Source organism: Roseibium sp. RKSG952, assembly GCF_009711355.1.
This window is the reverse complement of record NZ_SMMF01000963.1, coordinates 340,245-395,368: the sequence shown is the minus strand read 5'-3', so window position 1 is coordinate 395,368 and position 55,124 is coordinate 340,245. Positions and strand designations below refer to the sequence as shown.

At 56.5% G+C, this 55,124-nt stretch carries 59 protein-coding genes and 1 pseudogene (1 of these 60 only partly in view); 27 read left to right on the top strand and 33 right to left on the bottom strand.

Annotated features, from left to right (window positions below):
• The 3 genes from E1297_RS48070 to thrS form a co-directional block, all read right to left on the bottom strand.
• A protein-coding gene (locus tag E1297_RS48070; protein ID WP_155151575.1) for a DUF692 family multinuclear iron-containing protein crosses the window boundary here: on the bottom strand, positions 1-62 show its beginning. 796 nt of this gene lie to the left of the window's left edge; 62 of the gene's 858 nt are visible here — the first part of the coding sequence; its start codon is at positions 60-62; the stop codon falls past the left edge of the window.
• Positions 63-136: 74 nt separating this feature from the next.
• Entirely contained in the window at positions 137-439 is a 303-nt protein-coding gene (locus tag E1297_RS48065; protein ID WP_155151572.1) for a DUF2282 domain-containing protein, read from the bottom strand.
• Between the two features lie 221 nt (positions 440-660).
• Positions 661-2,619, bottom strand: a complete 1,959-nt coding sequence (thrS, locus tag E1297_RS48060; protein ID WP_155151569.1) for a threonine--tRNA ligase — start codon at positions 2,617-2,619, stop codon at positions 661-663.
• Between the two features lie 195 nt (positions 2,620-2,814).
• On the opposite strand from thrS, the gene E1297_RS48055 reads away from it, so the two are divergent.
• The 5 genes from E1297_RS48055 to E1297_RS48035 all read left to right on the top strand — a co-directional run bounded on the left by E1297_RS48055 (position 2,815) and on the right by E1297_RS48035 (position 6,411).
• A complete protein-coding gene (locus E1297_RS48055; protein ID WP_155151566.1) occupies positions 2,815-3,564 on the top strand; it encodes an alpha/beta fold hydrolase in 750 nt (249 codons plus the stop codon).
• Positions 3,564-4,556, top strand: a complete 993-nt coding sequence (locus E1297_RS48050; protein WP_155151563.1) for a carboxylesterase — start codon at positions 3,564-3,566, stop codon at positions 4,554-4,556. Before E1297_RS48055 ends, E1297_RS48050 begins: the two co-directional genes overlap by 1 nt.
• Positions 4,556-4,981 carry a VOC family protein gene (locus E1297_RS48045; protein WP_155151561.1) on the top strand — a complete coding sequence of 142 codons (426 nt, stop codon included), beginning with the start codon at positions 4,556-4,558 and terminating at the stop codon, positions 4,979-4,981. Before E1297_RS48050 ends, E1297_RS48045 begins: the two co-directional genes overlap by 1 nt.
• 71 nt (positions 4,982-5,052) lie before the next feature.
• Positions 5,053-5,616 (top strand): hypothetical protein, encoded by a 564-nt coding sequence (locus tag E1297_RS48040; RefSeq protein ID WP_244328148.1) that lies wholly within the window; start codon positions 5,053-5,055, stop codon positions 5,614-5,616.
• A gap of 84 nt (positions 5,617-5,700) precedes the next feature.
• Positions 5,701-6,411 (top strand): alpha/beta fold hydrolase, encoded by a 711-nt coding sequence (locus E1297_RS48035; RefSeq protein WP_209016439.1) that lies wholly within the window; start codon positions 5,701-5,703, stop codon positions 6,409-6,411.
• Here the strand turns inward: E1297_RS48035 and E1297_RS48030 are convergent.
• Together E1297_RS48030 and phaZ are read right to left on the bottom strand one after the other, a co-directional pair.
• The gene (locus tag E1297_RS48030) at positions 6,408-6,992 is read right to left on the bottom strand and encodes a DUF6151 family protein (protein WP_155151558.1); all 585 of its coding nucleotides are present in this window, start codon (positions 6,990-6,992) and stop codon (positions 6,408-6,410) included. The two genes, E1297_RS48035 and E1297_RS48030, sit on opposite strands and share 4 nt — an antisense overlap.
• Before the next feature lie 3 nt (positions 6,993-6,995).
• A complete protein-coding gene (phaZ, locus tag E1297_RS48025) occupies positions 6,996-8,273 on the bottom strand; it encodes a polyhydroxyalkanoate depolymerase (protein ID WP_155151555.1) in 1,278 nt (425 codons plus the stop codon).
• 112 nt (positions 8,274-8,385) lie between these two features.
• On the opposite strand from phaZ, the gene E1297_RS48020 reads away from it, so the two are divergent.
• The 4 genes from E1297_RS48020 to E1297_RS48005 all read left to right on the top strand — a co-directional run bounded on the left by E1297_RS48020 (position 8,386) and on the right by E1297_RS48005 (position 12,231).
• Positions 8,386-10,188: an alpha/beta hydrolase gene (locus E1297_RS48020; protein WP_155151552.1), complete on the top strand. Its 1,803-nt coding sequence runs from the start codon at positions 8,386-8,388 to the stop codon at positions 10,186-10,188.
• Between the two features lie 131 nt (positions 10,189-10,319).
• Complete coding sequence (locus tag E1297_RS48015) at positions 10,320-10,766, top strand: phasin family protein (protein WP_155151549.1); 447 nt, start codon at positions 10,320-10,322, stop codon at positions 10,764-10,766.
• Positions 10,767-10,902: 136 nt separating this feature from the next.
• Positions 10,903-11,457, top strand: coding sequence for a polyhydroxyalkanoate synthesis repressor PhaR (gene phaR, locus E1297_RS48010; protein ID WP_170335186.1), 555 nt, complete (start codon positions 10,903-10,905; stop codon positions 11,455-11,457).
• A gap of 12 nt (positions 11,458-11,469) precedes the next feature.
• Entirely contained in the window at positions 11,470-12,231 is a 762-nt protein-coding gene (locus E1297_RS48005) for a serine protease (protein WP_155151546.1), read from the top strand.
• Between the two features lie 3 nt (positions 12,232-12,234).
• Here the strand turns inward: E1297_RS48005 and E1297_RS48000 are convergent, their stop codons facing one another.
• From E1297_RS48000 to E1297_RS47980, 5 genes are all read right to left on the bottom strand, one after another.
• Positions 12,235-13,449: a DegT/DnrJ/EryC1/StrS aminotransferase family protein gene (locus tag E1297_RS48000; RefSeq protein WP_155151543.1), complete on the bottom strand. Its 1,215-nt coding sequence runs from the start codon at positions 13,447-13,449 to the stop codon at positions 12,235-12,237.
• A 111-nt stretch (positions 13,450-13,560) separates the two neighbouring features.
• A complete protein-coding gene (locus tag E1297_RS47995; protein ID WP_155151540.1) occupies positions 13,561-14,865 on the bottom strand; it encodes an FAD-binding oxidoreductase in 1,305 nt (434 codons plus the stop codon).
• Between the two features lie 12 nt (positions 14,866-14,877).
• Positions 14,878-16,236 (bottom strand): glutamine synthetase family protein, encoded by a 1,359-nt coding sequence (locus E1297_RS47990; protein ID WP_155151537.1) that lies wholly within the window; start codon positions 16,234-16,236, stop codon positions 14,878-14,880.
• Entirely contained in the window at positions 16,236-16,916 is a 681-nt protein-coding gene (locus E1297_RS47985) for a type 1 glutamine amidotransferase (protein WP_155151534.1), read from the bottom strand. The genes E1297_RS47990 and E1297_RS47985 overlap by 1 nt, the downstream gene beginning before the upstream one ends.
• Positions 16,917-16,974: 58 nt before the next feature.
• On the bottom strand, positions 16,975-18,294 hold the full coding sequence (locus E1297_RS47980) for a glutamine synthetase family protein (protein ID WP_155151529.1): 1,320 nt from the start codon (positions 18,292-18,294) through the stop codon (positions 16,975-16,977).
• A 392-nt stretch (positions 18,295-18,686) separates the two neighbouring features.
• Between E1297_RS47980 and E1297_RS47975 the strand changes: the two genes are divergently transcribed.
• Together E1297_RS47975 and E1297_RS47970 are read left to right on the top strand one after the other, a co-directional pair.
• Positions 18,687-19,496, top strand: a complete 810-nt coding sequence (locus E1297_RS47975) for a zinc-dependent peptidase (protein WP_155151527.1) — start codon at positions 18,687-18,689, stop codon at positions 19,494-19,496.
• A gap of 146 nt (positions 19,497-19,642) precedes the next feature.
• Positions 19,643-20,338: an alpha/beta fold hydrolase gene (locus E1297_RS47970; RefSeq protein WP_155151523.1), complete on the top strand. Its 696-nt coding sequence runs from the start codon at positions 19,643-19,645 to the stop codon at positions 20,336-20,338.
• Between the two features lie 67 nt (positions 20,339-20,405).
• Here the strand turns inward: E1297_RS47970 and E1297_RS47965 are convergent, their stop codons facing one another.
• From E1297_RS47965 to secG, 10 genes are all read right to left on the bottom strand, one after another.
• On the bottom strand, positions 20,406-21,212 hold the full coding sequence (locus tag E1297_RS47965) for an ABC transporter permease (protein WP_155151520.1): 807 nt from the start codon (positions 21,210-21,212) through the stop codon (positions 20,406-20,408).
• Positions 21,209-22,096 (bottom strand): ABC transporter permease, encoded by an 888-nt coding sequence (locus E1297_RS47960; RefSeq protein ID WP_155151517.1) that lies wholly within the window; start codon positions 22,094-22,096, stop codon positions 21,209-21,211. The genes E1297_RS47965 and E1297_RS47960 overlap by 4 nt, the downstream gene beginning before the upstream one ends.
• An 83-nt stretch (positions 22,097-22,179) precedes the next feature.
• On the bottom strand, positions 22,180-22,929 hold the full coding sequence (locus E1297_RS47955) for a transporter substrate-binding domain-containing protein (RefSeq protein WP_155151515.1): 750 nt from the start codon (positions 22,927-22,929) through the stop codon (positions 22,180-22,182).
• 32 nt (positions 22,930-22,961) lie between these two features.
• Positions 22,962-23,738: an ABC transporter ATP-binding protein gene (locus E1297_RS47950; RefSeq protein WP_368669875.1), complete on the bottom strand. Its 777-nt coding sequence runs from the start codon at positions 23,736-23,738 to the stop codon at positions 22,962-22,964.
• A gap of 128 nt (positions 23,739-23,866) precedes the next feature.
• Positions 23,867-24,610, bottom strand: coding sequence for a phosphate/phosphite/phosphonate ABC transporter substrate-binding protein (locus E1297_RS47945; protein WP_155151923.1), 744 nt, complete (start codon positions 24,608-24,610; stop codon positions 23,867-23,869).
• A gap of 5 nt (positions 24,611-24,615) precedes the next feature.
• A complete protein-coding gene (locus E1297_RS47940; RefSeq protein ID WP_155151512.1) occupies positions 24,616-25,053 on the bottom strand; it encodes a TerB family tellurite resistance protein in 438 nt (145 codons plus the stop codon).
• A 21-nt stretch (positions 25,054-25,074) separates the two neighbouring features.
• Positions 25,075-25,524 carry a TerB family tellurite resistance protein gene (locus tag E1297_RS47935; RefSeq protein ID WP_155151509.1) on the bottom strand — a complete coding sequence of 150 codons (450 nt, stop codon included), beginning with the start codon at positions 25,522-25,524 and terminating at the stop codon, positions 25,075-25,077.
• Positions 25,525-25,566: 42 nt separating this feature from the next.
• Positions 25,567-25,860, bottom strand: a complete 294-nt coding sequence (locus tag E1297_RS47930; RefSeq protein ID WP_170335157.1) for a DUF1330 domain-containing protein — start codon at positions 25,858-25,860, stop codon at positions 25,567-25,569.
• 80 nt (positions 25,861-25,940) lie between these two features.
• Positions 25,941-27,584, bottom strand: coding sequence for a CTP synthase (locus E1297_RS47925; protein ID WP_155151505.1), 1,644 nt, complete (start codon positions 27,582-27,584; stop codon positions 25,941-25,943).
• A gap of 158 nt (positions 27,585-27,742) precedes the next feature.
• On the bottom strand, positions 27,743-28,108 hold the full coding sequence (gene secG / locus E1297_RS47920) for a preprotein translocase subunit SecG (protein WP_155151502.1): 366 nt from the start codon (positions 28,106-28,108) through the stop codon (positions 27,743-27,745).
• Positions 28,109-28,258: 150 nt separating this feature from the next.
• Here secG and nthA point away from each other — a divergent pair, with 150 nt between their 5' ends.
• From nthA to E1297_RS47890, 6 genes are all read left to right on the top strand, one after another.
• Entirely contained in the window at positions 28,259-28,873 is a 615-nt protein-coding gene (gene nthA, locus E1297_RS47915) for a nitrile hydratase subunit alpha (protein ID WP_155151499.1), read from the top strand.
• Positions 28,870-29,547 (top strand): nitrile hydratase subunit beta, encoded by a 678-nt coding sequence (gene nthB / locus E1297_RS47910; protein ID WP_155151497.1) that lies wholly within the window; start codon positions 28,870-28,872, stop codon positions 29,545-29,547. The genes nthA and nthB overlap by 4 nt, the downstream gene beginning before the upstream one ends.
• Complete coding sequence (locus E1297_RS47905) at positions 29,544-29,879, top strand: nitrile hydratase accessory protein (RefSeq protein WP_155151493.1); 336 nt, start codon at positions 29,544-29,546, stop codon at positions 29,877-29,879. The genes nthB and E1297_RS47905 overlap by 4 nt, the downstream gene beginning before the upstream one ends.
• 99 nt (positions 29,880-29,978) lie before the next feature.
• Positions 29,979-31,274: an adenylosuccinate synthase gene (locus tag E1297_RS47900; RefSeq protein WP_155151491.1), complete on the top strand. Its 1,296-nt coding sequence runs from the start codon at positions 29,979-29,981 to the stop codon at positions 31,272-31,274.
• Positions 31,274-31,516: a DUF2842 domain-containing protein gene (locus tag E1297_RS47895; RefSeq protein WP_155151488.1), complete on the top strand. Its 243-nt coding sequence runs from the start codon at positions 31,274-31,276 to the stop codon at positions 31,514-31,516. Before E1297_RS47900 ends, E1297_RS47895 begins: the two co-directional genes overlap by 1 nt.
• An 85-nt stretch (positions 31,517-31,601) precedes the next feature.
• Positions 31,602-32,318 carry a hypothetical protein gene (locus tag E1297_RS47890; protein ID WP_155151485.1) on the top strand — a complete coding sequence of 239 codons (717 nt, stop codon included), beginning with the start codon at positions 31,602-31,604 and terminating at the stop codon, positions 32,316-32,318.
• 70 nt (positions 32,319-32,388) lie between these two features.
• On the opposite strand, the gene E1297_RS47885 is transcribed toward E1297_RS47890, so the two are convergent.
• A complete protein-coding gene (locus tag E1297_RS47885) occupies positions 32,389-34,074 on the bottom strand; it encodes a hypothetical protein (RefSeq protein WP_155151482.1) in 1,686 nt (561 codons plus the stop codon).
• Positions 34,075-34,174: 100 nt separating this feature from the next.
• Here E1297_RS47885 and E1297_RS47880 point away from each other — a divergent pair, with 100 nt between their 5' ends.
• Positions 34,175-34,903, top strand: coding sequence for a thiamine diphosphokinase (locus tag E1297_RS47880; protein ID WP_368669874.1), 729 nt, complete (start codon positions 34,175-34,177; stop codon positions 34,901-34,903).
• Here the strand turns inward: E1297_RS47880 and E1297_RS47875 are convergent.
• The 3 genes from E1297_RS47875 to E1297_RS47865 are packed head-to-tail and all read right to left on the bottom strand — an operon-like array spanning position 34,848 to position 37,893.
• A complete protein-coding gene (locus tag E1297_RS47875) occupies positions 34,848-35,762 on the bottom strand; it encodes a DMT family transporter (RefSeq protein ID WP_155151476.1) in 915 nt (304 codons plus the stop codon). The genes E1297_RS47880 and E1297_RS47875 overlap by 56 nt on opposite strands.
• Positions 35,763-35,813: 51 nt before the next feature.
• On the bottom strand, positions 35,814-37,187 hold the full coding sequence (locus E1297_RS47870; protein ID WP_155151473.1) for an L-serine ammonia-lyase: 1,374 nt from the start codon (positions 37,185-37,187) through the stop codon (positions 35,814-35,816).
• A 1-nt stretch (position 37,188) separates the two neighbouring features.
• On the bottom strand, positions 37,189-37,893 hold the full coding sequence (locus E1297_RS47865; protein WP_209016435.1) for a glutathione S-transferase family protein: 705 nt from the start codon (positions 37,891-37,893) through the stop codon (positions 37,189-37,191).
• A 165-nt stretch (positions 37,894-38,058) separates the two neighbouring features.
• Between E1297_RS47865 and rpiA the strand changes: the two genes are divergently transcribed.
• The 7 genes and pseudogenes from rpiA (at position 38,059) to E1297_RS47830 (ending at position 44,725) form a co-directional block, all read left to right on the top strand.
• Positions 38,059-38,844, top strand: a complete 786-nt coding sequence (gene rpiA / locus E1297_RS47860; RefSeq protein WP_155151470.1) for a ribose-5-phosphate isomerase RpiA — start codon at positions 38,059-38,061, stop codon at positions 38,842-38,844.
• A 3-nt stretch (positions 38,845-38,847) separates the two neighbouring features.
• Entirely contained in the window at positions 38,848-39,390 is a 543-nt protein-coding gene (locus E1297_RS47855) for a hypothetical protein (protein WP_155151467.1), read from the top strand.
• A 58-nt stretch (positions 39,391-39,448) separates the two neighbouring features.
• Positions 39,449-40,809 (top strand): annotated as a pseudogene (gene gor / locus E1297_RS47850) (glutathione-disulfide reductase); the annotation flags it as partial.
• Between the two features lie 70 nt (positions 40,810-40,879).
• Entirely contained in the window at positions 40,880-42,022 is a 1,143-nt protein-coding gene (gene hflK / locus E1297_RS47845) for an FtsH protease activity modulator HflK (protein WP_155151461.1), read from the top strand.
• Positions 42,022-42,900 (top strand): protease modulator HflC, encoded by an 879-nt coding sequence (gene hflC / locus E1297_RS47840; RefSeq protein WP_155151458.1) that lies wholly within the window; start codon positions 42,022-42,024, stop codon positions 42,898-42,900. Before hflK ends, hflC begins: the two co-directional genes overlap by 1 nt.
• Positions 42,900-43,094 carry a DUF2065 domain-containing protein gene (locus E1297_RS47835; RefSeq protein WP_155151456.1) on the top strand — a complete coding sequence of 65 codons (195 nt, stop codon included), beginning with the start codon at positions 42,900-42,902 and terminating at the stop codon, positions 43,092-43,094. The genes hflC and E1297_RS47835 overlap by 1 nt, the downstream gene beginning before the upstream one ends.
• 134 nt (positions 43,095-43,228) lie before the next feature.
• Positions 43,229-44,725 carry a Do family serine endopeptidase gene (locus E1297_RS47830; RefSeq protein WP_368669873.1) on the top strand — a complete coding sequence of 499 codons (1,497 nt, stop codon included), beginning with the start codon at positions 43,229-43,231 and terminating at the stop codon, positions 44,723-44,725.
• A 229-nt stretch (positions 44,726-44,954) separates the two neighbouring features.
• Here the strand turns inward: E1297_RS47830 and E1297_RS47825 are convergent, their stop codons facing one another.
• The 5 genes from E1297_RS47825 to E1297_RS47805 form a co-directional block, all read right to left on the bottom strand.
• A complete protein-coding gene (locus E1297_RS47825; RefSeq protein WP_155151453.1) occupies positions 44,955-45,623 on the bottom strand; it encodes a Crp/Fnr family transcriptional regulator in 669 nt (222 codons plus the stop codon).
• A 150-nt stretch (positions 45,624-45,773) separates the two neighbouring features.
• Entirely contained in the window at positions 45,774-46,421 is a 648-nt protein-coding gene (locus E1297_RS47820) for an inner membrane-spanning protein YciB (RefSeq protein WP_209016434.1), read from the bottom strand.
• Entirely contained in the window at positions 46,405-47,307 is a 903-nt protein-coding gene (locus E1297_RS47815; RefSeq protein ID WP_209016433.1) for an EamA family transporter, read from the bottom strand. Before E1297_RS47815 ends, E1297_RS47820 begins: the two co-directional genes overlap by 17 nt.
• A 77-nt stretch (positions 47,308-47,384) precedes the next feature.
• Positions 47,385-48,533 (bottom strand): signal recognition particle-docking protein FtsY, encoded by a 1,149-nt coding sequence (ftsY, locus tag E1297_RS47810; RefSeq protein WP_155151450.1) that lies wholly within the window; start codon positions 48,531-48,533, stop codon positions 47,385-47,387.
• Positions 48,534-48,591: 58 nt separating this feature from the next.
• Positions 48,592-49,230, bottom strand: a complete 639-nt coding sequence (locus E1297_RS47805; protein ID WP_155151447.1) for a lysoplasmalogenase — start codon at positions 49,228-49,230, stop codon at positions 48,592-48,594.
• A 153-nt stretch (positions 49,231-49,383) separates the two neighbouring features.
• Here E1297_RS47805 and E1297_RS47800 point away from each other — a divergent pair, with 153 nt between their 5' ends.
• Entirely contained in the window at positions 49,384-49,779 is a 396-nt protein-coding gene (locus E1297_RS47800) for a hypothetical protein (protein WP_155151444.1), read from the top strand.
• A gap of 72 nt (positions 49,780-49,851) precedes the next feature.
• On the opposite strand, the gene xseA is transcribed toward E1297_RS47800, so the two are convergent.
• Positions 49,852-51,336: an exodeoxyribonuclease VII large subunit gene (xseA, locus tag E1297_RS47795; protein ID WP_155151441.1), complete on the bottom strand. Its 1,485-nt coding sequence runs from the start codon at positions 51,334-51,336 to the stop codon at positions 49,852-49,854.
• A 77-nt stretch (positions 51,337-51,413) separates the two neighbouring features.
• Between xseA and purD the strand changes: the two genes are divergently transcribed.
• On the top strand, positions 51,414-52,676 hold the full coding sequence (gene purD, locus E1297_RS47790; RefSeq protein ID WP_155151437.1) for a phosphoribosylamine--glycine ligase: 1,263 nt from the start codon (positions 51,414-51,416) through the stop codon (positions 52,674-52,676).
• An 84-nt stretch (positions 52,677-52,760) separates the two neighbouring features.
• On the opposite strand, the gene E1297_RS47785 is transcribed toward purD, so the two are convergent.
• The 3 genes from E1297_RS47785 to E1297_RS47775 form a co-directional block, all read right to left on the bottom strand.
• Complete coding sequence (locus tag E1297_RS47785) at positions 52,761-53,546, bottom strand: VCBS repeat-containing protein (RefSeq protein WP_209016432.1); 786 nt, start codon at positions 53,544-53,546, stop codon at positions 52,761-52,763.
• A gap of 11 nt (positions 53,547-53,557) precedes the next feature.
• Entirely contained in the window at positions 53,558-53,881 is a 324-nt protein-coding gene (locus E1297_RS47780) for a 2Fe-2S iron-sulfur cluster-binding protein (protein ID WP_155151432.1), read from the bottom strand.
• Positions 53,882-54,264: 383 nt separating this feature from the next.
• Complete coding sequence (locus E1297_RS47775) at positions 54,265-54,849, bottom strand: carboxymuconolactone decarboxylase family protein (protein WP_155151429.1); 585 nt, start codon at positions 54,847-54,849, stop codon at positions 54,265-54,267.
• Positions 54,850-55,124: the final 275 nt, after the last annotated feature.

Sequence of the window (55,124 nt, the reverse complement as noted above, 5' to 3'; positions counted from 1 at the left end):
GGTTTATAGCCAACACCCGGCGCTGCGGGCAGACGATTTGACCTGAGTGCATCATCCAACATTTGCGAGTTTCCCGATTGCAACAAAGAGGGCGGGCGATATCTGATTGCCCGCCCTCTCGTTCATATCCTGGCTCTTATGCCGGCAGGTCGCGTTCCAGCGGCTCCAATGAGCCCTTGCGCGGTGTGCCATTTGCTTCGGCAGGCAGTTCAATATCTGCGCAGGTGCCTGCATCAACCAGAGTCCATGCATTACCCTGATAATCTACCGTCGAGGTGCCGGCGCATGTGGTGCCGGGGCCAGCGGCGCAGTCGTTCTGACCGGCTTTTGACACGCCATAGCATTTTTCTTTGGCTTGTGCGCTTGCGGTTGTAGCTGCGCCCGATACGGCTGCTGCAACGGCAGTTGCGATAACCAGGGTTTTTGCGGTGTTCGACATCTCGGTAATCCTTTTAATGACTGCGTATGTCTGCTTGTGACAATGACAAAGGTAGTAGCTTAATCGGGGCAGGTGAATTCACGAGCCCGTGTCTCACAACCCCGTCAAAGAGCGTAATGCCCTCTTGAAGCTTAACAAATTGTTTTTGAATTGAAAAATGTAATTTGTTTCAATCCGGCCCCGTATTTGGGGCCGGATTTCGGGCGATTTGTCGCCGAATGTTACAGAAGGTCCGGCGGAGTTGCTGCCGTGCTCAACTCATTTGTTACAGCTTCAAGTGACTGAACCTGTGTCTGTTTTTCGCCGAGACGACGCACACTTACGGTGCGTTCTTCGACTTCGCGATGGCCGACTGCCAGAATGACCGGCACCTTTCCGACCGAATGCTCGCGGACTTTGTAGTTGATCTTCTCGTTGCGGATGTCCGCCTCGGCGCGGACGCCTGCAGCTTTGAGAGTTTCAACCACTTCCCTCACATAGTCATCGGCGTCTGACGTGATCGAGGCGACCACAACCTGACGCGGTGCAAGCCAGAAGGGCAACTTGCCAGCATGTTCTTCGATCAGGATACCGATGAAACGTTCGAACGACCCGAGCGTCGCGCGGTGCAGCATGAACGGACGGTGCTTGGCACCATCTGCGCCGATAAAGCTGGCGTCCAGACGCTCGGGCAGGTTGGGGTCAACCTGCAGGGTGCCGCACTGCCAGTCTCGGCCGATTGCGTCGGTCAGGGTAAACTCCAGCTTCGGACCATAGAACGCGCCTTCACCTTCGAGAGTCTCGAAGTCATACCCAGCAGCTTTGCAGGCATCTCCCAGAGCTTTTTCGACCAGATCCCAGCTTTCGTCCGACCCGATGCGTTTCTCTGGACGGGTGGAAAGCTTGATGGTCCAATTGTGGAAACCCAAATCTGCGTAGACCTTGGACAAAAAGGCGATGAACTTCGCGGTCTCGGATTCGATCTGTTCCTCTGCACAGAAGATATGGCCATCGTCCTGAGTAAAGCCGCGTACCCGCATGATCCCGTGCAGTGCACCGGAGGGTTCATAGCGGTTACAAGAACCGAATTCCGCCATGCGCAGGGGCAGGTCGCGATAAGACTTCAGGCCCTGATTGAACACCTGCACGTGGCAGGGGCAGTTCATCGGCTTCAGCGCGTTGATCGCTTTCTCGCGAGCATGCTCCTCGTCCACTTCGACGATGAACATGTTCTCTTGATACTTGTCCCAGTGACCCGAGGCTTCCCACAATTTGCGGTCGACGACCTGAGGGGTGTTCACCTCGACATAGCCGTCACGTTCCTGCATCCGGCGCATATAGTCCTGCAGGGTGGTGTAGATTTTCCACCCATTCGGATGCCAGAAAATCTGACCGGGGGCCTCTTCCTGCATGTGGAACAGGTCCATCTCGCGGCCCAGCTTGCGGTGGTCGCGCTTGGCGGCCTCTTCCAGCATATGAAGGTGGGCTTTCAGCTTTTCCTTGCCGGTAAAGGCCACGCCGTAGATACGTTGCAGCATGGGGCGCGAGCTGTCGCCACGCCAATAGGCGCCAGCAATGCTCATCAGCTTGAAGGCGTCGCCCGGCAGTTGGCCGGTGTGTTGCAAGTGCGGGCCGCGGCACAAATCCTGCCAGTGGCCGTGCCAGTACATCCGCAGCGGCTCATCACCCGGAATTGCTTCGATCAGCTCGACTTTGTAGGGCTCATTATTGGCCTTATAGAACTCGATCGCGCGCTGGCGGTCCCAGATCTCGGTTGTAACCGGATCACGCTTGTTGATGATCTCTTTCATCTTTTTTTCGATGAGGCCGAGATCTTCGGGCGTAAACGGCTCTTCCCGATCAAAGTCGTAGTACCAGCCATTTTCAATAACGGGGCCGATGGTGACCTTGGTTGCGGGCCAGATTTCCTGCACCGCGCGCGCCATAACATGAGCTAGATCGTGACGGATCAGCTCGTTAGCTTGTTCCTCATCCTTCATGGTGTGGATGGCGATCTGCGCGTCAGAATCGATGGGCCACTGCAGGTCCCAGTGCTGGCCGTTCACCGTGGCTGAAATCGCCTTTTTGGCCAATGAAGTCGAGATATCGGCAGCGACCTGCGCGGGCGTAACGCCTGCGTCATAGGATCGGGAATTGCCATCGGGAAAAGTAAGGGAGACTGACTGTGAGTCCAAGGCCATATCGGCTCTCCTCGTCGGTTTGGCGCCCACTGAACGCCCGGTTGCGGGTTATGTGTGTTTGGCTCATGTGGCAGGTGCAGCAAAACCTGTCAAGTGTCGAACGCTATCTGAACTGACGCCGCGGGATGGTGGAAATCGGGAATTGCGACCATCGGGCTGCCGTGCATGATGTTCCTCAAAGAGAAAGAGGATTTCATGGCAGCGACGGATTTTCTGGAAACAGCGCAGGGTCGGCGACTGGCGTATCATAAGACCGAGGGCGCAGGACCGACCATTGTTTTTCTGGGTGGGCTCAAGTCGGATATGGAGGGCACCAAGGCGGTGCATCTTGAGGCATGGGCGCAGACGCGCGGACAAGGCTATCTGCGCTTTGACTACTCGGGTCATGGCGAAAGTTCGAATGCGTTTACAGATGGCTGCATCGGTGACTGGCATGAGGATACGCTGGCAGCGGTTGCTTCATTGACTGACGGACCGCTTATCGTTGTGGGGTCTTCAATGGGGGGATGGCAGGCCCTTCTGTTGGCACGAGCCATGCCTGAACGCATCGCGGGAATGGTGACAATCGCCGCTGCGCCGGATTTCACAGAAGATGGTTATTGGGCTTCATTCTCAGATGAACAGAAGGCTTCTCTGGATACTGTGGGTCATGTCGAACTGCCGTCGGATTACATGGAACCCTACATCATCACAAAACGCATGATCGAAGACGGACGTCAGAACCTGATTCTGCGGAGCACACTGGAATTGCCATTTCCTGTTCGGTTTCTTCAGGGAACTGCAGATACGGCCGTATCGACTGAAACCGCAATTCGTTTGCTGGAACATGCCAACGGCGCGGATATGCGGCTGCTGCTTGTCAAAGATGCCGATCACCGGTTTTCTGACGGCCCATGCTTGGGGCTGATCGAAAATGCCGTTCTCGAAGTGATGGGAGACCAATAATGCGGCGTTTCGGTCAATTCCTTGGACGCCTGTTGCTGGCGCTGATCGTTGTTGGTGGACTGATCTATTGGTTCGGACCTCGGGAAGAGGTGAATTTGAACCCAACTTTCGATCCCCGAAAATTTGGGGAAGGGGTTCAGGTTTACTTTGAAAGCGTCGAATCCGGGTTCGACGACATCACACCCGGCGTCGAAAAACGGGTCATCTGGCAGGATGGGTTCAAAGAGCAACGCACACCAGTTTCCGTCCTTTATGTACACGGTTTCTCGGCCACTTCCGAGGAAATCCGCCCCGTTCCTGATCTGGTGGCGGACGCATTGGGTGCAAATCTCGTCTATACCCGGTTGCAAGGGCATGGCCGGGTTGGCGAGGCTATGGCCGAAGGAACTGCGTCGGGCTGGATGCAGGATTTGGCAGAAGGATTGGCCGCAGCCCGCGCGGTCGGTGAAAAAGTCGTCGTTATCTCGACATCGACAGGTGGAACTTTGGTCGCAGCTGCCGCTCTGAACCCAGAGCTTAGCGAGAATATCGCCGGAATGGTCTTTGTTTCCCCGAACTTTGGCGTCAACGCACCGGGGGCATGGATCCCGGGACTGCCTTGGGCCAGAGACTGGCTGCCCCTTTTGATGGGCGAAGTCCGTGATGTTTCCGGACCTGATCCGGAAAAGAACAAGTATTGGTCGTCGGTCTATCCGTGGGAGGCAGTGGTTCCCATGACCGCCTTGGTCGAAACAGTTTATGCGCTTGATTTCTCTGATGCGCAGGTTCCGGCGCTGTTTTGGTTTTCGGACGATGATCAGGTTGTACGACCCGATTTGACCCACAATGTGGCCGCCGCATGGGGTGCGCCTGTTGCAGTGGAACTGGTCACAATGGGGCCAGAGGATGATCCGTCTTCACATGTGATCGCCGGGCGCCTTATGTCCCCGGGGCAAACCGACGCCGCTGTTGCAGGCATACTGGCCTGGTTGAAAGAGCAGGGAGTCGAGTGATGGAGCAACGTGTCAGCCTGATTACCGTTGGGGTCGATGATCCCGAAACTGCAGCCGGGTTTTATGAACAACTGGGATGGGAGAGAGTTGATAGCCCGGATGGTGTAATTGCCTTTGATCTGATTGGTCAGACACTGGGCCTATACCCGTTGTCGGCATTGGCCGATGAAATCGGGATCGATGTTGGCACTCTAGGGCAGGGCGCGCTAACTCTCAGTTATAATTGCAGGACAAAAGAAGACGTCGCGCAAGTGCTGAGTAAGGCTGAAACCTTTGGGGCAGAGGTGCTCAAACCGGCCTCAGATGTGTTCTGGGGCGGGCATCATGGGTACTTCCGTGCACCTGATGGAACGATCTGGGAAATCGCGTTCAATCCGTTTTCGAAACTTGGGCCAGATGGCGCCTTTCGTTGGAACGGGTACTGAAGATGCGTAAGCCGGGCAGTATGTGGAGCCTTGAGAACCTTGGCCGCATACGTTTGTCCCGGCATTTTTTCATGCGGGACTTTCTGTACTCTGAAATAGGAAATTTTCATCAGAAACAGAATCTCCCTGAAAATCCCGATCTTGCGATCGAGACTGGCCGCGCCTTTTGCGAGACGTTGCTGGACCCTTTGGAAGAGACATTTGGCCGGATTGCAGTGAGATCAGGTTATCGCTCTCCGTCGCTCAATCAATTCGGAAACGAAAATAAGCTGAATTGCGCTCGCAACGATAATCCACTGGAATGCCACATCTGGGATCTGGGTGAAGGTGACGCCCGTATTGCCGGTGCATCCATAGTCGTTCCTTGGTTTGCAGATCAATACGCCGATGGCCGGGATTGGCGCGACCTGGCGTGGTGGATGCACGACCATCTGGATTACTCAGAGATCTGGTTTTTCCCAAAACTGTGTGCATTCAATCTGGTGTGGAGACCCAGGCCTCTGCGTCGGATCGACAGCTATATAGCCCCGCGTGGTAGCCTGTTGCGCGTTGGGGAAGAGCCAGAGGAAAGCCTGACCTCGCGACAGTCGCGCTATGCGGATTTTCCTCAGTTCCGAGGTATTCAGTACCCCTGAACTTTTGCTTGATTGCCGGAGATGAAACTCCCATCCTGATAGAAATTGAGAACCCTCGGAGCTCCGAGAAGATGGAGGCCCCGCGTGATCGAGCCGCTGGTTTTGTTGCCTGGTTTAATGTGTGATGCTCGGCTGTTTCGTGCCCAGACAGAAGCGCTTTCGCGTGACAGGGCAGTCACTGTTGCGCCTGTTTCTGCGGGTGACCGGATCGAAGAAATCGCTTCGGGATTGTTGGATCAACTTCCGCACAGATTTGCATTGGCTGGCCTCAGTATGGGCGGTGTTGTTGCGCTGGAATTGATCCGGCGAGCGCCGGATCGCATAACCCGTCTGTGTTTGATGGCAACAGATGCTCAGTCGGATACACCACAAATCGCCGCTGCGCGCGAAGACCTGATTGTTGGCGCACAGGCAGGGCGACTGGAAGAGGTTATGCGCAAGGTTGTAGGTTCAGACACGCTGGCCCCCGGTCCACAACGTATTCCCATCCTGAATGATTTGCTGAAAACGGCCATGAAGTTGGGGCCCGAATTGTTCGTACGTCAGATGCGGGCGCTGCAACGTCGCCCCGATCAGCAAGGAACACTGCGCAAGATCAAAGCCCCGACACTTGTATTGTGCGGGGCGCATGACACGCTGACTCCGGTTCGAAAACATGCGTTTATGGCTGATTTGATCCCAGGTGCAGAGCTGCAAGTCATCGACGATGCCGGACATCTGCCAACTTTGGAAACGCCTGAAACCGTGAACGAAGCGCTTGCACGTTGGCTGCAATCGCCACTCAAAATGTTCTAGTCGTAAAGACCTGCGCGTTCTTCGAGCGTAATAACATGCGGGGCTACGACAGGCTCACCAGTTGTGAGGTTGAAGAACGGGGTTTGTCGCCAGCTGCCTGTGAGCCAGGACTTCAGTAACCGTTTGAACAATCCGAATGCCGCATATTGCAGCTTTTCGTGTTTTTGCTTTCCATTTGGTCGCGGCACAAATCCGCGAGTGGTGACAGGCCCCAGACGATCAGTGTCTGCGATCCGTTTCACGATGAAACTGGCGAATGGAAATTTTGGAGTTCCCGGCGTCGTCGCCAGCGGTGCATTGCAGCATTTTGCGTACCAACGAAACATACCGTTGGGGCTAAGCTGCATAAGCGCTAGGTTTTCTGCGCCTTCAGTGAATTGAACCTCCTCGGGGCTCATCTGAAAAACATCCACTGGCCCCGGTGCAGGATCTGGTTGATTGAAGTAAAGCTGCGCCGCCCGGCAATCATGACAGAAACAGGCGCAATGGGTTCCCGCTGTTACGCCGGGGCCGGTAATCTGGCCACGCAAACCACCGCAATCACATGAAAACGAAAGCGGCGGTTCGGTGCTATGCGCCATGGCTTAGGCTGCGCTGTTCTTATTGGCAGCGCGCCGCTTGGATTTGGGCTTGCGCTGATTGTCATTCATGAAGTCGATGACCAGCGGGCGGATATTGTCGCGCCAGCTGCGGCCAGCGAATATGCCATAGTGGCCAGCGCCGGGCTCGACATGGCTCGCCTTTTTGCTATCTGGCAAACCGGTGCAAAGGTCCAATGCGGCAATGCACTGTCCCGGGGCCGAAATGTCGTCATTCGCACCTTCAACCGTTTTGACAGCAACGTCGGTGATTTTGCCGATATCCACTTTGTGGCCTGCCACGACAAACTCGTTCCGGGCAATCTCGCGGTTTTTGAAGATACGCTCGACGGTCGACAGATAGAACTCTGCCGTCATGTCCATCACGGCAAGGTACTCGTCGTAGAAACGGTTATGAGCGTCGTGCTCGGTGGCCTCGTCACGAACCACGCGCTGGATCTGGTCCGAGAACGCTTTGCTGTGACGTTCCGCATTCATAGACATGAAAGAGGCCAGTTGCAGCAGACCCGGATATACCATCCGACCCACGCCTTTGTATTTGAAGCCGACCCGCTGGATCATGGTTTCTTCCAGCTGGCCCATAGTTACCCGACGACCAAAGTCGGTGACCTCGGTAGGGGTCGCGTCCGGATCGACCGGCCCGCCAATCAGGGTCAGCGTGCTGGGTTGTGCTTTTGGATCAACTTCAGCCAGATACGCGGTTGCGGCCAAGGTCAGGGGAACAGGCTGGCAAACCGCAACAACATGCGTGTCCGGGCCGAGTTCCTTCATAAAATCGACAAGGTAGAGCGTGTAGTCCTCGACATCGAACTTGCCTTCGGAAACCGGGATATCGCGCGCATTATGCCAGTCGGTGACATATACCTCGCAATTGACCAGCAGGCTTTTGACCGTCGACCGAAGCAGCGTCGCATAGTGGCCCGACATCGGTGCAACCACAAGAACTTTGCGTGGTTGCTCTTCGCGCCCATTCACGCGAAAGTGGATCAAGTCTCCAAAGGGACGCTCAATAACTGTGGTGACGTCAACAAGATGATCCTTGCCATCTTCGCATGTAAACGTACGAATGCCCCAGTCGGGCTTCACGATCATGCGCTGGAATGTACGCTCGGTGACCTCACCCCATGCAGCCATCCAGCTGAACGCGGGATTGGGGACCATGGAAAACAACGGATACGACGCCATCGCACTGGCCGTAGCACCCAGCCACTGATTGGTGTTGCGCATGGTTTCCATGAGGTCGTAGGTCATCATATAGCGCATGAAATGGGGCCTCCTGAGTGTCAGCCTGAGAGTTCGGACCATTCGCCGCTTTGCCCCCCAGCACCCACGACGTTATTCTGCATAGCAGCGAGGTTAGGGGGGAATTGTTAAAATGACAACAAGTGAAGGCCAAGCACCCGAAATGACCGACGAACATATTGAACGTATTAAGGAAAATATGGAAAAGGTCGAGCAGCTGTCTAAGCGCCTGATCGAAGTCATGGCGACAAAAAAGCCACACACCCCCGCGCTGGATGGTCCGAATCAAGAGCTTTTTGCACGAGCAGCAACAGCTTACTGGGCCGAGGCTTGGCAAAATCCTGCCAAGTTATTGGAACAACAGATAGAATACTGGGGCAAATCGGTTCTGAACTTTGCTGAGGCGCAGCAAGCTTTAACCGGTGCCGAGGTTGAAGAGCACGCGGAATTACCCCGTGATAAGCGCTTCTCGAACCCACTGTGGGAGACAAACCCCTATTTCCGGCTGGTCAGGCAGCAGTACCAGACCAATGCCGAGGCTATCGCACACGCCGTTGCCTCGGTTGAGGATCTGGATGCCAAAGACAGGCAGCGGCTGAAGTACTTTTCGCAGCAGATCGTTGATATGATGTCGCCGACCAATTTTCTTGCGACAAATCCGGATGCACTGGAAAAAGCGGTTGAAACCGAAGGACAGTCGCTGATCCAGGGGTTGGAAAACCTGGTTTCCGATCTCGAAGCCAACGATGGAGAGCTTGTAGTCAAGCTGGCGGATGAAAGTGCATTCCAGATTGGCGGTAATATCGCGACCACTCCGGGCGATGTGGTTTACCGCAACCGAATGATGGAGCTGATCCAGTACAAGCCGGCAACCGAGACGGTGCATGAGACCCCGATCGTGCTGTTCCCGCCGTGGATCAACAAATTCTACATTCTGGATCTCAAGGCGCAGAACAGCCTGATCAAATGGGTGACCGAGCAGGGGTACACTTTGTTTGTCGTTAGTTGGGTCAACCCTGATGAATCCTATGCCGATACCGGGATGGAGGACTACATTCAGGACGGTTTTCTGACAGCGATTGATGAGGTCAAGAAGATCTGCAAGGTCAAGCAGGTCAACGCTGTCGGGTATTGTATCGCGGGCACGACCCTCAGCCTGACATTGTCGCTGCTCAAACAACGCGGAGATAAGTCTGTTAAATCGGCAACCTTTTTTACGGCGCTGACGGACTTCTCGGATCAGGGAGAGTTCACACCTTTCCTGCAGAATGACTTCATCGACGGGATCGAAGAGGAAGTGAACAAGGAGGGCCTGCTGAGATCATGGATTATGGCGCGCACCTTCTCATTCCTGAGATCACGAGACCTGATATATGGCCCCGCGATCCGCAGCTACATGATGGGCGAAACACCTCCGGCTTTTGATCTGCTGTATTGGAACGGAGATGGTGCGAACCTGCCGGCTAAAATGGCCGTGCAGTATTTGCGGGGACTGTGTCAGCGAAATGAATTCGCCACTGATGGGTTCGAGTTGATGGGGCACACATTGAAAGTGTCCGAGGTTGATGTGCCGCTGATGGCCATCACATGCCAGACTGACCATATCGCGGCCTGGAAAGACTGTTACAGCGGTGTGCAGAAAATGGGGTCGCGTTCCAAGACATTTGTCGTGTCGGAATCCGGTCACATTGCGGGGATCGTCAATCCCCCAAGTAAGAAGAAGTATGGGCACTATACAAACGCGGATCTGAAGGGAGACGCTGACACATGGTTAAAAGATGCGACCTTCAATGAAGGGTCGTGGTGGCCGATGTGGGAGGCTTGGCTGAAGAAGCGTTCAGGCAAGCAAGTGCCAGCTCGCGAACCTGGCGATTCGAGCCACCCGTCATTGGGGCCTGCTCCAGGTACCTATGTTGTGGTCAAAGCAAGCGCCTGATTTTACACTGCAATCAAAAAAATTCTGCGCTGCAGCAAGAAAAAACTTGAAATGCTGCAATGCGGCAATCATATTGCCTTCAAGCTGATGAAAACCGGGGTGGGCTCGGTTCGGCAAAAAGGATTATGACAATGGCAAAGACCCAAGACTTTACCGCGATCATGAAAGACATGATGGGCGCATTCCCGGTAGACACATCTGCTCTGGAAGATGCATTCAAATCGACTGCTTCTCTGAACGAGAAACTGTCGGGTGTTGCTCTGGAAGCAGCTGAGAAGTCAGCAGAAATCTCGAACAAATGGACCAAGGAAACTCTGGCCAAGCTGACCGAGATGTCGAAAGCAAAAGCCGAGCCTGCCGACTATGCCAAAGCCGCAACTGATTTCGCCAGCGCGTCTGCCGAAGTTGCTGCCGAGAACATGGCTGCATTCGCAGAAATCGCAAAGAAAGTTCAGTCCGAATCCATCGAACTGCTAATGGCTGCCGGCAAAGAAGCTGCAGAAGACGCAACCGCAGCTGTCAAGAAAGCTACCAACGACGTAACCGCTGCTGCGAAAAAAGCATCGGCTGCCAAGTAAGGTAAGTCCGCGACAAGCACCCATTCCTCCCAATCGGTGCAATCGCAAGAGGGCAGGTCGCTTGACCTGCCCTTTCTTTTTGTTCTGCAGTCGCATAACCTCTGCTGCAACGCATCATCCTTGGGGAGGGTAACCGGTGTCAGAACAAGAAAAACCGCTGTTGATAAAGCGTTACGCCAGTCGTCGGCTGTATAATACAGAGACCAGCGACTACGTTACGCTTGAGGACATTGCCGGGTTCATTCGCGATGGGCGCGAAGTGCAGATCATAGACCTGAAGACCGGTGATGATCTGACACGTCAGTATTTGCTTCAGATCATTGCCGAACACGAAAGCCGAGGCGAAAACGTTCTGCCGGTCAACGTCCTGAACGATCTGGTACGCAGCTACATGATCCCCGGCGGAGGCATGATGCCTCAATTCCTGCAAAGCTCGTTCGAGATGTTGCGCGAAAGCCAGACCAAGATGATGGAAAACATGAATGCCATGAATCCCATGAGTGGCATTCCGGGCTTTGATGCGATGCAGGCGCAGCAAAAAGCGTTTTTGAAAGCGATGACCGGTGGGTTGTCCGGCAACTGGTCTGGACCTGATAGCGAAGAAGAGGCCAAGCCAGAGGCAAAGGAAGACCTCGACGACATCAAGAAACAACTGGCCGAGTTGCAGCAGAAGCTCTCAAAGCTGAGCTGATCGGAGATATGGATGCGATGGCTCATCCTGCTTGGTGCATTGCTCTGGGCAGGAGGCGTGTTCGCGCAGGGCCAGTTTTCAGAAACCTGGGAGCCAATTTGCACATTGGGCCAAGATACGGCTCTGGGCTGCAGTGATATCCGTGCCCGGGAAGTTTTAGATGCGTCTCAAGACCCTTGGCGGGCGATCGGGCGCGTCAACTTTGCGGGCAGAAATCAGCGTTCACATTGTACTGGCGTCCTTGTATCTGAACGATTGGTCCTGACTGCAGCACATTGCCTCTACAACAGCGCCCGCAAGCGTTGGTTACCCCCGTCGAGCATTCGTTTCGCCGCCGGGTATCAGCGTGGCAAGGCGGCTGCCGTGTCGTCAGTCACAAAATTTCGTTTGGCCCCTGAGCAGGGAGTGGACGGCAGTTTCATAAACCGTGCTGAATTGGATTGGGCTGTTCTGGAACTGAATGAGCCTATTGGTCAAAAGGTCGGATTTCTGGGCGTCGCAATGGCTGGGCAGGGTGCTGCCTTTGTCGCTGGCTATCCCGGTCTTCGTCCGCATGTGCTGAGCCGGACAAACAATTGCGATCCGCGCCTATATGGGGGTGGGTTAATGTTAGCGAATTGCCCGGTGATGATGGGGGATTCTGGCGCGCCGCTACTGACTCAGGCAGAGACGGGGCTACGGGTGGTCGGCATCCTGTCTCGGATTGCACCAACCCCTGAGGGGATTGATGCGCTGTTCTTGTCACCTGACTTGTTTCAGTTGGGCGACGACTAAATTTCAGGTGCCGTAGGCCGGGACCGCATCAGCCACCTCTGCGACCGAGGACAGCAGGATATCGGCGATGACATCCAGCTCTTCCCGCGTCAGACGTACAGGCAGACGCACGTCGCATGCTTTCATCAACATGTCGCGTGTCTGGGGCAGGTCGAACTTTTCAGGCAAAAACTGCCAGTTCCAGAAGGCACGGGCGTTGTCTTCACTCAGGCCAAATACCTGAACCTTGACCCCACGCGCATCTGCCGCGGCAGCAAAGGCGCGTGTTTCAGCCTCATCCAACCCGACCAGATTGAACTGAATCGAATCCGGCGCGCGACGCTCGGGTTTCAGTGGGGCAGGGACATTGATGTAGGGTGACGTGTTGAGGCGTTCGGCCACATAATCGTGGTTCGCCAGGCCATCGCGTACACGGCGCGCAAGCTCGGGGATTTGCGGGCGGATGACGGCCGCGCTCAGGTTGCTCAAGCGCAGGTTATACAGGGGAAGTTGGTTCTGCCAGCGGGCAAAGGCCTGTTCCAATTCCGGTGAGTTATCGCCCCGCGGACCTTTGTGTTTTTTCCAGTTGTGTTCATATGCGCCCGACATGATGACGGCACGAGCGACCAGGTCGGCATCATCAGTTATCAGGATGCCACCTTCGCCTGCATTGATCATCTTGTAGGACTGGAACGAGAAGCATCCCACCTTGCCAATCGTACCGATATTGCGACCATGCCAGGTTGTGCCCAGCGAATGTGCGGCGTCTTCAATAACCGGAATGCCCCGCGCATTGCACAGGTCCATAATGGCGTCCATGTCGGACGTGTGGCCGCGCATGTGGCTGATGATTACAGCCTGCACGTCATCAAGTTTGACTGCAAAGTCTGCCATGTCGATGCGATAGTTCTCACCAACCTCACAAAGAACCGGAATGCAGTCTGCGTGAACCACCGATGATGGTACAGCGGCAAAGGTAAAGCCGGGGATCAAAACCCGCGCATCCCGTGGCAGGTCCAGAGCTTTGAGCGACAGGAATAGCGCGGCTGAGCATGAGGAAACAGCCAGCGCGTACTTGGAGCCCAGCAATTCCGCAAACTCAGCCTCGAGCAGGGCGACAGGTGCATCCTGCGGTGCGGTGTAGCGGAACAAGTCCCCCGACTGCATCAATGCATCGATGGCTTCTCGTGCTGCTGCTGGGATGGGTTCGGCGTCATGAACGTTGGGTGGAAGCGTCATATTTGGAATTCCCGAATTCTATCTTTTGTAAAGATAAAGTCAGGATGCGGGCAAGCCAAGCTCTCATTCGCTCTGTCGGCGAAATTTCACCAAATTGTTGCGTTTAGAAAGTCACAGTCCCAACCGGTCGCGCATTGCGTACCAGGTCATTGCCAACACCAATAGGGGGCTACGCAGAGCAGGACCGCCAGGGAAAGGCAGCGACGGGACTTTGCTCATCGTGTCGAACCCTTCGGATTGGCCTTGAATAGCCATTGCCATCAGTTGACCGGCATGGGTGGCGGTGCCAACCCCGTGACCTGAATAGCCCGAAGCGGACAGAATGTTGGGTGCTAGCCGCGTCAGATACGGCATACGCCGCATAGTGATCGCCAGCGTTCCACCCCAAGCATAGTCAATTTTGACATCGCGCAGGTGCGGGAATATCTCGACCATGGGTTTGCGGACCTTGGCTGCGATATCAACCGGGAACCGATAGCCATAGCTTTCACCGCCCCCAAATAGCAGACGTCCATCGGCGCTCAGCCGGAAATAGTTCACGACAAACTTGGTATCGGCGACTGCTACATCCTTGGTCAGAACCTGTTGAACATCAGCCCCCAAGGGCTCTGTTGCAGCAATGAAATTGTTTATCGGCATAACGCGTGCAGCAACCTGCCGGTTCAGATCACCCAGATATCCGTTACAGGCGAGTATCGCATGATCTGCAGTCACCTGACCATTCTCCGTTCGGATGGTGACCTGCTGCCCCTCGTCAACCGCCAGAACCTCCGTCCCTTCATGAAGACGCGCTCCGGCTTTGATGGCAGCCCGTGCCAACCCGAGAGCGTAATTCAGCGGGTGCAGATGCGCGGCACCCATATCCAGAAAGCCACCTGAATAAGCCGGAGATGGACACAATTCATGCCCGGCCGCTTTGTCCAGTTGTTGAATTTGGTCATAGCCATATTTGCCCGATAGGTGCGCAGCATGTTCGTGTAGTTCGTCTCGCTCGGTATCGGTGAAACCCAAAGTCGCGATGCCGGGCTTCAGATCGCACTCGATCTGGTGTTTCCCGATCAGCTCTTTGACCAGTGTCTTGGCATCCTCGGCCAAATCCCAGAGCTTGGCTGCATCTGCGTCTCCGACAAGCCGCTCCAGGTCTTCCTGCTCCATGCGCTGGGCGCTGCCCAGTTGTCCGCCATTTCGTCCCGAAGCGCCAAAGCCCACGCGATGAGCCTCAAGAAGCACCACATCGTATCCTGACTCGGCCAAATGCAGCGCAGCCGACAATCCGGTATACCCGCCACCAACAATACAAACGTCGGCTTTTACATGCCCATTCAGCGGAGCGGTTTCTTCGGCACTATGTGCGGTAGCGGCGTACCAACTGGGTGGATAAGCGCCGCGCGTATCATTGCTGTAGAGCAGGTTCATTCAGCGCCCTCGTCAGACGTTCAGAAGCAGGTGCTCACGCTCCCACGGGGAAATCACTTGCAAAAACTCCTCGTATTCTGCCCGTTTGACGATGCCATAGACACGCGCAAACTCTGGTCCGAGAACCTCGTGCAGGGCTTCAGCTTCATCAAATAGATCCAGCGCTTCGCCCATGACCTGCGGAATGTCACCATCGCCCTCATAGGCGTCGCCATAAAACTGTCGGCGCGGACGTTCCTGATGCGTCAGTCCCAGATATCCGCAGGCAAGTGAAACCGCGATCCCCAGATACGGGTTGCAATCCATACCGGCGATGCGGTTTTCAATCCGGCGGCTTTCAGGCCCCGACAAGGGAACGCGAATACCGGTAGTGCGATTGTCGCGCGCCCATTCCAGATTGATTGGAGCGGCATGGTCTTTCACATAACGACGATAGGAATTCACATAGGGCGCCATCACAGCAAGACCTGCGGGCAGATGGGTCTGCAGACCAGCGATGAAATGGTAGAATGCGTCAGTCTCACCACCCTGAGGACCCGAGAAGATGTTCTGCCCGGTTTCAGTATCCGTGATCGAGTGATGAATATGCATCGCCGATCCCGGCTCATCTTCGATCGGTTTTGCCATGAAGGTGGCGAAGCAATTGTGGCGAAGCGCAGCTTCTCGGATCAGCCGTTTGAAGTAGAAAACCTCATCGGCCAGCTTGACCGGATCACCATGGCGTAGATTGATCTCAAGCTGTCCGGCACCGCCTTCCTGCGTGATGCCATCGATCTCAAAACCCTGATGTTCGGCAAAATCGTAGATGTCATCGATCACCGGCCCGAACTCATCCACGGCCGTCATCGAATAGGCCTGACGTGCTGCTGCCGGACGACCGGAGCGGCCCATCATGGGCTCGATGCCCTGCGCAGGGTCGACATTGCGGGCAACCAGAAAGAACTCCATTTCCGGTGCGACGATAGGGTTCCAGCCCTTGTCTCGATACAGTTGCACAACCCGCTTCAGCACGTTGCGCGGGCTGTAGGGGATCGGCTCCCCCTCGCGGTCGTAAGCATCGTGGATCACCTGCAATGTCCAGTCGCCTGTCCAGGGGGCGGCTGACACGGTTGAGAAATCCGGCTTCAGGATCATGTCGCGTTCGATGAACCCGTCCTCGCCTGCCGCTTCTCCCCAACCTCCGGTGATGGTCTGGTAAAAGATGCTGTCGGGCAGGTGGAAATAAGACTGCCGTGCGAATTTTGATGCGGGAACTGCCTTGCCTCGTGCGATGCCGGGCAGGTCCGAAATAATGCACTCGACCTCATCAAGGCGATGACCATCGATATAGTCCTGTGCTGCCTGCGGCAGGTTATCCGTCCAATCGGCCATCAGGCCCTCGCTTTCTTTAAGAAATCCGCCATGTATCGTGCGATTTCCGGGTTGCTGTTCGAGGCATCTTGTCGGCTTGCGGCATCCTGCATTAGGTCATCGGGTACGACACCTTTGCCACGCGTCTGCATCAATCCCTCGACAAAACCATTCGAAAATTCCGGGTGCGCCTGCACGGTCCAGATCGTATCACCGTAGGAGAGCATCGCGTTCTTGCAAAAATCGTTGGTACCCAGCACCTGTGCGCCATCGGGCAGTTCGACGACCTGATCCTGATGCCATGCGTTCAGGGATACCTTGTGACCGTCGAAATCATATTCAGTTCGACCGACTGCCCAGCCACCCTTGAATTTCTCAACCGTCCCGCCAAGGGCTTGGGCGATGATCTGATGGCCAAAACACACACCGATCAGAGGTTTACCGCTTTGCTGAATGTCCCGGATCAGATCCTCGAGTGGGGGTATCCAGGGATGGTCTTCGTATGCACCGTGACGAGAGCCGGTGATGATCCAGCCATCCGCATCATCAACACTTTGCGGAAACTTCTGATCTACAACCGAAAACGTTTCGTATTCAAAGCCGTTTCCGTCCAGAAGCGTACGGAACATTTCGTCATATTCGCCGAACTTGTCGGTCAACTCGTCAGGTGAGTGGCCGGTTTGAAGGATGCCGATTTTCATGGGTCACCAAATTTGATCAAATTTAATCTAGCCGAGTCTCAGACAACGGGCAAGAGGGTCATACGGCCTCGAGATAACTGAGCCAGTGCTCCTCGGCCGGGCGGTCTGCAAAGCGGGCGATTTCCTGCCGCTTGGTCATCGCCATAAAGCGGATCAGATCGGCAGGGAAGATGCGAGCGACCTGCGGATCGGTTTCAAAACCCGCAATGGCCGATTGCCAATCCCCTGCCAGTTGGGGAAGGCCGTCGATCTCATAGGCATTGCCCGAGATTGGCTCGGGCGCCTGTATCCCATCTTTGATGCCATTGAGGGCGGCCCCCAGAACAGCGGCCAACATGAGATAGGGATTGATATCACCGCCCGCGACGCGATGTTCGATCCGGCGTGCCGCTGGTGCGCCACCGGGAATTCGGATGGCGGCCGTTCGGTTTTCATAGGCCCAGCTAGCGCCGGTCGGGGCGTGTGCACCCGGGATGAGGCGGGTGTAAGAGTTGCCATGGGGCGCAAAGATCAGGGTGCTGCCGGGCATTGCCGCAAGACAACCGGCAACGGCTGAGCGCAAAACCTCGGTACCCTCCGGACCGCCATTATCGAAAACATTGAGGCCTTTCTCATCCACAACCGAAAAATGCACATGCATCCCGTTGCCTGCGTCTTCGGAATAGGGTTTGGCCATGAAGGTTGCCGAGAACCCATGTTTGCGCGCAAGCCCGCGGGTCAAAGCCTTGAAAAGCCACGTATCATCTGCGCAGCGCATCGCATCCTGATGATTCAGGTTGATCTCGAACTGGCCAATCCCACTTTCCGAGATGGCGGTCTGGGCCGGAATTCCCATGTCCGCACAGCCATCGTAAAGGTCGTTGAAAAACGCATCGAACGCGTCCAGTTCGGCCATGGACAATACAGCCTCGTCTGAAAGGCGACGGCCCGTCAGCGGGTTGATTGGAGGCATTGGTGATGAACCGGACGCATCCAGCAATGTAAATTCAAGCTCGGTAGCTGCGATAACAGACCAGCCTCGCTCTGCGTATTCGGACAAAACCGTTGCCAATGCATGGCGCGGGTCACCGGCAAACGGCTTACCATCGTCGTCGTAAAGACACATCGGAACCAGCGCCGTTGGTGTATCGAGCCAAGGCATCGGTACCGGACCGCGCTCTGTCGGAAGCAAAACACCATCGGCATCGCCGGATTCAAACACCAGCGGACTGCCATCGATGTCAGCGCCCCAGAGATCCACATTGAGTGCTGAGAACGGCATCCGGACTGCACCCTTGTCGAGTTTTGCAGCATAAGAAGAGGGTACACGCTTGCCTCGCATCTGACCGTTTAGGTCACAAGCGGCGACGCGAAAGGTGTGCAGCGTACTCAGGTCCATTGGGAACTCCATTGGTCTTGCTCTCGCAAGGTGTAGCCGAGGAGAAATGTGATGTCACGGAATTTGATCAAATTACAGCGCGCAGTTTTAAGCTGACGCCTGAAAAACGGGGTCGATTGGTTCTGTACGCAGGATCGCAGGGGAGTGTTTGATTTGTGCCAAACGCTCTGGGTGCATTCACTTGCGAAACTTTAGGCAGAGATATTCCCGTACAGTCAGGCGCATCAGGTTGGGCTTTCCCGACAAAGGGATGAACGCGTCGGGGTCAATTCGGCAATCTGCTGTGAATTTTCAGCTACCGGAATGCTGTCGTTCAGAACCAAGAACACCTATGTTGAGTTCCGGATGACATTCGGGTGTCATACGCTGACAGAGATTTGGGATGTTGTGCCATGTTGATTTTCTTTGCAATTCTGCTGCTGGTTGCAGGGGGGGTGGGCTACTATTTCTGGTCCCGGAAACAGGCGCGTGCCACACTTCTTGCAACTCCTCTGTCGGAACATCAGCGTGCGGTCATCGAGGCAATGGTGCCGATTGTAAAACGGCTACCTCCGGATTTGCGTGACAGGCTGCAAGGTAAGGTGAACCTGTTTCTGGATCAGGTCGATTTCATTGGCTGCGATGATCTGGAAGTGACCGAAGAAATGCAGCTGTCCATTGCTGCGCAGGCCTGCATCCTCGTCGTGAACAGTGATATGTGGTACGACAACCTCACAACAATCCTGATTTATCCGAACGCTTTCAAATCCCAGCAACGCAGGCACAGTGGTTATGTGGTGACCGAGCAGGAGATTGTGCGCACCGGTGAAAGCTGGGATCGCGGACCGGTAATCCTGTCATGGGCCCACAGTAGGCAAGGTGCCAGAGATGACCATGACGGGCACAATGTCGTGTTTCATGAGTTCGCCCACCAGATCGACGATCTGTCTGGGGGTACGAATGGTGTTCCATTGCTGGCCGAAGGTCAGACCTTTGCCGAGTGGGAGCGCGTCTTTCTGACGGCCTTTGAGGCCCATGTTCATGCGGTTGAGAGTGGGCGTCGAACGGTGATCGATCCGTACGGCGCCGAGGGTCATGAAGAGTTCTTTGCCGTTTCGGTCGAAGTGTTTTTCGAGCGGCCGCAAGCCCTCAAGCATGAAAACCCGGAAGTTTATGAGCAATTGTCAAAGCTGTTCAGACTGGATCCTGTCGCGTGGGTATAGCTGAAACACTGCTTGGTCGGGGACCGCTGCGTAGATAGGGCAACGGCTGTAGATCAATCTTGCCTGCCCACATTCCTTTGGACCAACTGCCGACGCTTCACCTAGAGTAGACTTGGATCCATCAGTTCGAGGCAGCAGTTTGGGGTATGGCAACATTTGTTCTGGTTCACGGCGCCTGGCAGGGCGGTTGGTGTTGGAGGCGCGTCGCAAAGCTCATGCGCGAGGCCGGACATGATGTGTTCACGCCAACACTAACGGGTCTTGGAGAGCGGTCGCATCTGTTCAGCAAAGACATCGATCTTGACACACACATCAAGGATGTCCTTGCGGTGATTGAGTGGGAAGAATTATCCGACATCGTTCTGTGTGGTCACAGTTATGGAGGAATGGTTGTCACCGGAGTTGCTGACCATGCGCCTGAAAAGATCCGCTCTTTGGTCTATCTTGATGCGTTGGTGCCTGACGATGGTCAGAACACGTTGGACTGTCTGCCTGCCGAAGCAGCATCCGGCTTGCGGGATGGTTCAATGGATGGCCGGGCAGCGCCGGGCCCGGCTGAGGCATTTTCCGTAAATGCTGACGACCGTGCGTGGGTCGACAGGCGCAACGTTGCCCATCCTTTCCGGAGCTTTGAGCAGCCCATTCGACTGGTGGGTGACTGGGAGAAAGTGGCCAGGCGCATCTATGTTTATGCAACCGGCTGGACCCCGGGGATTGGCCGCCCATATTTTGAGAAAGCCAGTCACGAGACCGAATGGCGGGCTGTTTCGGTAGAATGCGGGCACTACGTCATGATCGATATGCCCGAAGAACTGACCCGCATCCTGTTAGCCGAAGTTTGATTGCGGCCGCGCTGAAGGTTTTTTTGCGAGCGTTGATCCAACCGGACCAGATGTCAGAACCCGGCGCTTAGCGCGCCAGATTCAGACGGAAGCGCATCTTGGTTTTCCTAGCGGCGGGCAGGTGTCGGTTCAGTCGCTTGTTGACCAGACCAAAGCCCCCGACGATCACCAGCGTCAGCAGGATGAAATAGAAGGCGAGGATCGGGTAGGGGATGAACGGGTTGAACGTTTTGTCCGCAAAATAGCTGGCATAGTAGAGCGCATCACCGCGCTGTTGCCAGGCAGGGAATGCCGAGAAGAATACCAGTGTAGTGGCGTGGAACAGGAAAATGGCCTCGTTGGTGTAGGCAGGCCAAGCCAGTCGCAGCATAGTCGGCCAGACAATCCGGCGGAACCGCGACCAGCCGGACATGCCGTAGGCATCCGCAGCTTCGATATCGCCTTTGGGGATTGAGCGCAGGGCGCCATAGAAAATTTCGCCCGAATAGGCGGCCGTGTTCAGGAACAGCACGATCAGCGCACCCAGCCATGCCGATGTAAACGCATCGAACATCGGATAGGATTTCTTCAACGACAGGAAGAAGAAATATGCGAAGAAAAACTGGATAAAGAGCGGTGAGCCCCTGAAAATGAAGATGAACCACTCGGCCGGTTTGCGCAGCCACTTGTTGGGCGATGCCTTGCCGACCGCCAGTGCTGTGGCGAAAAAGAATCCGGTCGCCAGTGCCATGATCCCGAAATAGACGTTCCAGATCATGCCAGAGCCGATCAGTGTGAACTGCTCGCACAGGGTAAAGTCGCTGCGGGGCAACAGGCGTTCGCCAAGTCCGATTGAACGCAGGCCGTAGTCCTGAATGGTTTGCAAGCAGCTCATTGGGTGGTCTCCTTGCGCAGTAGCTCGCCACCGGATGTGGCCTGACCGTGGGACAGCTTGCGCATCAGACGCTCGAGCCCGATTTCCGAGACGCGGGTCATGCCGAGGTAGAAGATCAGCAGGAACAAGAAGTACCACATGCGCCAGTCACCATGCGGGTAGGCGGTAAATTTGGATGTCTTGGTACCGCCCAGTTCGCGGGCCCAATAGACGATATCTTCGATACCCAGCAGGAACAGCAACGGTGTCGCCTTGATCAGAACCATCCACAGATTGGACAGGCCGGGCAGGGCATAGACCCACATTTGCGGAACCAGGATGCGCCAGAACGTTTGGCGACGCGTCATTCCATAAGCTTCGGCTGTCTCCAGCTGCGCGTGCGGAACGGCGCGCATACCCCCAAACAGGACGTTCGCTGCAAAAGCGCCGAACACGATAGAGAAAGTGATGACCGCGAGGAAAAAGCCATAGGTTTCATGAACCCATTCCGGAGCAGTGCCCAGCGGTAGTTTTGCGGCCTGACAGACAAGGAAATCATTGCCCTGACGAATGGGATCGGTCCATTCGGGGCATAGAATCTTGTGCCGCGTCCATTCGAACGCCTGATCCAATGCGATGACGAAGAACAGAAAGAAGGCAATGTCAGGAACGCCCCGGACGATTGCGATGTAACCTTTGCCGAGCCAGCTGAGCGGCAGGAAATGCGAGCGGGCGGCCATCGCACCGGCAAACCCAAAGCTGAGCGCAACGGGCGCGGTTACAGCCAGCAAAGCCAGAACCTTGACGAACGACAGGTAGAACGACCAGTGCACGCCGTTGGTCAGATAGCAGGAGAACCAGCGGAACGTGCCGAGCGTGTCGGGGTCAGCGCAATAGGAAAACATGAAGCGTCTTTCGAACGTCAGGCCTGACGGATGGTCAGGGTGATCCGGCGCCCAGTCGGCGCCGGATCATTTAGACGGAGGGCTTAGTTGGTAACGACCGAGCCGTCAGCGTTGTAGGTGGGAACACCTTCGCCAAACCACTTAACGATCAGCTCGTTCAGTGTGCCGTCAGCTTTCATCGAAGTGATCGCTTCGTCGAACTTGCCGCGCAGTTCGCCATCCGATTCACGCAGGCCCAGACCAATACCACCGCCCAGCGGTACATCATCACCTACGAAAACCAGCTCGCCACTCGATTCTTCAACGATCGGAACCAGGAAGTCTTTGTCTGCGAATACCGCATCGGCTTCGCCGTTACGGACAGCCGCGATGGTTTCTTCCGGAGTTGCGAATTCAACCAGTGTTGCGCCGCTTTGCGCAATGTGGCCTGCCTGAATGGTCGCTGTCTGTGCTGCGACAATGCCACCGCTCAGATCAACACCGTCCGAAGCTGCTGCATATGCCGAAGCTGCTGGCGGGAAGTAGTTCTGGGTAAAGTCGATGACTTCATCACGCTCGTCGGTGATCGACATGCCGGCGATGATGGTGTCGTAGTTGCCCGAAACCAGGTTCGGAATGATCGAATCCCAGTCGTTCTTGACCCACTCGCATTCCAGACCGGCGCGCTTGCACAGCTCGTCACCAACTTCACGCTCGAAGCCGTCGATCTCACCCGCATCGTTGATGAAGTTGTACGGAGGGTAAGCGCCTTCGGTACCCATGCGGACAGTGTCGGCCATTGCGATGCCGGCGGTCAGCGCCAGCGCTGCTGTGGTCAGAATCAGGTTTTTCATTGGTTACTCCCCAGTTTGGTTCTGTTTTGAAGTTATGCCGCCTTGGTGGCGGAGAGAAAACCCTGAAGCCGTGCGGATTCAGGGGCTGTAAAGATGTCCTCGGGTGTGCCTTCTTCTTCGATCAGGCCCTGATGCAGGAACACGACGTGGCTGGAGATATCAGCCGCCATTTTCATGTCATGTGTCACGATGATCATGGTGCGGCCTTCAGCGGCCAGATCCTTGATCACCTTGATCACTTCTTGCTCCAGCTCGGGGTCGAGCGCCGAGGTTGGCTCATCAAACAGAAGTGCTTCGGGCTCCATGCAAAGACCGCGGGCGATGGCCGCGCGCTGTTGCTGGCCACCCGACAGCTGAGCCGGGTAGACATCGCATTTGTCACCGATGCCAACCTTTTCAAGATACTTGCGGGCGCTGTCCTCAACCTCGGCCCTGTCGCGGCCAAGAACGGTGACGGGTGCCTCCATCACGTTTTGAAGGATCGTCATGTGCGCCCATAGATTGAACTGCTGGAACACCATCGACAGGTTTGTACGGATGCGCAGTACCTGTTTTGGGTCGGCCGGGCGGCGGTGGTGATGATCACCAGACCAGCGTACGGGCTCACCCTTGAACAGGATTTCGCCTTGCTGGCTGTCTTCCAGCAGGTTGCAGCAGCGCAGCAGAGTGGATTTTCCGGACCCGGATGAACCGATCAGAGAGACGACGTCGCCCCGATGCGCGGTAATGTCCACTCCTTTCAACACTTCGAGATGACCGAAGCTTTTGTGAAGGTTTTTGATCTCGATGACGGGAGCGGATTCTGTCACGGGTAGTCCAGATGTTGTTGGCGTCGTTGGTGCGGTACTAGGGCTTAAAAAACTGACCAATGCAATGCGCAAATGACAAGTTCAAGACCCGAAACCGCCGAAATGACCAGAGGTTTTGGTCAAAATGGTCAGGTTTGTGTGCGAATTGCCTGCGGCGTTGGCGGATTGGGAACGGCGAGGTAGTCCTCGGCTGCGATATCGATCAACCCATGGATGTGAAGCGCTTGTCGGTCTTCTGATGTCAGGCTGGCGATCGCTGCCCGAACGGCCTGTCCGATGCGGCCTGCATCCTGTCCGTTTGAGGTGATATAAGGCAGCATGGGTGTCGGTTTGGTTGTTGTGACCTGACGCAGCTTGTCGCCCAGATCGGTGTGCTCGGTGAGCAGCGTCCAGGTCAGGGCATCCAGCGAAGCAAGATCAGCGCGACCTTCAGCCACCGCCTGCGCCGACAGAGCGTGGCCGCCCGTTTCCAGAAGGGAATTGGGTGTCAGCCCAAGGTCTGCCAAATGAACAACCGGTGCGGCCCAGCCGGATTGCGACAGCGCTTCGTTATACGCAAAGGTCCCGGCGACGAGCCCTTCAAGATCGCGGTCATCATCGAACTGTGCAACAAAAACCGAGCAGTAGTGGCCGGGTGGACAACCAGGTAAGCCGTAGTCCGGTGTCCCCACCAGTTGAACTTCACCGTGCAGCCGTGTCCGGTAGGGCATGCCGCAGGTTTGTGCGAAAACCAGTTCCGGATCTCTCCAGATGTCCCAGAAATCGCGATCTCTGGTCAGATGCTCCGGGCCTTCGCCCAGATGGGCGCGAATCAAGGACCAGAAGCGGTCATTGGCGGGCTGAAGTGCTGGCATGTCATACATGCCCAGCATTGCGGTCACGATTTTGCAGCCTTCTGACGGGCGAGTGCCGAATCCACGTCACTGATGCCCAGCAGACTGACAGCCAATCGGATCAGCGAATCTTCGTCCTCGGAGCGTTCGCCATCGGCCAGCGCCACGGACCAAAGTGCCTCGACCACGCCAAGGCGGTGGTCATAAGGGACAGCTTCTTTGATTGCGCGAGTGAAGCGGACAGTATCGGGGGCCTGGGCCTCCAGATCTTCGGCGCGGGCGCGTAAACCTGCAGCCTCGAACGGCGACAGGCCATAACGTTCGGCTGATATGCGGTCGATCCGAGCCATCTCGGTATCGGCATAGTCATTGTCGGATCGCGCAATACGTACCAGCAGGGCCGTCAGGGCCAGGCGGGCATCATCATCGGCAAGCGGGTCGGGCTGCGGCTGTGTGAGCCGGGACAGGAAATCACTGAACATGCAGAAAGATATAGACGCAGGTTAGCTGGCTTCCAAGCGACTTTGCACCCGTTCGCGTGCATTGCGACTGTCGTTAAAGCTGAGTCCCATGGCTGCACGGGCTTCTTCGACGATCTTGATCTCACCTTCGTCCGAGTTGCCATCGGCTAGAACAACCTCCCACAACGCCTCAAGCGCTGCCAGGCGTTCCTGCAGATCAGTGGTTTCGCGGATCAGTTTGCCAAATGTATCGGTTTCCGGCGCCGCAGCATGCAACTTTTCGCAGGTTGCGCGGACTTTGGCGGCTTCAATCGCGTTGTGCTGATAAAGCCGGGCGAGAATCCGGTCGATCAGGCTGATTTCCTCGACCTTGTAATCCCGATCGGCCTGCGCGACACGCACCAAAAGAGCACCCAGGGCAAGCTCGGCATCCGGATCTGGCAGGGTGGTTTGTTGCGGCGGGCGAAACGCCTGAAAGAACTTCTTCAGCATGGGCACAGGTTATTCCATATTTTGTGGTCCGCCAAGCAGAGACTACCCGTCATAGCCCTGAATGATCACAAGATCGCCCATCGACACAGGATCGCGCAGGGCTTTTGCCTTCTGATAGGCATCGCTTTCATAGCAGGCTAATGCCTGTTCGTAGCTGGGAAATTCGATCACCACGGTCCGTGACCTTGATGCGCCCTCTTTGACCACGCGATCGCCACCGCGCACAAGAAAGCGCGCGCCGTACTCAGCGAAGGGCTCAGCGTTGGCGGTGATGTACTTTTTGTACGTATCCATGTCGTCCACATCGACATGGGCAACCCAATATCCTTTGGTCACAGGCTCGGCTCCGTAATTTGCTCCGGGCCAAACTGACCCGGAACGAAGAGCAAGGCAACCAAAAGAGGTGTGCAGAAGCGTCAGACCAGACGCGAGGTTTCCTTGGCTGCGCGCACGAACTCGCGGAACAGAGGATGAGGATCAAAGGGTTTGGATTTCAGTTCGGGATGGTATTGCACCCCGATGAACCATGGGTGATCCGACCATTCGACGATCTCGGGCAGGCGACCATCCGGAGACATGCCCGAGAACTTCAGGCCAGCCTCTTCGAGCTTCTCGCGGTATTTGATGTCCACCTCATAGCGGTGGCGGTGGCGCTCTTCGATATTGGTGCTGCCATAGACTTCAGCAACCTTTGAGCCTTCGCCCAGAACAGCATCATAAGCGCCCAGACGCATGGTACCGCCCTTGTCGTCGCCAACTTTCCGTTCGACCTTGTGGTTCCCCTGCACCCATTCTTTGAGGTGATAAACCACGGGCTCAAAACGCTTTTTACCTGCTTCGTGATCGAATTCTTCGGAACCGGCCTCTTTGATGCCCGCAACATTGCGGGCAGCTTCGATGACGGCCATCTGCATGCCAAGACAAATGCCCAGATAAGGCACCTTGTGCTCGCGCGCGTATTGCGCTGCTTTGATTTTGCCTTCAGTGCCGCGCTCTCCGAACCCGCCGGGGACGAGGATTGCGTGATAGCCCTCCAGATGCGGAGCCGCGTCTTCCTTGTCGAAAATCTCGGCATCGACCCATTCGACCTTGACCTTGACGCGGTTGGCCATGCCACCATGGGTCAGGGCTTCGGCGATCGACTTATAGGCGTCTTCCAACTGGGTGTATTTTCCGACGATGGCAACCTTCACTTCGCCTTCGGCGTTGTGGATTCGGTCGCTGACATCTTCCCACTTCGCCAGATCGGGTTTTGGTGCCGGGCTGATCTGGAACGCATCCAGAACCGCCTGATCCAGACCTTCGCGGTGATACGCCAGCGGAGCGTCGTAGATCGTGCTCAGGTCCTGCGCGGCAATTACGCTGTCAGGGCGGACGTTGCAGAACAGTGCCAGTTTTTCCCGCTCTTTGGTCGGGATAGGCCCTTCGGAGCGACAAACCAGAATGTCGGGGGCCAGACCAATCGAGCGCAGCTCTTTCACCGAGTGCTGGGTTGGCTTGGTTTTCAGCTCGCCAGAGGCCTTGATGTAGGGCAGCAGTGTGAGGTGCATAAAGATACACTGACCACGCGGTTTATCCTGGCTGAACTGACGGATCGCTTCGAAAAACGGCAGGCCTTCGATGTCGCCAACGGTGCCACCGATTTCGCACAGCATGAAATCAACCTCATCTTCGCCAATGGAGATGAAATCCTTGATCTCGTTGGTGACGTGCGGGATCACCTGAATGGTTTTACCAAGGTAATCACCACGGCGTTCTTTCTCGAGCACGTTGGAATAGATCCGGCCTGAACTGACCGAGTCGGTTTTGCGCGCAGCAACGCCGGTGAAACGTTCGTAGTGACCAAGGTCCAGATCGGTTTCCGCGCCATCATCGGTGACGAACACTTCGCCATGTTCGAATGGTGACATCGTGCCCGGATCGACGTTCAGATAGGGGTCGAGCTTGCGCAGACGCACCGAATATCCCCGGGCCTGCAGCAGCGAGCCCAAAGCCGCCGAAGCCAGTCCTTTGCCCAAGGACGAAACCACACCACCAGTGATGAAAATAAAACGCGCCATGTTTTCGGCTGCTCCCGTGAGACGTCAAAATCAGCTGCCCGACGGTTCCGAAAAACCGCTGCATCACGGGACTTCACATATAAAGGATTCGCGCCAATAGCGCAAGAGAACCGCAAGATGCTGTTGCAGTTCTCTTTTAGGTTTCTAGGTCTAGTGGATCAGTCGGCTTGCGGAATCAGCGGCGCGTTGTCGCCCTGCGTCGGAGGCAGCAGATCATCCGCCGACGGAACCGCCGGTGTGCTTTCTTCGGTCGCCGCAGGTGCCGGAACGCCCAGACGATCGATGACCGAACTGCCAGAAGACTTCTGAGCGGCCAGAATGGTCAGCGTGATCGAGGTCACGATAAAGCACGCAGCCAAAATCCAGGTCAGTTTACCCAGCGCGGTTGCAGCTGCGCGACCGGTCATGGCACCGCCACCACCGCCGCCCATGCCAAGGCCACCGCCTTCGGACCGCTGCATCAGAACAACGGCAATCAGGCCAAGGGCCAAGAGGAGGTGGATGATGAGAACGACGTTTTCCATGGTCTTCCTGTGCGGCGTGACGTGTATCGCGTGGTATCTATGCAAGTTTGATGCTGGGGGCAAGGGAGGAGTTGGCATCAAGAACGGTGATGTTTCAGATCACGGCAAAGGGACTGGACAGCAGGGCTTTGCCTCGCGCAGGCTGCGGCCATGCCACATGATGATCACGACCACCCGCACGCCCTTTTGCCACCTGAACCCGCGCTCCGCGTCAAAGCGCTTGAGACGATTCTGACTCGCAAGGGATTGATCGATCCCGCGGCGCTGGATGAGATCATCGATATCTATCAAAACAAGATTGGTCCCCAGAACGGCGCGCGAGTCGTCGCCAAGGCTTGGGCAGATCCCGAATTCAAAGATTCTCTGCTCAACGATGCGACTTCGGTGGTGGCTGAATTGGGCTACTATGGTCGTCAGGGTGAGCACATGGTCGTGGTCGAGAATACGCCTAGGCAGCACAATATGGTTGTTTGCACTCTGTGCAGCTGTTACCCATGGCCGCTGCTGGGAATTCCGCCGGGCTGGTACAAATCCGATGCCTACCGCGCCCGCGCTGTGCGTGAGCCGCGCAAGGTGCTGGCCGAATTCGGGGTCACGTTGCCCGCTGAAACATCGGTGCGCGTTTGGGATTCGACAGCAGAGGTGCGGTATCTTGTTCTGCCGATGCAACCGAAAGGGAGCGAAGGGTTGAGTGAGGAAGAGCTTGCCGCCCTTGTCACGCGGGACAGCATGATCGGAACCGGCCTGCCCAAGGTGCCATCATGACGCGCGTACATGATATGGGCGGGCGTTTCGGTGACGGTCCGGTTAATCCCGAATCCGAGGATGCCCCGGTGTTTGCCGAAGACTGGCACGCGCGGGCTCTGGCAGTGACGCTTGCCGCCGGATCGCTGGGGCAGTGGAACATTGATATCTCGCGCCATGCCCGCGAGAGGTTGTCGCCCAAGGACTACACGCGGTTTTCCTACTACGAGAAGTGGATTTCTGCTCTCGCTGACCTGTTGGTTGAAAGCGGTGTGTTGACCGAAGAGGACTTGCGGGGTGAGGCTGACGGTGGCGAGCATGCTCTGGCCAATCGGGTATTGAAGGCAGAAGCGGTGGCAGGTGTATTGGCCAGTGGCGGTCCCGCTGACCGGCCTTCGAACGTGCCTGTGGAATTCGAAATCGGGCAGGAGGTCGTCACTGCACGCCCGGCTGCGAACCGTCTTGTTGACGGTGGACACACGCGGTTACCCATTTATGCAGCCGGAGCGAGGGGCCGTATTCTGATGGTACATGGAACACATGTACTGCCCGACTCGAGCGCGCACCGATTGGGTGAGGCACCTGAACCCCTTTATGCCGTGGCATTTCCCGCCTCAGAACTGTGGGCGAACCCGGAACATCCACAGGATGAGGTCGTGCTGGATTTGTGGCAAAGCTATCTGGAACCCGCATGAGTGACTGTCTTACGCATTCCGCCCCTGAACCGGTCTTTGTTGAACCATGGCATGCACAGGTTTTTGCCGTGACTGTGGCATTGAACGAAGCCGGTCGGTTTGACTGGTCGGATTGGGCGGCACGGTTTTCGCAGACTCTTAAGCGTCATGGCCTGGATCGCGAACTGGATGGTGGCGATGACTACTTCCATGCCTGGCTGGAAACACTGGAATCACTGCTGGCCGAGCATGGCGAGGCGGCACCAGCGGATGTGGATACGATGAAAAATGCTTGGGAAGATGCCTATCTGACGACCCCGCACGGTCAACCGGTGCGATTGGCACCTGTCTGAGCCTCGGATAGGTTCAACTGCGTCGAATTACCGGTTTCCCTGCCGCTTTCCCCCCGCTATACGAGCCGAGTTTGATAACTCAGCGCAAAAGGACCGGATATGGCCAATGTGGTTGTTGTCGGCGCCCAGTGGGGTGACGAAGGAAAAGGCAAGATCGTCGACTGGCTCAGCGAGCGGGCGGATGTGATCGCGCGTTTTCAGGGCGGGCATAATGCAGGGCATACGCTGGTCATTGACGGCGAGGTTTACAAGCTGAACGCGCTTCCATCCGGTGTTGTTCGTGGCGGGAAGCTGAGTGTGATTGGCAACGGTGTTGTTCTGGACCCGTGGCATCTGGTTGGCGAAATCGCATCGATCCGCGAACAGGGTGTCGAGATCACGCCCGAAACACTGATGATTGCAGAAAACACCCCGTTGATTCTTCCGATCCACGGTGAACTCGATCGCGCCCGTGAAGAGGCCGCCAGCAAAGGCACCAAAATCGGGACCACAGGTCGCGGTATTGGCCCGGCATACGAAGACAAGGTAGGCCGCCGTTCGGTGCGTGTTGCCGATCTTGCTGACCATGCAACGCTGGAAGCACGTGTTGATCGCGCGTTGCAGCACCATGACCCGCTGCGCAAGGGATTGGGGATCGAGCCGGTTGATCGCGATGCCCTGATTGCTCAGCTGAAAGAGATCGCCCCGCAGATTTTGCCGTTCGCTGCGCCCGTCTGGAAAGTGCTCAACGAAAAACGCAAAGCTGGCAAGCGGATCCTGTTCGAAGGCGCGCAGGGTGCATTGTTGGACATCGATTTCGGTACCTATCCGTTCGTGACCTCATCCAACGTGATTGCTGGGCAGGCCGCGACTGGTGTTGGCATCGGCCCGGGCTCGGTCGATTTCGTTCTGGGGATCGTCAAAGCATATACCACCCGCGTCGGTGAGGGGCCGTTCCCGACCGAGCTGGATGACGACGACGGCATGCGTCTGGGTACTCGTGGACATGAGTTCGGAACCGTAACTGGCCGTAAGCGCCGCTGCGGCTGGTTCGATGCCTGCCTTGTGCGCCAAACCTGCGCGACCAGCGGTGTTAACGGCATCTCGCTGACGAAGTTGGACGTTCTGGACGGGTTTGAAACCCTGAAGATCTGCGTGGGCTATGATCTGGACGGCGAACGTCTGGACTATCTGCCAACCGCAGCTGATCAGCAGGCGCGCTGCACGCCGATCTACGAGGAAATGCCAGGCTGGAGCGAATCCACCGAGGGTGCCCGCAGCTGGGCCGAACTGCCTGCCAATGCGATCAAGTATGTACGTCGGGTCGAAGAGCTTATCGAGTGCCCGGTCGCACTTCTTTCCACCAGCCCGGAGCGGGATGACACCATTCTGGTGACTGACCCGTTTGCAGATTGATGAGTGGTGAACAGAAATCTGGTCTAAGCTACAAGGCTCGCCGGCGCTGGTCGCTGGTGATCCTTGTGATTGGGCTGCCGCTTTACATTGTGGCGGTGGTGACGGTGGTGAATTGGCTCGACCGTCCACCAATCTGGGTCGAACTTCTGGTCTACATCGTACTTGGCGTCTTGTGGGCACTGCCGTTCAAGTTCGTCTTTCGTGGTGTCGGCAAAGAAGACCCAGATCAGGATTCAAACTAGCCTCGGCTGTTGATCGAAAATCACCTGCATGACAAACTCACTGAATCGAATGTGTTTTGGTGATATTTTGGCTTGCAGGTGAAACATGAAACAAGCGGTTGCGGGGGCATTTGCGATTGCCATATCGGGGATTGCCCCAGAGCCTGTGCAGGCCAACGATTGGGATTTTGTGGTAGCACCCTATCTTTGGGGGCCGGAATTCAGAACGTCTCTGGACATTGGACCCAATCCCCCGGTCGATGGCAGTAAGTCTATCTTTGATATTCTGAACAGCGCGTTCCTTATTGCCGGTGAGGCGCGAAAGGGACGATGGGCGATTGGTGGAGAGTTCAACTATCTCAATCTCGGAGATAACGTTCCGATTGGCCCATTCAACGATCTGGCGAATTGGGAACTCGATGGCATCATGATGTCTCTGGGCGCCAGCTATACGGTGTTTCAGGGCAGCCAATCACGCGTCGAGGCGATGGCAGCGCTGCGCCATTGGGACCTTGATCTTTCAACGACTGTTGCTCGATTTACAGCCAGCACGGATCAGAGCTGGACCGATCCGCTGATCGGCGCGCGATACCACCGGGCGATCAATGACCGGTGGAACTTTTCTGCGATGGGGAATGTTGGCGGGTTTGGCGTTGGGTCAAAATTTCAGTGGGAGGCATTGATCCAGGCAGGCTGGAAATGGACTGACACGACCCATGTTGTTGGCGGATACCGCCACCTGAGCGTTGATTTCGAAGGCGGACAAAATGTTATCGATCTGACGTTGACCGGTCCTTACGTCGCACTGGCATTCAACTTCTGACTTTAGTGATCATAGGCAAAAAAGAACGGCCGGAGAAACTCTCCGGCCGTTACCATTTTCTGTTTGTGCCTTACCCGGCCGCGCGTTTGTCGTCCGGACGGAAACCAATCTGGTTCGAGGCCGCGAAACGACCTCCACCGGCCTTTTCGATCTTACCGTCGCGCAGCAACTGACCGAACGAGCGCAGGCTCTCTTCACGATTGAACTCATCCTGCTTCAACGAGCGGACCTTGTTCATGAGTTGCGGGCGCGAGAATTGTTCCTGGCCTTCGATGAAGGACAGATAGGCCGCAGCCGCTTCGAGCAGATCGGGAAGGGATTGAGCGCCTTGTTCCTGTGCAAACGAGGCAAAGCCGCCTTCTTCTGATGTATCTTCGTCCTCTTGAGCGGCTGTGACACGGCGCGGCGTAATAGGCCCTGCATCTGTGTCCTGCGTATCGATGCGCTGCTCAGCCACCAGTTTGAGGGGCGCCGCATTATCGGTTTCAGGGCGCAGGCTTGTGACTTCAATCTCGGCAGGGCGACGGGGGCTGACAACGGACGCCAGATCGCCGCGATAGTCGGCGTCGCCCGCAGCGGCAGCATCTTCACCCGCCTCGTCGCGCTCTGCTTCGGTGGCAGCAACTGCTGTCCGCAGGTGCGAATAGGTTTCTCGCTGATCGTTGGTCGCAGGGTCGTCCATCCGTGCGTCGGCCTTGTCCATCAGTCGTGAAACATCCTGATCAATGCCGGATTCTTCGGACAGTTTATGGCCGGTACGGGCATCCATCTCTGCTTCGACTTCCGAAATCTCATTCAGCAGATTGTGTTCGTCCTCTGCGGTCAGGATACCATCATGCGATTCGAACACGATGTCGGACTGCTCCAACTGCAGAGTGCTGTTCTCGTCGTTTTCAGTTACATCGTCTTCATCAGATTCATCGACATCGAGAATGTTGACGATTTCATCCTGTTCTTCTTCGGCCTCGGGCGCTTCGTCGAGATCCGAGAACAGAACGTCAGTGGGTTGATCAGCCTCGGCCAGTTCTTCCTGAACCTCTGCTTCGGCAATGGTTTCCTCGATTTCGGGGGTCGCTTCGGGTTCAATGACTGGTTCAGGCGCTTCAGGAGCAGCTTGCGGGGCTTCGCCCGTTGCCGTGTCGTCCAGATCCTCGGGGCTCAGGGCGCCCGACTCGAATGCCGCCGAAATGGCGTCAACCTTTGGCTGGGCTGGGGTCAGGTATCCGTTGTCTTCATCCTCGGAATACGCTGTCGAGCCTTCGTCCGCATGCGAAACAACCGCGCGGATGCGCTGCAGCTTGGCAGCGATGCTGTCGGCGGCAGCGGGCTGAGCAGGTTCAACCGGTTCGGCCTCGGCAAAGAATGCGTCAGCGCCTGTGGAGGGCGCCGTGTCCACAACAGTCAGATCGGGGGTGCTGTCAGGCGTTTGTTGTGGCTGGGGTTGTGGTTGTTCGGCTGCGATTACCGGCGCGACCGGCTGTGGTTCGGCTGCGGGCGCTTCTTCGGTTGCGCGTAATAGCAGGCCAGTTTCATTCTGGCTGGCCTCGACACGGCGCGAAGCGTCGCGCTGAGCGATGCGGGTCAGCATTTCTGCGTCTGGCTGTGGGGGTTCCGATCCAAAGTAGCGATCATCCGCTGCGAGATCGCGAAAATACTCTGCAATCGCTTTCATCGTTTCAAATGAATCATCAAAACCTTCCAAAGTGCACGAGAAGGTTCCGTAGGAAACGGTCAATACCTTGTTATTCTGTACCATCAGACGCACGTCCTTTACAAACTACAGAGCCAATCCGCGCGACGCTGGGCGCAGAGTCGGCTCGGAACTGTCTAGATGAACCTATCATTTTGTGGTCTCAATGTGTCCAAAACCGGGAAAAATGGTCAATCTTGTAAAAAATAGCCCGATTGTATGTTCTCAGAGGCCAATAGCACTGATCGGAGGGGGAAAAATCGGTCCTGATGACCTGAATTTGGTGCTAAGCCGCGTCAATCAGGTGGTCGCAGCGGATGGTGGAGCCGCCGCCGTCATCGAATCGGGTCGGATGCCGGACGCGGTAATCGGAGACTTCGATTCGCTGGAGAGAAGATATCGCGAGCAGATCCCGGAAGAGCGTTTGTTTCCGATACGTGAACAAGATAGCACCGACTTTGACAAAGCGCTGCGCAGCATTGAGGCACCTCTTGTTTTGGGTGTCGGGTTTCTGGGGGGGCGTCTGGATCATCAGCTCGCCGTGCTTAATGCGTTGGTCCGGCTTCCCGATCACCGCTGTATCTTGCTAGGCGAGCATGAGGTCGCGTTTCACGCACCCCCACATATCACGATGACCATTGAGCCGGGCCAGACAGTTTCATTGTTTCCGTTTCAGCGTGTAACGGGGCGAAGTAAAGGTTTGGAATGGCCAATCGATGGGCTGGTTCTGGAACCGGATGGGCGTGTTGGGACCTCGAACCGGGCCATGTCGGATGTTGAGCTTGAGGTGGATGGTCCGGGCCTGCTGGTCATGGTGCCGCGAACGGCTTTGGATCAGGTCATGCTGGCGTTTCAGTCGGAGCGGACCGGGCGTTGGCGCGCTCACGCAGGATGACATAGAGCCCGGCGCAGATGGTGATCAGAATCCCGATCGCCGCAAGGCCATCAGGCAGATCGTGAAAGATCATCCATCCGATCAGCGTCGCCACGGGAATTTCGAGATATTGCATCGGGGCGAGCGTGGCGGACGGTGCGTAGCGTAGCGACCATGTCATCAGCAGATGTGCGACCGTTCCCAACACGCCGATCGCGATCAGCAGCCAGTGGGTTTCGCCTGCGGGTACGATCAAAGAGAGCTCCCATATGCCGGCCCCTGTCCCGATCAGGAGAAGCGGAAGAAGCATCACTGTCGCGAAAGAGCCCGAAACCGCCTGGAGTGCGATCGGATCGGTTTCCTTCGCAATCTTCCGTGTGACCAGCATGAAAAACGAGAATACCACCGCGACGACGAGCGGCAACAAAGCGGGTGCACCGACCTCGGCAAAGCTGGGTTGGATAACCAGCAGGGTGCCAATGAAACCAACGATGCAGGCGATCAGACGCCGGGCACCGACTTCCTCACCCAACACATAGCTGCCCAGCAGCAGCATGATGAAAGGCATGACGAAGGCGATCGCGACCGCATCGGCCAATGGCAGATATTGCAGCGCACTGAACATGGCGGCAATCCCCGCGATGTGCAGGATCGTGCGGATCAGTGTTAACCTCAGTATACGTCCACTCATTCGCCAGGGACGACCCGTCACAGCGACCAGCGGGATCAGGATGATCGCCTGAACAGCAAAGCGGACCAGAACCAGCAGACCCAGTGGGGTTGTTTCGCCCAGCAGTTTGGCCATTGCATCACCAAGCGGTGCAAGTACACAAAAACCAAGCATCAGAAAGATGCCAAAGACGGGACGATCCTGGGTCATGACGGGCACGCTAGGTCAAGCCGTGCCCGTGTGAAAGGGCAAACTGTCAGGTCAGCAATTGGGCACGTTTACGGCAAGGCCACCCAGAGAAGTCTCTTTGTACTTTTCATGCATGTCATGTCCGGTCTGGCGCATGGTTTCGATCACCGCATCCAGCGGCACGAAGTGTTTGCCATCCCCACGCAGCGCAAGCGAGGCTGCAGAAACTGCCTTGATTGCGGCAAGCCCGTTGCGCTCGATACAGGGAACCTGAACCAGACCTGCAACAGGATCGCAGGTCATGCCCAAATGATGTTCGAGCGCAATCTCGGCTGCGTTCTCAACTTGCTCGGGCGTGCCACCCATCACTGCGCACAGGCCTGCTGCGGCCATTGCCGAGGCGCTGCCAACCTCGGCCTGACACCCGGCTTCGGCGCCGGAGATTGAGGCGTTGTACTTGACCAGTCCGCCAATCGCGGCGGCAGTCAGCAGAAAATCCTCGATATGGCTTTCCGAGGCACCGGGTACGTGATCCAGATAGTACCGAAGTACCGCAGGCAAAGTCCCTGCAGCGCCATTGGTGGGCGCGGTGACCACCTGACCGCCTGCAGCGTTTTCTTCGTTCACGGCCATCGCGTAGACGCTCATCCAGTCATTGATGGTGTGCGGCGCGTTCAGGTTCATGCCGCGCTCGGCTTGCAGCGCGTCATAGATACCCTTGGCGCGGCGGCGTACATTCAGGCCACCGGGCAGGATGCCGTCGGTGGTAAGGCCGCGCTCGATGCAATTGTTCATGACTTCCCAAAGTCGCGCCGACCCTTTGGCGAAGCTATCGGCACAGCCGCGCGCAATCTCGTTCTCGCGCTTCATCGCAGCGATGCTCTTGCCGCTTGAGTTCGCCATTTCCAGCATCTCGGCAGCCGAGTGAAACGGGTAGGGTACAGCTGGGCCGTCGTTGGTATCTTTGCCTTCGGCCAGTTCTTCTTCGGTCAGGACAAAGCCGCCGCCGACGGAGTAATAGACCTGCCGCAGGATCACATCGCCCTGCGCGTCGGTTGCCATCAGGATCATGCCGTTGGCGTGACCGGGCAGGTTGTGGTCATAGTCAAAGATCAGATCTGTTTTCGGATCGAATTTCAGTGTCGGCAATCCGTCGGGTGTGACCGTCTGCGTCGCCGCGATTTCCGCCAGCGCAGCCTCGGCCTTGTCATTGTCGTAGTTGTCCGGGACAAAGCCGGCCAATCCCAGAATGGTGGCCCGGTCGGTGGCGTGCCCGACACCGGTAAACGCCAGAGACCCGTGCAGCGATCCACGCAGTCCTGCGAAGTCAAACGGAGAGGCGCGCATCAGATCAAGAAAACGCGCGGCTGCAACCATTGGTCCCATGGTGTGCGAAGAGGAGGGGCCGATGCCCACTTTGAACATATCGAAGACAGAGAGGAACATGTCAGGTAGCTGAGCCTTCTGGAGGGTTGGCGTAAGTCGGAGATGTAAAGGGCGTGACGCCCAATCCTTCGGCGGCAATAGCCGCACGGGTTGCAGGTCGGGTTTCCATCTGCATCAGGATTTGTTGCAGGTAGGGTGTGTCAGCCAGTTGATACCAGCTGCGGTCGATCTTGGCAGGGTAAAGCGCCATCCAGCGCATCATGCAGGCCAGATAGTAGCTCAGAACAGAGGGTTGATCACCGCGCAGCCAGTCGGGGGCATTTTGCACCTCAGCATCCAGCAGCTTCAGGTGTTGTCGCAGCCTGGGCTGGATGCCTGCGCGCAAAGTGCTGGCTTCTGCTGGATCGATGTACTTTTCCGCATAGAAAAGGATGCGCAAATCGGCGTGCAGCGTGTTTGATGCAAAAAACAACCATTTGAGAAAGGCAGCCCGGTCGGGATCATTCGGGTCAGGTGCCATCTGGCCATGTTGGTCGGAGAGCCACAGCAATATGGCCGCAGTTTCGAAAATTGGGCCCTGAGGCGTTTCGAGTACCGGTATCAGACCATTGGGGTTGAGGGCCCTGTAAACTGCTCCATCCTGTTCGTTCCGGCGGCGGTTAACCAGCGCGGTTTCATAAGGCAGACCCATCTCTTCCAACACCAGCCGGATCACCAGCGAAGCGTTGTCGGGGGCGTAGTGGAGCAGGTACGGCTTTTCCATCATGCTTAATTATAGCAGAGCCGCGGTGCGGGAAGACTCGATTGCGACGTTTCCAATAGGAAACGCGTATTTCAGCGACATGTTTTGCGGGGGCGGAATGCGAATTGGGTCTCGCAGTTGCGCAGGGCTTTCCGTATAAGTCCGGCTAAGACTTGAGGGGAAGCTGCAATGACCGGAAAACTGTCACCCATCGACAATGCCAAGTATGTCGCTGCGCGTCGCGCAGCTGAAATGGTTCAGGACGGAATGCGCGTCGGTTTGGGAACCGGATCGACCGCCGCATGGCTGGTGCGTCGTCTGGGCGAACGCGTTCGCGACGAAGGCCTGAAGATAAAAGGTGTTCCGACTTCGACTGCGACCGCGCAACTGGCGCGCGAGGTTGGCATCGAGGTCGTCTCGCTGGATCAGGCTGGCTGGCTGGATCTGACAATTGACGGGGCTGACGAGTTCGACGGTGAGCTGAGCCTGATCAAAGGTGGTGGTGCAGCGCTGCTGCAGGAAAAAATCGTTGCCACTGCAAGTGACCAGATGGTTGTGATCGCCGATGCGGGCAAGGAAGTCGAGGCACTGGGCGCATTCCCGTTGCCGGTCGAGGTGATCCCGTTTGGGTGGCAGACCACCCGCACTCTCATCGAAGAAGCGTTGGATACGATGGATGTTCTGGGTACCTCTGTCACGCTGCGGATGAATGGAGAGGCCCCCAAGATCACAGATGAGGGGAACCACATTTTGGATCTGCATCTGCAGCGCATCGGCAACCCAAGACAGCTGGCGCTGGTTTTGAATCAGGTGCCGGGAGTGGTAGAAAATGGACTGTTCATCGACATCTGTGACAAAGTTGTGATCGGTCATGGCGATGGCCGGGTCGAGCTGCGCGACATCAATGAAGGCACCGTTGAGGTCGACGAACTGGGTGATGACGGCGAGAACCTGTTTTCAGATCTTGCGGACTAAACAATGCCGCTGCCTCTCGCCGTAGAATTTCGAGAAAATGAAACAGCCATGGCGGCGAGGAAAAAGAGGATTGTGCTTCAGCTCTTGAAGATAGGACTCGCCGTTTTGGCTAGCCTTTGGCTGGCTTTATCCAACTGGCCATTCGTGGGATCACTGGCGGTTTTTGCATTTGCTGCCGCTGTCTTGTTTGGTGTGATGACAATTGGCTTCCTGAGAGCACAAAAAATGCCGAACCTGGTAGCGTACGTAGATTCAGAAGGCTTCCAATTACGCCGTAACAACGGGCAACTGCAGAAAATCAACTGGGCGAATGTGCGCTACATTGATGCCTATGACCAAATGGAACAGAAGCAGCGGGACAGTTTCTTTGTCAGTTTCGAAAGGCCTGATGGCAAAAGTGAGACGCTGCCGATCCCGTTGCAATTGATGCCTCCGGACATATCTCTGCGCTTTGTAGAGGCAATGAAGCGCTACTGGCCTGACATTTTTGCCCCTTGGCAGGATCAACTGTCGCGGCACAAAGTTCTGGACGGTGGCGCACGATAAGATACACCCTTTGCAACGCCGAAACGGCGCTTGCAAGAATTTGAAAAAGGCAGGGTAAATGAGCTTTGACTATGATCTGTTCGTCATCGGAGGCGGCTCGGGCGGGGTCCGGGCGGCGCGTGTGGCTGCCGGTGAAAACGGCGCCAAAGTGGCGCTGGCCGAAGAGGATCGCTATGGCGGGACCTGCGTTATCCGGGGCTGTGTTCCGAAAAAGCTGATGGTTTTCGCCAGCGAATACGCAGACATGGTCGAGGATGCGCAGGCCTATGGCTGGGATATCAAACCCGGCGCGTTCAATTGGGATATCTTCCGCAGCAAGCTTTATGCTGAGCTGGACCGGCTGGAGGGGATCTATCGCAATATCCTCAAGAACAACGGTGTCGAGACATTTGATCAGCGCGCCCGCCTCGTAGATCCGCATACGGTGGAACTAGCTGACGGGACGCGCAAGAGCGCGAAACATATCCTGGTCGCGACGGGTGGACGACCGGTTGTGCCTGAGTTTCCGGGATCTGAACTGGCCATTACCTCGAACGAGATCTTCCATCTGGACAAACTGCCCGAGACGATGCTGATCGTCGGTGGCGGCTATATCGCTTGCGAGTTTGCCGGGATCATGAATGGCATGGGCGTCAAGACGACCCAGTTCTATCGTGGTGCGCAAATCCTGCGCGGTTTCGACGACGAAGCGCGGGGCCTTATCTGCGAAGAGATGTGTCAGAATGGCGTTGATGTTCATCTGGGCACCAATGTGCTTGAGATGAAGAAACAGGGCGACAAAATCTGGGTAAAAGCCACGAATGGCTCAGAACAGCTGTTTGATGTGGTCATGTATGCCACAGGCCGTGCACCCAATGCTGACGACCTTGGACTCGAAGGGCTTGGTGTCGAGCGCGGACGGAAGGGCGAAATCGTGGTGGACGAATACAGTCAGACTGCTGTGCCTTCGATCTATGCGATTGGCGACGTCACCGACCGTGTAAACCTGACGCCGGTGGCGATCCGCGAAGGGATGGCGTTTGTCGAAACTGTTTTCAAAGGCAATCCGACACCGGTGGACCATGAACTGATCCCGACAGCGATTTTCACGCAGCCCGAAATGGGCACCGTGGGCCTGAGCGAGGAAGAAGCAGCTGAGCAGGAGCCAATCGAAGTCTATGCGACTTCGTTCAAGCCGATGCAGAAATCGTTTGCCGGTGGCACGCAACGCGTGTTGATGAAACTGATCATCAGCCAGGCTACAAGGAAGGTATTGGGATGCCATATTGTGGCACCGGGTGCGGGAGAAATGATCCAGTTGGCCGGAATCGCAGTAAAAATGGGTGCAACCAAAGAAGATTTCGACCGTACGGTTGCGGTTCATCCCGTGATGGCCGAAGAACTGGTCACAATGCGGCAACCTGTACGCACCGCTTGATTTGCAAGCGCGCGTACACAGGTTACAAGGGAAACCGTGATCACACGGGCCAAAACGAAGGAATTGAAACACATGGCGGGCAACAGCGGTGGCCCCTGGGGGGGCGGAGGCTCTTCCGGCGGCGGAGGAAACAGGGGTAACAACGGAGATGGGCGTCGCCCACCCGAAGGCGATGGCCCGCAGATTCCCGAAATCGATGAACTGATGAAAAAGGGTCAGGAGCAGCTGCGCGTCCTTATGGGCGGTCGTGGAGGCTCGGGCCAGGGCGGTGGCCAGGGCTCTGGCGGCGGCGGGCCTGCGTTTACCAAAGGCACGGTCGCGATTGGCCTACTGGTAGCGGCCGGTCTTTGGGCCGCGGCAAGCTTCTATACCGTGAAACCCGAAGAACAGTCGGTCGAGCTGTTTCTGGGCGAGTTTTCTTCAGTCGGTAATCCTGGTCTGAACTTTGCCCCTTGGCCTGTTGTCACTGCAGAAGTCATCCCGGTAACACGCGAACAGACCGAAGATATGGGTGGCACGCGCGGTAGCGATGATGGCCTGATGCTGACTGGCGACGAAAATGTTGTCGATATCGATTACCAGGTTGTCTGGAACATCAACGATCCGGCCAAGTTCCTGTTCAACCTACGTGACCCACGCCAAACAATCCGCGCGGTTTCTGAATCGGCCATGCGTGAGATCATTGCGCAAAGCGAGCTGGCACCGATCCTGAACCGGGATCGCGGTGTAATTGCGGACCGTCTGCAGGAACTGATCCAGTCCACGATGGACAGCTATGATTCCGGCATCAACATCGTCCGCGTCAACTTTGACAAAGCCGACCCGCCTCAGGACGTGATTGCTGCGTTCCGCGACGTTCAGGCCGCCGCTCAGGAGCGTGACCGCGAACAGAATATCGCGGATGCCTATGCCAACCAGGCGCTTGCGCAGGCACGTGGTGAAGCTGCGCAGGTGCTGGAAGAGGCCGAAGCGTACCGCGCCCAGCAGATCAATAGCGCACAAGGTGAAGCCAGCCGCTTCAGCGCGGTTTTGGAAGAATACTCCAAGGCCCCCGACGTGACCCGCAAACGTCTGTATCTGGAGCGGATGGAGCAGGTTCTGGGTGATGTCGACAAGATCATTCTGGACGAAAACTCGACCGGTTCGGGGCAGGGCGTCGTGCCGTATCTGCCGCTGAACGAATTGCGCCGCAATCAGGCCGAGGAGAGCAACTGATGCGTAAGTCACCTATTATTCTCATTCTGGTAGTGATCCTTGGCGTTGTTGGCCTGTCCTCGATCTTTATCGTGGACGAACGTGAACGCGCGCTGGTGCTGCAATTTGGTCGTGTCGTTGCGGTCAAAGAAGAGCCCGGTCTGGCGTTCAAGATTCCTTTGATTCAGGAAGTCGTGCGCTATGACGACCGTATCCTGTCCATCGACGTTCAGCCGCTGGAGGTTACACCTCTGGATGATCGTCGTCTGGTGGTCGATGCTTTTGCCCGCTACCGCATCTCGGACCTGAATCAGTTCCGTCAGGCGGTTGGTGTCGGTGGCATCCCTGTGGCTGAGGACCGTCTTGATCGTATCCTACGCGCTGAAACTCGTGAAGTTCTGGGTTCGGTCTCGTCGCGTGACATCCTTAGTTCGGACCGTGCGGCCCTGATGCTGCGAATCCGCAACAGCGCGATTGCCGAAGCGCGCGCGCTGGGTGTCAACGTGATCGACGTGCGCCTGAAGGCAACCGATCTGCCGCAGGCCAACCTCGAGGCGACCTTCGACCGGATGAAGGCCGAGCGTGAACGCGAAGCAACTGACGAACGCGCCCGCGGTAAGGAAGCCGCGCAGCGCATCCGCGCGCAGGCCGACCGGACCGTGGTTGAACTGGTCTCGGATGCCAACCGCGAAGCTGAGATCATCCGCGGTGAGGCTGATGCTGAACGCAACGCGATCTTTGCCGAAGCCTATGGTGCGGATCCTGAGTTCTTTGAATTCTACCGTTCGCTAAGCGCCTATGAAAACGCGCTGCAGGGTGGCAACAGCTCGATGATTCTGAGCCCGGATTCGGAGTTCTTTAACTATCTGAAATCGCCCACCGGGCAGGCGACCCAGTAATGGGTATGGTTCTGCTGGCCTTAGGGCTGGTGCTGATTGTCGAGGGGCTGGCCTATGCGCTGGCCCCTTCGCTTATTGAGCGTATGTTGGAAGTTTTACGCACGCTGCCGGAATCCGCGCGACGACTTGCAGGCCTGCTATGTGTCGTGAGTGGGTTCATTCTGCTTTGGGGTGCTTATCAGCTGGGGTTTTGATCGATTGATTTCACTTGCCGGTGAATTCCCCCTGATCCCGAGTTGCGGGCGAGAACAAACTGACTACATTGGATATCAAGTACGGTTGCCCCTGCGGGGTGGCTGGATAATGCATATCGACAAGGAGACCCCAGGTGCAGGCAAAAGCACGCAGTATTTCCCTCCGGCGGGATGAGGTTTTTATTAAGATGCGGCTGATGTGGCTGTTGTTTGCCGGAATGCTTCTGGTACTGGCGCAGACTGCGGCGGCACAGGCGCGGGGTGAGAGCCTTGCGCCATTGGCGGAAAAGATCAGCCCGGCGGTGGTCAACATTACGACCTCGACCCTGATCGAAGGTCAGACGGGACCACAGGGGATCGTGCCCGAAGGCTCTCCGTTCGAAGATTTTTTTCGCGAGTTTCAAGACCGCAACGGGGAAGATGAGAATCGTCCGCGTCGTAGCAATGCCCTCGGTTCAGGTTTCGTGATCTCCGAAGATGGATACATCGTTACGAACAACCACGTCATTGCCGAAGCGGATGAAATCCTGGTCGAGTTTTTCCCCGGCGATGGTCAGCCCGTAAAGGAACTGCCTGCCAAAGTGATCGGGACAGATGAAAAGACCGATATTGCGTTGCTGAAGGTCGAAGCATCAAGTCCGCTGAAATACGTTCAGTTCGGCAACAGTGACACCGCACGTGTGGGTGACTGGGTTATTGCGATGGGCAACCCGCTGGGGCAGGGGTTCTCGGTCTCTGCGGGAATTGTCTCGGCACGCAATCGTGCCTTGAGCGGTTCGTATGACGACTACATCCAGACTGACGCTGCGATCAACCGGGGTAACTCGGGCGGGCCGCTGTTCAATATGGATGGTGAAGTTATTGGTGTGAACACGGCGATTTTGTCTCCTAACGGTGGATCGATCGGGATCGGATTCTCGATGGCGTCCAACGTTGTTGTCAAAGTCGTCGACCAGCTGCGTGAATTTGGCGAAACCCGCCGCGGTTGGCTGGGTGTTCGTATTCAGGATGTGACCGAAGACATGGCCGAGGCGATGGGGCTGGATGAACCCGGTGGCGCACTGATCAGTGATGTACCGGAAGGCCCTGCCAAAGAAGCCGGACTGCTGGCGGGTGATGTTATTCTCAGCTTTGACGGCGTCGAGGTGAAGGATACACGTGGCCTTGTACGGCAGGTTGGTGAGACCACCGTTGGCAAGTCTGTACGTGTTGTCGTGCACCGTGACGGTGGCACTCAAACCGTACTGGTAACGCTCGGCCGCCGCGAAGATGCGGAACGAGCTGAGAATGGTGAGGATGAGGAAGAATCTGATGCACCGGCAGAAGAAAACACGGATGTGCTTGGTCTGACGATTTCGCCTCTGACAGACACATTGCGTGAGGATCTGAGCCTGGATGCCGAGGCAGAGGGCCTGGTTGTCACTGATGTGGACGAAGCGTCTGAGGCATATGCCAAAGGTCTGCGTGCCGGTGACCTGATCACCGAGGCGGGACAGCAAAAGGTGACTTCGATCGACGACCTTGATGCGCGTATGGAAGAGGCTCGTGAGGCGGGGCGCAAGTCATTGCTGCTGCTTGTGCGTCGCGGTGGTGACCCGCGCTTTGTCGCGCTGAGCCTTCAGCAGGAATAGGCTGGGTGCCTGAGAAATACCAAGGCTGGGGCATCGCCCCGGCCTTTTTTGATTCTGCGGTGCTGAAAATAAAAGAGCCATATGCCGGGGAGGCATATGGCTCTGGTACAGGGAGAGGCCAGTGGACAGATATCGGGGATGATACGCTGGCCCCCTACGGTAACCATTGTCAAACTAGTCTAAGCTGGAGGCACTGTATGTGAAGCGGATCACACCGAGTCAGATATGGTTAGATGAGGTCAGATTCAGCCAGTTGCCGTAGCGCGTCGAAGTCCTGAATGACCAGGCCGCCGCGCGATGCCTCGACCACATTGCTGCGTCTCCAGTTCGAGATCGTCTTGGACACGGCTTCGCGTGTGGCCCCGACGAACTCGGCCAGTTCGCTTTGCGACAGGGTAATGCGTTCGCTTGGAGAATCCTGCTGACTGGCCAGATGCAGCAGTTTGCGGGCCAGACGGATCGGCATCGGTAGGAACACTTGCTCGTTCAGCTGTGCACCCATCCACCGCATACGCAGACCGGCCAGCCGGATCATATCGACAGCCAGATCGGGCTGTTTGCGAATTTGGTTCATAACATCATCGCGTCTGACCCTTAGCACACGCGATGGAACGGCCGCTGTAATGGTCGCTGTGCGAGGGCCATTGTCGAATAAGGCGATCTCACCAAACACCTCACCCGGTCGCATCAGACTAAGCGCGAGTTTGCGGCCGCTCATGGCCAAAAATGAAACCTCGAGCATGCCTTCGATCAGGGCGTAAAGTGCATCGCCTTCATCCCCTTGCTCAAAAAGCACTTGTCCCTGATCCAGGGTGATCTCGGATGCTTGGGCTGCGAGCATTTCGCGCAGACCATCGGAAGCTTCAGAAAGAAATCCGCTATTCGGAAAGGCCGTCATTGGTGGCACGGTTCTCTGGTTGTGAGTGGTGGGTGGGCACCAGCCTCACACAGCTTTCGCGCCAAGCCAAGGAGTTTATTCGGCTTTTTGACGTTTCGATCCCGTAAATACTAAGTTTTTCACAGAAAGTTTCTTATTGAGAGACTCCAGTCATTTTTTCTGCGGGCGATCGGGTTCTTCCATGTAGCTCTGCAACATGCTGATCTGGAGCATCAGGAAAACCATTAATGCGATTGGAAAGCCGAAGGTTTCGATTTTAACCCAGAGATCTGTCGAAAGTGTGCGCCAGACCACTTCATTTGCAACGGCCAGTACGGCGAAACAAGCGCACAGGCGACGGGTCAGGATCATCCAGCCCTCATCGCGCATGGGCAGCACCTCATCCAACACATAGGCAAGGTAGGATTTCCCCTGCAATAGCCCGATGCCCATGATGAGGGAGAAGAAGCCATAAACCAGCGTGGTCTTCATTTTGAAGAAACGCTCGTCATTGAACCACGCGGTCAGACCTCCGAAGAAGATGACCATGAAAGCGGTGAAGATCTGCATCCGGCTGAGCTTGCCGGTCAGGAACCAAAGTATTCCCATCGCCGCCAGCATCAGAGGAACGAAGATGATGGTCGCGACGATAAAGCCGGAATACTCGGTACCGCCGATCAGAAAGCTGTCGTCCCGCAGGCGCAGGTAGATGAAGAAAAAGGCCAGCGGCGGCCCCAGCTCCAGCACCTGTTTGAGAAACGGGTTGATCTCTTTCTTGCCAGTCATGATTCCGTCCTGCTGTTTATCCGCCCATTTCAACTATTACGGCGCCCAATGCAATCAATGCCATGAGCGCGATGCGCCGTGGTCCCACTGTTTCCTTGAGTGCAAGCCAACCAATCAAGGCCGCAAACACAGTGGATGTCTCACGTAACACCGCCGCTTCACCCACCTTGTCGAGCCGTGTTGCCAGCATAATCGCTCCGAATGACATGGGGGCGATGATCCCGCCTACAAGCCCCCGCAACATCAAAGGACCGATAGCAGGGCGATTGATCATGGCGCGCCATCTGAGGAAGGCGTAGATCGGCATTGTTGCTCCGTCGATCATGAAGAACCATGCCAGAAAGGTGAACGGATCGGCAGTGGCGCGGATTCCGTATGCGTCATAGGTGGTGTAAAGCGCCACAAACAGGCCGGTTGCGAGGGCCAGCGCGAGCGCAATTCCAAGAGTTTCGCGATTGGTTTCGAGAAACCGGAAGTTATAGGCTGCCAGTCCGAAGATTCCTGACAGCAGAACTGCCACCCCGAGCCATTGAATGCCCGAGAAGATCTCTCCAAACAGCAAATAGGCTCCGATGACGGTGAACAAGGGGCCAGTGCCGCGAACGACAGGGTAGACCACCGTGTATGAACCCTTGGTGTAGGCCATAGCCTGAAGGGTTTTGTAGAAGATGTGGATCAGCCAGACGGTCGCAAAAATAGGCCACATGTAGGGTTCGGGCCATGGGACCACAAAAAAGGCGAAGGGTGCGGCCATCAAACAATATGATGCATCGATTGCACCGCGCGAAAGCCACGGATCGTGCCGCCCCTTTTGCAGCGCTCCGAATACCGCGTGTAGAAAGGCAGCCATAAGGGCAAGGCCAAGGGCCAGTCTGTGGCCTGCCTCAGTCCCCTCAAGTGAAATGAGCCATTCGCTCACAATATGGCCTTTCGCAGGAAAGAGAGGGGGAGGCGATGTGCCTCTGCACCCTTCGAAATATCAATGATGCTGAGAATTTAGCGTGTTTCGAGACCTGTCAGCGCAGCGGCGAATTCTTCGGGATCAAACGGGGCAAGATCATCGATCTGTTCACCAACGCCAATAGCATGGATCGGCAGGCCGAATTTATCCGCCAGCGCGACAAGGACACCACCTTTGGCCGTTCCGTCCAGTTTGGTCATCACCAGTCCCGATACATGGGCGAGATTGCGGAAGGTTTCGACCTGGCTCAGCGCGTTCTGACCGGTTGTCGCGTCCAGAACCAGTAACGTGTTATGAGGCGCAGTTTCATCCTTTTTACGGATGACGCGGACGATCTTGGCCAGTTCCTCCATCAGATCGGCCCGGTTTTGCAGGCGACCTGCAGTGTCGATCATCAGCAGGTCAGCCCCTTCTTCCTGCGCTTTGGTCAGCGCATCAAAGGCCAGCGACGCGGGATCAGAGCCTTCCGGTGCCGTTAGAACGGGAACGCCGGCGCGATCGCCCCAGACCTGCAATTGTTCGACAGCCGCGGCACGGAAGGTATCGCCAGCCGCGATTACGACCTTCTTGCCAGCCGATTTGAACTGGCTGGCGAGTTTGCCGATGGTTGTGGTCTTACCAGAACCATTGACGCCGACGACCAAAACAACCTGTGGGCGCTTGGGATAGATGGGCAATGGCTTTGCCACCGGTTCCATCACGCGGGCCACTTCCTGAGCCAGCAGCTGTTTGATCTCATCGGTCGAGAGTTTACGGCCATATCGTCCCTCAGCCATGTTGGCAGTGACGCGCAAGGCTGTGTCTACGCCCATGTCCGATGCGATCAGCAATTCCTCAAGCTGTTCCAGCATGTCATCGTCCAGCGTACGACGGACCACGGGACGATCATCGCGGTTGAACAGGCGGCCTAAAATACCTTTGGACTGGGTTGCCTCGGGTACTTCCGGGGGAGGAGGAGCAGGTGTCGGGTCAACCGGCTGAGGCGAGGGCGTCTCGACCGGTTGCGGCGCGTGGGCTGGCTCGGGCACTTCCGGAACGGGTTGTGGTTCCGGCTCGGGCTCCGGAATTATTGGATCGGGCGTTGGGGATTCCTCGCCGCCATCTTCGACAATGGCCTCCAGCCCCTGTTCGAGGCGGGATGAAGATTTAAAAAGCCGGTCCTTGAGCTTGGAAAAAAACGCCATTCTGGGTCTCCGCAGGTGTTACCCTCACCTAATGCGGATTTACGCCAGTTGCAAAGGGTCACGAGAAGGCAAAGTAAAAGCCGGCTTGCGCACCCCAATAGAGCGGCCACACCAGATAGGGTGTCAGCTTCAGAGCCGGGTGATCTTTGGGCAGTAGGAATTTCTCGGTCGCGAGGATCAGATCTGAGGCGATGAAGGCCAGGGCGGCGGGCAGCGCCCATCGCAAAGCACCGGATTCGGGCAGAGCCAGTACTGTCACGCCCATCCCCAGTATGATCGGGATATAGGCCAGAACCGGGATTTTCAGATCCCCGGCACGCGGTGTCAGCAAGGTGGCCATGATGATGCCAAGGATGACCAGCGACCAGAAAATCGCAGGATGGTCGAAGATCAACTCTGCATTGCTGGCCGGGTGGGTCAAAAACAGGGCGATATAGGCCAGATGGCCTGCTGCAAACGCTCCGATACCTGCCATGAACGTATCGTCGGTTTCTCGCGACAGCAGGGCGTCACCAATCGCACAAAGCGCCAACGCAAGGATTAGCAACCACGGGGCCGCGTTCAGCAGGGCAAGAAGCGCGAGCACCGCAACAGATGCAGTTTTTAGCAAGGTTCGCAAACTGCTGGCAGGTTGCACGGTCATCGGTAGGTAGGCCAGTGCGCATAGAGCCGCCACCAATATCAGGATCGTTGTCATGTCTTGCCCCGGAACGTGTCTTTCTTGGGTTTATCTCTCAGTGTCGCCCCGAAGATAAAAATTACTCAACAGTGACGTGGAGTTACCTTGATAAACCTGAAGATCGGTAAAGGGTGAATGGCACATGCGGATCGCTTCTGACAGTATGCGGACATGCTCAAGCGTTTCGTGATTCTTCTGACTTTTTCCGCGCAGGCAGTCTCTGCGCAAGCGCCACTGTCCGGGGCCGAGTTCGATGCCTATACGCAGGGAAAAACCCTGTTTTATGGGTTCGATGGCGTGACCTATGGGGTGGAGCGTTATTTGCCAAACCGCAGGGTGATCTGGTCATTTCTGGACGGCGACTGCAAGGAAGGTGTCTGGTACGAGCGCGAGGAACAGATTTGCTTTGTTTATGAAGACCGGCTGGACCCGCAATGCTGGGTGTTTACCAAGTCGGGGGGCGGCCTGATTGCCCAGTTCGAAGGCGATCCGAATGCGACAGAGCTGTACGAAGCCGATGACATAGGCGAAGAGATGATCTGCTATGGGCCCGATGTCGGCGTCTGAGCGATAACATCGGGTGGCATGTGACAGATCAGGGCCATGAAAGGTGTATCTGGCCCGGATCGTCAGCAAACATCAAAATAAGGAACCCTGATCAGGTGCGTCTGGTTTGGCCTTCTTGATAGGGGATTTTGTTGCTCCGCCGGTTTTGAGGCGGCCATCGGCAAACTCGATTTCCAGTACCGCATGTTTCGATGCCTGAGACTTGGTCGTGACGACATCACCCTCGGCACGTACGACAGCATATCCTCGGTCCAGCGTTGCCTTGTAGCTGAGCGTTTCCCGCAGGCGGTCTGTCGCGTCGAGTTGCTGGCGCAACCGATCCAGCCGCGTTGCCTGTGCCGTATTCAGCCTTTCTGTCAGCCGGTTCAGAGAGTCTCGCCGGGTCTCAAGCTCTCGCTGGATCGGGCGCAATGAGAGGCGGGAAGACAGGTTATGCCAGCGGTCGCGGCGCGTTTCGACCAATCCGCGTAGGGTCGAAGGGCGCAGGTGTGCTGATGTATCCAGTAGTTTGACGCGGCGGTTCTGTACTCCGCGTATCAGGGCATTCGGTAAACGCTCCGAAACCTGATCAAGCCGTTGCCGGGGCGTGTCCAGCAGCGTTTCTGCCCTTGGCAGCGCGCGCGACAGGTCCCGCAGGCGCTGTGACCGGCGTTGAACAGCGTCAGTTGCCGCGCGGGACAGGCGTGCGCCCTGTTCACCGGTCCACGCCAGCAATTCCATGCGGACAGGAACCGCCAGTTCCGCCGCTGCGGTTGGGGTAGGTGCGCGGCGGTCGGAGACAAAGTCGATCAGCGTCGTATCCGTCTCATGCCCCACAGCCGAAATGAGCGGGATATCCGAGGCGGCTGTCGCCCGGGCCACGACTTCTTCGTTGAAACCCCATAGGTCTTCGATCGAACCGCCGCCACGGGCAACGATGATCAGATCGGGACGGGGCAGGGCGCCCCCGGGTGTCAGTTTGTTGAACCCCTCGATGGCTCGCGCAACTTCGGGGGCACAGTTGGCACCCTGAACAGCGACCGGCCAGATCAGAACTTTGCGTGGGAATCGATCCCGCAGGCGATGCAGGATATCACGGATCACCGCGCCTGAAGGTGAAGTCACCACACCGATGATCTGAGGCAGATATGGCAGTTGTTTCTTACGCTCGGGCGCGAACAGACCTTCGGCCTCGAGCTGCTTTTTGCGTTTTTCAAGCAGGGCCATCAGCGCGCCTTGACCGGCAACGGCAACCTCGTCCACGTTCAGGTTGTATTTCGACTGTGCACCAAAGGCGGTGAGGCGACCGGTGACGACAACCTCAAGCCCCTCTTCGGGAACAACCGATAATCCGGCAATCTGGCCTTTCCATGTTGTGCAGGCCAGAACGCTGCGGTCATCTTTGACGTCGTAGTACAGATGCCCGGATCGGGCTTTGAACACGCGGCCGACCTCGCCGCGTACACGGATTCGCCCAAACGAACCTTCGAGGGTTTTTTTTACTTCGCCCGAGATTTCCGAGACGGAATATTCAGGGGTGTTTTGACCCGGAATGGGGTCATCAAGAAGGTCGGACATTTCAGCGCCTTGTTTCGTCAGCCCTCCCAGCTTAGAACGCCGCGCAGGCGAGGCCAAGCAGATCGGAGACGACCCCAATGAATATCCTCATTCTCGGCAGCGGCGGACGCGAGCACAGTCTGGCCTGGGCGGTGATGCAGAACCCCAAATGTGACCGTCTGATCGTGGCGCCGGGAAATGCCGGAATAGCTCAGATCGCAGATTGCGCGGCACTGGATATCGAAAACGGCGGAGCGGTCGTCAGCTTTGCCGAAGAAAATGCGATTGATTTCGTGATCGTCGGCCCCGAGGCCCCGCTGGCAGCAGGTGTCGCCGACCGGTTGCGCGAAGCGGGTGTACTGGTTTTTGGCCCCTCGGCCGAAGCGGCACGGCTGGAGGCTTCGAAAAGTTTCACCAAGGAAATTTGTGACGCATCAGGTGCCCCGACTGCGGCTTACGCGCGCTTCACCGAAGCGGAGCCCGCAAAGGCCTATATTCGCGAGCAGGGCGCGCCGATTGTGGTCAAGGCGGATGGCCTTGCCGCCGGCAAAGGCGTGATTGTCGCGATGGATGAACAAACCGCGCTGGACGCCATTGATGACATGTTTGGCGGTGCCTTTGGTGGCGCGGGAGCCGAGGTTGTCATCGAAGAATTCATGGAGGGTGAAGAGGCCTCACTGTTCGTTTTGTGTGACGGCGAGGATATCCTATCGATCGGTACAGCGCAGGACCACAAGCGCGTTGGAGAAGGCGACACCGGTTTGAATACTGGTGGAATGGGTGCCTATTCCCCTGCGCCTGTTCTGAGCGCTGAGATCGAAGCCAAAGCAATGGATCAGATTGTGCGTCCGACCATCGCAGAAATGAAACGTCGTGGAACACCGTTTCAGGGCGTCCTGTACGCAGGGCTGATGATCAAAGACGGACATCCGAAACTGGTAGAATACAACGTCCGCTTTGGGGATCCGGAATGCCAGGTCCTGATGATGCGTCTAGGGGCGCAAGTAATGGACCTGATGCAGGCTGCTGCGGAAGGTCGTCTGAGTGAGACACAGGTGAATTGGGCAGATGACCATGCCATGACGATCGTGATGGCGGCGAACGGATACCCGGGCTCATACGAAAAAGGGACCGTTATCAACGGTCTGGATGCATTGCCTGAAGACAGCAGCAACATGGTGTTCCACGCCGGAACGAAATCTGCCGAGGGCCAGATTCTGGCCTCTGGCGGGCGCGTTCTGAACGTTACAGCGCGTGGAGATACCCTGCAGGAAGCGCGGGATCGGGCTTATGCGATGGTCGATGGGGTCGACTGGCCACAAGGGTTCTTCCGTCGCGATATCGGTTGGCGAGCTCTCTGATCCGAGCGCTCCCGCGCCCTGACCCTGCATCAAAGATGCAAGATCAAAGGCCTTGGGCTTAGCAACCCGCTATTGCGGGTTGCTTCAGCGCCCTGACGAACAGCTCAGGGCCTGCTTCATGGCCGAGGATGAAAATGGTGCGAGGGTTCTCTGCACCCAACCCTTGTCGAAACGAACTCCGATGATGTTGCGCCAGTCGGAGTCGACAACAACAAGCTCAGGTCCGGCATCACAGTTTCGCAAACCACCGGTGATAAAGTCTTCGCCAATGCGGTGATTGGTGAGACCCGTCAGGGAAGTGACCTCTTGAAGATCACCGTCGGCGTAGCGCCAGATACGAAGGGTTTTGGCCAGGTGCGGGCGGTCTATATAGGCAATCTCAACATGACCATCCCCGTCCAAGTCGGCGGCCCCGATCGGAGCAAGCCAGCGAAAACGGGTGCCGATATGGGGGGTGGCGGCAATCTTATTCCCGTATGAGTCATAGACCGCAAGCTGTGCGCCAGTGTGGACGCTGGATTCGACGACGATAACCTCAGCTATGCCATCAAAGTTCACATCAGCGATGCGCGGTTCGAGGTCTTCGAAGACGCGATCAAGCGGCAATTTTATGGTTGTAACCGAGCGTTTGTAGACTGGCTGGATTAAGAGCCCTTGTGGTGCTGAATTTGTCACCGTGATTTCAAGCGCGCCATACTCGATGTCGTCGCCTAAAACCGCGTGCGCATAGCGTGTAGTTGGCTCGATAAAACGGGCTGAGGTTATAGTGTCAGCGGCGGTGGCGAAGCCCGCCCCCGCCAGACACAGATAAAACACCAATAAAGCGCCGCGGACCTGCCGTAGCCACAAGTGTACGGGCAGGCGCGGCACTTTGGAATGCATCAAATCTGCTTTTCAGGCATCTGTACGACGAGGCCGTCCAGCGCGTCAGTGACCTTGATCTGGCAGGTCAGGCGCGAGCGGGCCGGGTCGGGCTCATAGGCAAAGTCCAGCATGTCCTCTTCCATGTCATCCTTGGCCGGGATTTTCTCGACCCAGTCCGGGTGGATGTAAACATGGCAGGTCGAGCACGCGCAGGCGCCGCCGCAGTCGGCCTCGATGCCGGGGATGTTATTGTCACGGGCACCTTCCATAACGGTCAGGCCGTTGGCGACGTCGACTGTATGTTCGGTACCGCCATGCTCGACATAGGTGATCTTTGCCATTGCGTGCGTCTTCCTCTTTCGCTTGTCGCATTCTTCCTTAGTGAAGGCATTTAGGTCTTTCCAGCCTCATTTGCGACTCGGCATGCCGCGAGTGGACTTTATTGATGTATATTTGCCTTTGTTCTTATGCTGATCGCTGGGTTCACGCGGTATAACGCATGACATGTCGGGCCGCGCGGGTCTGCTGACCAACCAGTTTGTTTCTATTTGAAGCGTACGTAACGCCGTCGCACAGAGATCTTTGAATGGCCTATGAATACTACGGGTCAGATGCAGCAGGCGCAGTTAGTACCCCATGTGGTCGCGGAAGAGATTGGGAATATCTCAGACAGGCTGGACCTTCTGGTACAAAGGGGTGTGGCGCGAACACCGATCTGCAGCAACTAATCCAGTCGCAACGGTCCCCCGCCCGACGTCAGATTTTCCATGTCCTGCTCGCAGGGAACCCGCGTGGCCTCTACGTATCGGATCAGCAGGTTGAACCATGACACCAGCAAGATGATCTCGCTGGTTTGCTCACGGCCGAAATGCGCGAACAGCGCGCGCAGCGTTTCATCCCTGGTTCTAAGGTTTTCGGTGATTTCCTCGGCCGCAGCACATACGAGGTTGCCTATCTCATCAAGCCCATCGACCTTCCCGTCCACATGCAGGGCGTCGATTTCAACCTTGCTCATTCCAAGCTGCCTCGCAAAGCCGAGGTTATGGCGGTATTCGTAATAAAGGCCGTATTTTATGGCGATACGCAGATACATGTATTCGCGCAGCATTGGGTCGATGGTTCCCTGATTGAAAAGCGCGTTAATCAGATCGGTGATATGTTCGAAACACTGGGGAACATTCGCGAACATTCTCAGATTGTTCAGCGGTGGCAGTTTTTCCAGCCGCTGCAGCACTTCCGGAGGAAGGTCCGCGTCTTTTGGGAGCGGAACCGAGACACTGTCGATTCTGGGTTCAATGGGGCCTGTCATCTGGTGCTCCTGACGGTAAAGCGCTGAGGTCAGGCACATTTTAACGCAGATCAGCAAGGATCAGGCAACATTGGTGAGACATCGCCGTGTTCCGGCAACCCCTACCGTTCCCTGATGCGGGCCTGCTGAGAGGTCGTGACGCACCAGATGATCTATCGCTTGAACAAAACCCCCTGCGATTGTTTGTCCCGGTGGTCGCCCCTCAGTTCGGCGTGGAGTGCACGGCCGGCCTGCACTCCGGGGCGGGCGCTTACTGTTTCCAGCCAGCGGGTGAA

What these genes read in the sequence shown, in the direction of transcription:
- rpiA (WP_155151470.1), top strand. Translation starts at nt 38,059, where the DNA reads ATGACCGGAAAACTGTCACCCATCGACAATGCCAAGTATGTCGCTGCG.
- E1297_RS47960 (WP_155151517.1), bottom strand. Translation starts at nt 22,096, where the DNA reads ATGTTTTCCTATTGCGCTGACCCCGACACGCTCGGCACGTTCCGCTGG.
- E1297_RS47965 (WP_155151520.1), bottom strand. Translation starts at nt 21,212, where the DNA reads ATGAGCTGCTTGCAAACCATTCAGGACTACGGCCTGCGTTCAATCGGA.
- E1297_RS48045 (WP_155151561.1), top strand. Translation starts at nt 4,556, where the DNA reads ATGGAGCAACGTGTCAGCCTGATTACCGTTGGGGTCGATGATCCCGAA.
- phaZ (WP_155151555.1), bottom strand. Translation starts at nt 8,273, where the DNA reads ATGCGCTATATGATGACCTACGACCTCATGGAAACCATGCGCAACACC.
- E1297_RS47900 (WP_155151491.1), top strand. Translation starts at nt 29,979, where the DNA reads ATGGCCAATGTGGTTGTTGTCGGCGCCCAGTGGGGTGACGAAGGAAAA.
- E1297_RS48020 (WP_155151552.1), top strand. Translation starts at nt 8,386, where the DNA reads ATGACAACAAGTGAAGGCCAAGCACCCGAAATGACCGACGAACATATT.
- E1297_RS48005 (WP_155151546.1), top strand. Translation starts at nt 11,470, where the DNA reads ATGCGATGGCTCATCCTGCTTGGTGCATTGCTCTGGGCAGGAGGCGTG.
- E1297_RS48015 (WP_155151549.1), top strand. Translation starts at nt 10,320, where the DNA reads ATGGCAAAGACCCAAGACTTTACCGCGATCATGAAAGACATGATGGGC.
- E1297_RS47905 (WP_155151493.1), top strand. Translation starts at nt 29,544, where the DNA reads ATGAGTGACTGTCTTACGCATTCCGCCCCTGAACCGGTCTTTGTTGAA.
- xseA (WP_155151441.1), bottom strand. Translation starts at nt 51,336, where the DNA reads ATGTCCGACCTTCTTGATGACCCCATTCCGGGTCAAAACACCCCTGAA.
- E1297_RS47880 (WP_368669874.1), top strand. Translation starts at nt 34,175, where the DNA reads ATGTGTCCAAAACCGGGAAAAATGGTCAATCTTGTAAAAAATAGCCCG.
- E1297_RS47805 (WP_155151447.1), bottom strand. Translation starts at nt 49,230, where the DNA reads ATGACAACGATCCTGATATTGGTGGCGGCTCTATGCGCACTGGCCTAC.
- secG (WP_155151502.1), bottom strand. Translation starts at nt 28,108, where the DNA reads ATGGAAAACGTCGTTCTCATCATCCACCTCCTCTTGGCCCTTGGCCTG.
- E1297_RS47995 (WP_155151540.1), bottom strand. Translation starts at nt 14,865, where the DNA reads ATGAACCTGCTCTACAGCAATGATACGCGCGGCGCTTATCCACCCAGT.
- E1297_RS47835 (WP_155151456.1), top strand. Translation starts at nt 42,900, where the DNA reads ATGGGTATGGTTCTGCTGGCCTTAGGGCTGGTGCTGATTGTCGAGGGG.
- E1297_RS47895 (WP_155151488.1), top strand. Translation starts at nt 31,274, where the DNA reads ATGAGTGGTGAACAGAAATCTGGTCTAAGCTACAAGGCTCGCCGGCGC.
- hflC (WP_155151458.1), top strand. Translation starts at nt 42,022, where the DNA reads ATGCGTAAGTCACCTATTATTCTCATTCTGGTAGTGATCCTTGGCGTT.
- E1297_RS47890 (WP_155151485.1), top strand. Translation starts at nt 31,602, where the DNA reads ATGAAACAAGCGGTTGCGGGGGCATTTGCGATTGCCATATCGGGGATT.
- E1297_RS47865 (WP_209016435.1), bottom strand. Translation starts at nt 37,893, where the DNA reads ATGATGGAAAAGCCGTACCTGCTCCACTACGCCCCCGACAACGCTTCG.
- E1297_RS48050 (WP_155151563.1), top strand. Translation starts at nt 3,564, where the DNA reads ATGCGGCGTTTCGGTCAATTCCTTGGACGCCTGTTGCTGGCGCTGATC.
- ftsY (WP_155151450.1), bottom strand. Translation starts at nt 48,533, where the DNA reads ATGGCGTTTTTTTCCAAGCTCAAGGACCGGCTTTTTAAATCTTCATCC.
- E1297_RS47940 (WP_155151512.1), bottom strand. Translation starts at nt 25,053, where the DNA reads ATGTTCAGTGATTTCCTGTCCCGGCTCACACAGCCGCAGCCCGACCCG.
- E1297_RS48055 (WP_155151566.1), top strand. Translation starts at nt 2,815, where the DNA reads ATGGCAGCGACGGATTTTCTGGAAACAGCGCAGGGTCGGCGACTGGCG.
- E1297_RS47990 (WP_155151537.1), bottom strand. Translation starts at nt 16,236, where the DNA reads ATGGCCGATTGGACGGATAACCTGCCGCAGGCAGCACAGGACTATATC.
- E1297_RS47985 (WP_155151534.1), bottom strand. Translation starts at nt 16,916, where the DNA reads ATGAAAATCGGCATCCTTCAAACCGGCCACTCACCTGACGAGTTGACC.
- E1297_RS47870 (WP_155151473.1), bottom strand. Translation starts at nt 37,187, where the DNA reads ATGTTCCTCTCTGTCTTCGATATGTTCAAAGTGGGCATCGGCCCCTCC.
- nthA (WP_155151499.1), top strand. Translation starts at nt 28,259, where the DNA reads ATGCCACATGATGATCACGACCACCCGCACGCCCTTTTGCCACCTGAA.
- E1297_RS47885 (WP_155151482.1), bottom strand. Translation starts at nt 34,074, where the DNA reads ATGGTACAGAATAACAAGGTATTGACCGTTTCCTACGGAACCTTCTCG.
- E1297_RS47825 (WP_155151453.1), bottom strand. Translation starts at nt 45,623, where the DNA reads ATGACGGCCTTTCCGAATAGCGGATTTCTTTCTGAAGCTTCCGATGGT.
- E1297_RS48000 (WP_155151543.1), bottom strand. Translation starts at nt 13,449, where the DNA reads ATGACGCTTCCACCCAACGTTCATGACGCCGAACCCATCCCAGCAGCA.
- E1297_RS47970 (WP_155151523.1), top strand. Translation starts at nt 19,643, where the DNA reads ATGGCAACATTTGTTCTGGTTCACGGCGCCTGGCAGGGCGGTTGGTGT.
- E1297_RS47780 (WP_155151432.1), bottom strand. Translation starts at nt 53,881, where the DNA reads ATGGCAAAGATCACCTATGTCGAGCATGGCGGTACCGAACATACAGTC.
- E1297_RS47775 (WP_155151429.1), bottom strand. Translation starts at nt 54,849, where the DNA reads ATGACAGGCCCCATTGAACCCAGAATCGACAGTGTCTCGGTTCCGCTC.
- E1297_RS47975 (WP_155151527.1), top strand. Translation starts at nt 18,687, where the DNA reads ATGTTGATTTTCTTTGCAATTCTGCTGCTGGTTGCAGGGGGGGTGGGC.
- thrS (WP_155151569.1), bottom strand. Translation starts at nt 2,619, where the DNA reads ATGGCCTTGGACTCACAGTCAGTCTCCCTTACTTTTCCCGATGGCAAT.
- E1297_RS48040 (WP_244328148.1), top strand. Translation starts at nt 5,053, where the DNA reads ATGCGGGACTTTCTGTACTCTGAAATAGGAAATTTTCATCAGAAACAG.
- E1297_RS47945 (WP_155151923.1), bottom strand. Translation starts at nt 24,610, where the DNA reads ATGCTGGGCATGTATGACATGCCAGCACTTCAGCCCGCCAATGACCGC.
- purD (WP_155151437.1), top strand. Translation starts at nt 51,414, where the DNA reads ATGAATATCCTCATTCTCGGCAGCGGCGGACGCGAGCACAGTCTGGCC.
- E1297_RS47800 (WP_155151444.1), top strand. Translation starts at nt 49,384, where the DNA reads ATGCTCAAGCGTTTCGTGATTCTTCTGACTTTTTCCGCGCAGGCAGTC.
- hflK (WP_155151461.1), top strand. Translation starts at nt 40,880, where the DNA reads ATGGCGGGCAACAGCGGTGGCCCCTGGGGGGGCGGAGGCTCTTCCGGC.
- E1297_RS48065 (WP_155151572.1), bottom strand. Translation starts at nt 439, where the DNA reads ATGTCGAACACCGCAAAAACCCTGGTTATCGCAACTGCCGTTGCAGCA.
- E1297_RS47875 (WP_155151476.1), bottom strand. Translation starts at nt 35,762, where the DNA reads ATGACCCAGGATCGTCCCGTCTTTGGCATCTTTCTGATGCTTGGTTTT.
- E1297_RS47955 (WP_155151515.1), bottom strand. Translation starts at nt 22,929, where the DNA reads ATGAAAAACCTGATTCTGACCACAGCAGCGCTGGCGCTGACCGCCGGC.
- E1297_RS48030 (WP_155151558.1), bottom strand. Translation starts at nt 6,992, where the DNA reads ATGGCGCATAGCACCGAACCGCCGCTTTCGTTTTCATGTGATTGCGGT.
- E1297_RS47925 (WP_155151505.1), bottom strand. Translation starts at nt 27,584, where the DNA reads ATGGCGCGTTTTATTTTCATCACTGGTGGTGTGGTTTCGTCCTTGGGC.
- E1297_RS47855 (WP_155151467.1), top strand. Translation starts at nt 38,848, where the DNA reads ATGCCGCTGCCTCTCGCCGTAGAATTTCGAGAAAATGAAACAGCCATG.
- nthB (WP_155151497.1), top strand. Translation starts at nt 28,870, where the DNA reads ATGACGCGCGTACATGATATGGGCGGGCGTTTCGGTGACGGTCCGGTT.
- E1297_RS47935 (WP_155151509.1), bottom strand. Translation starts at nt 25,524, where the DNA reads ATGCTGAAGAAGTTCTTTCAGGCGTTTCGCCCGCCGCAACAAACCACC.
- E1297_RS47980 (WP_155151529.1), bottom strand. Translation starts at nt 18,294, where the DNA reads ATGGACCTGAGTACGCTGCACACCTTTCGCGTCGCCGCTTGTGACCTA.